Below are 57,671 nucleotides of genomic sequence, written 5' to 3'. Positions count from 1 at the left end.
CGGCGCATCCTGGTGGAGGAACCGCGGGTCTCGCCCGTGCCGAGGCCGCTGCGGGACGACGTGGCGGCGGCGCTGCGGCGTGACCCCGCCGAACGCCCGGACGCCGCCCGGCTGCTGGCCTCCCTGCTCGCGGCGGGCGGCGTCCACACGACCGCCGACCCGCGGCGGGCGGTCGCCGCGGTGCTGGAGGAGATCTGGCAGCCCGTGGCCTACCCGGCGGGCGCCCGCGGAACGGCCGCCGTAAACAGTCAGAACGACGGGCCGGATGGGCGCGGCGAACGACCGCCGCCCGGCAGGGCCGGGCGGCGGCGGGCGGCCCAATCGACGGCGCGGTCGACGGCGCGGTCGAGGGCACAGGCGGGGGCGCAGGCGTCCCACGCGGGGTTCGCGGCGCTCGCGACCGTCGCGATCGCCGCGGTGACGGTGGTGGCGGCGGGCACCGGCGCGGCCCGCATGGACCGCACGGCGGACCCGCCGCCCGCGCGGCCCGTGGTGATCCCCGAGGACGGCGCCACGCCGCCGCCGGACGTGCTCAGCACCTCCCGGCCGCCGGTGCTGCCCGTCAGCGCCCGCCGGCCGAGGGCGACGGTGACGGCGACGCGGACGATGCCGCCGTCCGCGCCGGCGACCCCGGACGAGCAACGGGCCACGGCCGTGCCCTCGCCGCCGTCGGACGGCGGGACGCTGCGTCCCCCGCCGGAGGGGCACTGCGCGCCCGGGCGGCACGGGGACTGCGGTCCCGGGCGGCCCTCCCCGCCGGAGCAGCCGAGTTCTCCGCCGCCGTCGCCGGGGATCACCACCGAGCCGCAGTGGGGGGACGGGGAGTCGCCCCAGCCGAGTCCGGGCCAGCCGACGGCGAGTCAGTCACCGGCCGGTCAGCCGCCGGGGGTCGTCGCCACCCCCGCGCCGTCTTGGCCCTGAGCCGTCCACTTCCTGGGACGGCGTCGTGAGCAGGCGCGTCCATGCCCCATGCTTTGGGGTCATGGACGCAGCTCTCGAACTCGACGACGTGACCGTTCGCGTGGTCGGCCGCACCCTCGTGGCCGCGGCCGACTGGCGGGTGGAGCACGGCCAGCACTGGGTGATCCTCGGGCCCAACGGCGCGGGGAAGACCACGATGCTCTCGGTCGCCGCGGCCGTACGGCACCCGTCCTCCGGGACCGCGACGGTGCTCGGGCGGCGGCTCGGCCGCACCGACCTGCGGGAGCTGCGGCGGAGCATCGGCCTGGTCGCCGCCAGCCAGCGGCTGGTGGACGAGACGCTGCTGGAGGAGGAGGGCGCGACGGCCCTCACCGTCGTCCTCACCGGGCACACGGGGACGAGCGCGCCGCTGTGGGACCGGTACGGCGACGAGGAGCGCGAGCGGGCCCACCGCCTGCTGGCCGACCTCGGCTGCAAGGACCTCGCCGACCGGAGGTTCCAGGTGTGCTCACAGGGGGAGCGGGGCCGGGTGCGCGTCGCCCGGGCGCTGATGGCCGACCCCGCGATCCTGCTGCTTGACGAGCCGTTCGCGGGCCTCGACCTGCCGGCCAGGGAGGACCTGATCGAGGCGCTGGAGGACCTGGCCCGGGCCCGGCAGGGCCTCACCACGGTGATGGTCACCCACCATCTGGAGGAGGTGCCCGCCACCACCACGCACGCGCTGCTGATGCGGGACGCCCGGATCCTGGCCGCCGGTCCGGTCGGGGAGGTGCTCACCGAGACGCACCTGTCGGACTGCTTCGGGCGGCGGCTGCGCATCGACTCCCTCGACGGCCGCTGGTACGCCCGCGCGCCGCGCTGAGCCGTGCCAGTCGAAGGCGTGCCAGTTCAAGGCGTGCCAGTTGAAGGCGTGCCGGTCGTGGGGGTGGGCCCGCCGCGGCTCCTGCTCCCCCTCGTACGGGTCCTCGTGAGGGCGCTCGTACGGAGGTGAGAGAGTCCACGGCGGGCCCCGGCTGCCGGCACGGTGCGGGCCCGGCGCGGGTACGGGTGCGGGCCCGGTGTGCGCCCGGCGCTCCCGCTTCCGTCAGCGGGTCGCGGCGAACTGCGCCTCCTCCGTGGAGCCCTTCAGGGCCGTCGTGGAGGAGTCCGGCGCGACGGCCGTGCTGACCAGGTCGAAGTATCCGGTGCCGACCTCCCGCTGGTGGCGCGTGGCGGTGTAGCCGCGGCGCTCGGCGGCGAACTCCGCCTCCTGCAGTCCCACGTACGCCGTCATGCCCTCGTCGGCGTAGCCGCGGGCGAGGTCGAACATCGAGTAGTTCAGCGAGTGGAAGCCCGCCAGGGTGATGAACTGGAACTTGTATCCCATGTGCCCCAGCTCGCGCTGGAACTTGGCGATCGTCGCGTCGTCCAGGTGCCCCCGCCAGTTGAACGACGGCGAGCAGTTGTAGGCCAGCATCTGGTCGGGGTACTCCCGCTTGATCGCCTCGGCGAACTCGCGCGCCACGTCGAGGTCCGGGGTGGAGGTCTCCATCCACAGCAGGTCGGCGTACGGCGCGTAGGCGAGGCCGCGGGCGACGCAGGCGCCGACCCCGTTGCGGACCCGGTAGTAGCCCTCGGCCGTGCGGTCCCCGGTGGTGAAGGCCTGGTCGCGGGGGTCCACGTCGCTGGTCAGGAGCGTCGCGGCCTGGGCGTCGGTCCGCGCGATGACCAGTGTGGGGACGCCCGCCACGTCGGCCGCCAGGCGGGCCGCGTTCAGGGTCTTGACGTGCTGGCCCGTCGGGATGAGCACCTTCCCGCCGAGGTGGCCGCACTTCTTCTCGGAGGCGAGCTGGTCCTCCCAGTGCACGCCCGCGGCGCCCGCCTCGATCATGGCCTTCATCAGCTCGAACGCGTTGAGGACGCCGCCGAACCCGGCCTCGGCGTCGGCCACGATGGGCGCGAGCCAGTGCGGCGCGTCCTCCTCGCCCTCGGCCCAGGAGATCTGGTCGGCCCGCAGCAGTGCATTGTTGATCCGGCGGACCACCGCGGGGACCGAGTTGGCCGGGTAGAGGCTCTGGTCGGGGTAGGTGTGACCGCTGAGGTTGGCGTCGGCCGCCACCTGCCAGCCCGACAGGTAGACGGCCTTGAGGCCCGCCTTCACCTGCTGCACCGCCTGGTTGCCGGTCAGCGCGCCGAGGGCGTGGACGTAGTCCTCGCTGTGGAGCAGGCTCCACAGGCGCTCCGCGCCGAGCCGGGCCAGCGTGTGCTCCTCCCGCACCGATCCGCGCAGGCGGACGACGTCCTCGGCGGAGTACGTCCGCCGGACGTCTCGCCATCGCGGGTCGGTGTCCCATTCGTGCTGCAGCCGCTCGGCGGCCGAGGTGAGCCGATCCGACATCCCGTTCACTCCCTTGTTGCGTGCTTCGTCGTCACCTGGGGCTTGCTTCCGAGTTTGTGTCGATATCAAGAGACCAGGCAAGACGGCTTGCGTGGAAAGAGTGAGAATTTTTCTCGTTACGATGAAACTGGCGAGTATTCCATTGCGAAGAAGTGTCAAGTTTTCCCTATGGACTAGACCAATCCGCGTATGGAAGATCACTTTGGCGTGGAAGAATCGCGGATTTTCCGCGTAGGATCGGGGCATGACCTCCGCGCTGGGCGAAGAACCGCTGTCTTTGACGCACGAGCTCGATCTGCTGGCCTTCGGCCAGCGGCTCAGGCACCTGCGCAAGCAGCGCGGCCTGACGCTCTCCGAGCTCGGTGACCGCGTCGGCCGCGCGCCCAGCCAGCTCTCCCTGCTGGAGAACGGCAGGCGCGAGCCGAAGCTGTCGCTGCTGAAGTCGCTCGCCGCCGCGCTCGGCGTGCCGGTGGAGGAACTGCTGCGCAGGCAGGCGCCGAACCGGCGGGCGCAGCTGGAGATCGCCCTGGAGGAGGCCCAGCGCGACCCGCTGTACGCGAGCCTCGGGCTGAGCCGGCTCAAGGTCTCCGCGCGGGTGCCCAACGACGTGCTGGAGCACATCCTCGGCCTGTACGAGGAGCTGCGGGCCAGGGAGGCCAAGGGCACGGCGACGCCGGAGGAGGCGCGGGCCGCCAACGCCGAGCTACGGCGGACGCAGCGGGAGCTGGGCAACTACTTCGAGGAGATCGAGAAGGCCGCCGCCGACGCGCTGACGGCGGTGGGCTACCGCACCGGCGCGTTGTCGGAGAGCACCGTCCAGGCGCTGGTGTCCCACTTCGGGTTCACCGTGCGGTCCGCGCCCGATCTCCCGAGGTCGGCCCGTTCGGTGACCGACCTGCGCAACCGCCGCATCTACGTCAAGCGCCAGCAGCTCGGCATGCACACGCCCCGGACCGTGCTGCTGCAGGCGCTCGGGCACATCGCGCTCCAGCACCACCGGCCGCGCGACTTCGCCGACTTCCTGCGCCAGCGGGTGGAGGCCAACTACTTCGCCGCCGCCGTCCTCGTCCCCGAGACCGCGGCCGTGCCGTACCTGCGCGAGGCGAGGCAGGACCGCGCCCTGTCGGTCGAGGACCTGCGCGACGTCTTCGCGGTGTCCTACGAGATGGCCGCCCACCGGTTCACCAACCTCGCCACCCGCCATCTCGACCTCGTCTGCCACTTCGTGCGCAACGACGCCGGAGGGATCATCTACAAGGCGTACGAGAACGACGGCATCGTCTTCCCCGCCGACGAGCAGGGGGCGATCGAGGGCCAGCGGCTGTGCCGGCAGTGGTCGGGCCGCCAGGTGTTCCACTCGCCCGACCGGTTCTCGCTGTACTACCAGTACTCCGACTCGCCCACCGGCACGTACTTCTGCGTCGCCCACGTGGACCCGTCGCAGGAGAAGGACTTCGCCATCACGCTCGGCGTGCCGTACCGGGAGTCGCGGTGGTTCCGCGGCCGGGAGACCACCCACCGCACCAGGTCGAACTGCCCGACCGGCGAGTGCTGCCGCCGCCCGCCCGCCGAGCTGTCGCAGCGCTGGGAGGGCTACGCCTGGCCCTCGGCCCGCGCCAACTCCCACGTGCTGGCCGCGCTGCCGCCGGGCTCGTTCCCCGGTGTCGACGAGGCCGACGTGTACGCCTTCCTCGAACGCCACGCCACCCAGGTCTGAGCCGTACGCTGCACGAGTGACCACGGACGGGGAACTGGCCCTCACGGCGGCGCAGGCGGGGGCGGCCGTCGTGCGCGCCATGTACGGGACGTCGCTGACGCGCTTCGACAAGGGCGGGGGTGACTTCGCGACGGCGGCGGACGTCGAAGCGGAGAAGGCGATCCTCGGAGTCCTGCGCGGCGCCCGGCCGTACGACGGCGTGATCGGCGAGGAGAGCGGACGCGCGGGCCCGCAGGGCGCGGAGCGCGTGTGGCTGGTCGATCCCCTGTGCGGCACGCTGAACTACGCCGCCCGGAGCATGCTGGTCGCGGTGAACGTCGCCCTGCGCGCGGGCTCCGGGGTGACGGCGGCGGCCTCTGCGGACCCGTTCGCCGGCGAGGTGTTCTGGACGGACGGCGTCGACGCCTACGCCCGCCGGGACGGCGTGGACCAGCGGCTGACGCCGTCGCCCGGCTCCCGGCTGGTGGACGTCAACCTCGATCCGCCGTTCCCGAACGCACCGGGCTTCCGGGCGGCCCTGCTGCTCGCCGACGCCGGTTTCGCCGAGCGTTTCCACCCGCGCGTCGTCTCCACCACCCTGGCGGTGGCGTGGGTCGCGGCCGGCCGGAGGGCCGCCTACGTCACCGACGGTCACCTGCGGGACAGCGTGCACTTCGCCGCGGGGATCGCGCTGTGCCGGGCCGCCGGGTGCGTGGTGACCGGGTTGCACGGTCAGCCACCGCATGCCGGGGCGGGGGGGCTCGTCGTGGCGGCCGACCGGGAGACGCACGAGTCGTTGCTGGAACTCGTCGGCAGGCAGGTCGCGCCGGAGCGGTAGCGGGATTCCCCTGGGTCGACTGCCGTCAGTCCCGGACGGCGGCCCGGACGAACGCCATGAGGTGCCCGCGCAGCGCCTCGCGGCCATCGGGGGTCGTCGCGTCCTCGCCGGCCGTGATCCTCGCGAGCTGCGGCATGGCGCTCGGCCACATGGCCATGCCGATGAGCGTGAACAGCGTGCGGGCCATCGCGGAGTCGGGCTCCCGGCCGAGACCCGCGGCCAGTGAGACGGTCTTCGACCGGCACTTGTCCACCCGGCGCTCCTGGCCCGGGAGCAGGGCGTCCTCGCTCCGGTAGTGCAGCGCCTCCCACATCATCAGCCGTACGACGTCGGGGTGGGCGGCGTAGTAGTCGAACAGCCTGCTCACGTAGTCGGCGGGGTCGTCGCCGGGCATCGCGACGGCCTCGGCCATCTCGTCCAGCGCCGCCGCGACGACGGTGTCGAACAGCTTCTCCTTGCTGCCGAAGTGACCGTAGATCCGCTCCTTGTTGACCCCCGCCCGGTCGGCGATGCGGTCCACCCGGGCGCCCGCCACGCCGTACGCCGCGAACTCCGCGCGCGCGGCCTCCAGCAGGGCGGCCTTGGTGGCGGCCGTGGGGTCCTTGACGTCTTTGCGGGGCGGCATGGGCCTTCCTCCGTGTTAACGAGCGGGATGGACGGGGCTCAGGGAGCGGGGGATTCGAGGGCTGACGCGCCCAGCATACCGAGTCAACTACCAACCAGTTGGTTGACATCCAACTGGTTGGTTGGCTACCGTCCCCGGCCATGAGCACATCGACGTCCGCCCTCCGCCCACCCGCTGCCGCCGCCGCGGCCTACGCGCCGCCGCGACGCACCGTGGCCGCGTTCGTGCCGGCCGGGCTCCTCGCCACCGGGCACCTCTACGTCGTGATCCCCCTGCTGGCCCGGATGTCGGCCGAGTGGGGTGCCCCCGCCGCCGTCCTGACCTGGCTCGTGAGCGCGTTCGGCCTCGGCTACGCGGGCGGGTTCCTGCTGTTCGGCCCGCTGTCCGACCTGTACGGCAGGCGCCGCGTGATGACCTGGGGCATGGCGGCCACGGCCGTGACCACCGCATCGGTCGCGCTGAGCCCCGGGCCCGGGGCGGCGCTCGCCCTGCGGGTGGCCGAGGGCGTCACCACCGCCGTCTTCGCCCCCACCGCGTTCGCGTACATCGCCGAGCGCGTCGAGCCCCGCCGCCGGGCCGTGACGATGACCTCCGTGGTCAGCGCGCTGTTCGCCTCGGCCGTGGTGGCCCAGCTCGCCGGCAAGGCTCTCGCCGACCTGCTCGGATGGCGGCCGGTGTTCCTGCTCGGCGGCGCCGCGTTCGCCGTCATGACCGTGGTGCTGCGGCGGGTGATGCTGCCCGACACCGCCCATGGAGCGGGAGGCAACCCCTACGCCGCCGTGCCGGTCCTGCTGCGCGACCCGCGCCTGGTGCTGATGTACGCCGCCACGCTGACGGTGCTCGGCGCGTTCGTCGCCCTCTACACCGCGCTGCAGCTGGAGGGCCCCGCGGGCATCGCCGGAGATCCCTCCGCGCTGCTGACGTTGCGGGCCACGGCGCTGCCGGCGATCGCCGCGATCCCGTTCGCGACGCCGTACCTCACGCGGTTCTCCCCGGCCCGCCGGGCGGCGGTGATGCTCGGCGCCGCCGCGGTGATCGCACTGGTGGTCGGTCTCACCGCCCCCGGCGTCGCGGCGCTGGCGGTGCTGCTGGCCGCCTTCGCCTTCGCGATCGGCGTCACCGCCCCCGCCGTCATCGAGACCGTGGGCCTGCTGGCCGGCCCCGCGCGGGCCACCGCCGTCTCCCTGTTCACGTTCTTCCTGTTCACCGGGGCGAGCCTCGGCCCGGTCGCCGCCTCGGCCGCCGCGCCGTACGGCTTCGCCGTCCTCATGTACGGCGTGGCGGGGGTGCTCGCGCTGGGAGGAGGACTCGTCCTGATCGCGTCGTCCGGCCGCCGCATAAGGTGAGCCTTGTCGGATGCGGCGGACGGGGGGAGAGCGCGTGCTGCCTGAGGTGGAGGCCTGGCTGGCCCGGCGTACCTCGTCGGCGGCGGACTGGCCGGTCCGCGCCCTGCTGTCCGCCAAGGGGGACAGCAGGATCTCGGTGGTGCTGCCCGCCAGGAACGAGGCGGAGACGGTCGGGGAGATCGTCGCCGCCGTCCGCCGCGAGCTGGTGGAGGCCGTCCCCCTGGTGGACGAGCTGGTCGTGATCGACTCCCGGTCGGCGGACGACACGGCGGTGCGGGCGTTACGCGCCGGCGCGAAGGTCTTCGCGCAGGACGAGATCCTTCCCGAGCTGCACGACCCGCGCTACGACGGCAAGGGCGAGGTGCTGTGGAAGTCCCTCGCCGTGACCACCGGTGACCTGGTGGTGTTCGTCGACGCGGACCTGCGCGAGTTCCGCACCTCGTTCGTGACCGGCCTGCTGGGGCCGCTGCTGGCCGACCCCTCGGTCGCGTACGTGAAGGCGTGCTACGACCGGCCGCTCCTCGGGGCGGCCGAGCCGAACGCGGGAGGCAGGGTCACCGAGCTGGTCGCCCGGCCGCTGCTCAACCTGCACTGGCCGCTGCTCGCGGGGTTCGTGCAGCCGCTCGCGGGCGAGTACGCCGGCCGCCGCGCGGTCCTGGAGCGGGTGCCGTTCGTCACCGGGTACGGCGTGGAACTGGGGCTCCTCATCGACCTGCTCGACCAGGTGGGGCTCGACGCCCTCGCCCAGGTCGACCTGGGCCGCCGGATCCACTCCCACCAGTCGACGGAGGCGCTCGGCCGGATGGCCGGGCAGATCATGCACACCGCCTGGGCCCGTCTGGAACGCCAGGACCGGATCATTCCGCTGCACGAGCCGTCGTCCCGGCTGGTGCAGTTCGAGCGCGGCCACGCCGGGCACCGCGCGGTCACGCGGGACGTCGCGGTGGCCGAGCGGCCGCCGATGGCGACGGTCCCGCAGTACGCGTCCCGCCTGCGCTGAGTGGTGCCCTTTGGAGTGTTACCGTTGGTAACACTGTGGAGAGGAGAGGCCCCCGATGACCTTCTGCCCCGAGTTGAGCGACGACGTCCGCGAGGTGCGCGACTGGGTCCACGAGTTCGCCCGGGACGTCATCCGGCCCGCCGGCGCGGAATGGGACGAGCGTGAGGAGACACCCTGGCCGGTGATCCAGGAGGCCGCCAAGATCGGGCTGTACTCGCTGGACTTCTTCGCCCAGCAGTGGTTCGAGGAGTCGGGGCTCGGCCTGCCGGTGGCGTTCGAGGAGCTGTTCTGGGGTGACGCCGGGATCGGCCTGTCCATCGTCGGCACCGGCCTGGCCGCCGCCGCCCTCGCCTCCAACGGGACGCCCGAGCAGATGGGGGAGTGGCTGCCCGAGATGTTCGGCACCCCCGACGACGTCAGGCTCGGCGCGTTCTGCTCCTCCGAGCCGGACGCGGGCAGCGACGTCGGCGCGATCAGGACGCGGGCCGTCTACGACGAGGCGACGGACGAGTGGGTCCTGAACGGCGTGAAGACCTGGGCGACCAACGGCGGCATCGCCTCCGTCCACGTCGTCGTGGCCTCGGTCGACCCGTCGCTGGGCACGCGGGGTCAGGCGTCCTTCGTGGTCCCGCCCGGCGCTCCGGGCCTGTCGCAGGGCCAGAAGTTCAGGAAGCACGGCATCCGCGCCTCGCACACGGCCGAGGTGATCCTGGACGACGTACGGGTGCCCGGCCGGTGCCTGCTCGGCGGCAAGGAGAAACTGAACGAGAGGCTGGCCCGGGTGCGCGCCGGCGCGCGGGCCGGCGGGCAGGCCGCGATGCGCACCTTCGAGACCACCCGCCCCACGGTCGCCGCGATGGCCGTCGGCATCGCTCGCGCCGCCTTCGAGTACGCCCGCGACTACGCGGGGGAGCGCGAGCAGTTCGGCCGCAAGATCGGCGAGAACCAGGCCGTCGCGTTCCTGCTCGCGGACATGGCCACCCGGGTGGACGTCGCCCGGCTGATGACCTGGCGGGCCGCCTGGATGGCCCGCCAGGGCCGGCCGTTCGAGCAGGCCGAAGGATCGATGAGCAAGCTGGTCGCGAGCGAGACCGCCGTCTGGGTGACCGAGCAGGCGATCCAGATCCTCGGCGGCGCCGGCTACACCCGCGAGCACCCGGTCGAGCGCTTCCACCGCGACGCCAAGATCTACACCATCTTCGAGGGCACCAGCGAGATCCAGCGCCTCATCATCGGCCGCGCCGTCACCGGCCTCCCCGTCCGGTAGCGCCGGACTGCCGCGGAGGGCCGGCATGACGACGCAGCCGTCCACGAGATGGCCGGGGCCGCCACCCAGCAGGAGGCGGCCGGGATCTCGTCCGTCACGGGGCGGGTTGGCCGTCGGGCGGGTGGTCGCGATTCTCACGGCGGGTGTCGCCGCGGTGACGATCAAGGGTCATCCATGCCTTGCCCTCCGCCGCGACCCCCTCGAGGACGTGCAGCGTGTGGCGCAGCCCCGCCGCGTCCAGCGTCACCTCGGAGACCGCTTCGGAGTCCTCGGACTGCTGAGGCTCCTCCATCTCGGGGCCGATCATCTGCGCGGTGATCTTCTGGCCGTCCATGAGGGAAAGCTCGAAAGTCCGCGCCTTGCTCTTCTCCTGCCGCACCCGGACGGTCGTGACCGCCTCATAGCGGTAGTTCAGGCGTTGCGGCTCGTCGAAGGTGCCCTCCGGGAAGTCGAGTACGGCGTTCCACTGCCGCACCCCGTCGGCGGTGAGCAGGAAGATCATGAGCTGGTATCTCCGGTAGCGCCAGGGCCCACCGGGCACCCGGGCCCGGGTCGCGGAACCGCTGCGCGCCTCGATGAACGCGTGCGCGACGACGTCGCTCATCTTGAGCTGGTAGTGCCTCAGCGCCTGCTCCAGCAGCACCTTGCGGTCACAGTCCAGCCAGACGGCCATCTCGCCGTCGTCGGGCTTGTCCTTCAACCGGTCCTTCCACTGCGCGTACGCTTCCTCGCTGTCCTTCTCCAGCTTCTCGGTCTCGGCCTGGTCCGCGGCATGGTGCCGGTGCGCGAGGGCGATCAGCATCCAGGAGCGTCCGGCGACCCAGCCCGCCACCACGACCAGGGCGATCGACCGGATCCCGACCAACCCGCCGGCCCGAACCGCCTCGCCGGCCACCCATGCCCCTCCGGCAGCGCAGGCCAGCGTCCCGAACACGGCCACCGCCATGATGCGTGGGGGCGTGGCCAGCTCCCGGCGGTAGTTCCACAGCGTGCCCCGCTCCCATTGGCACCTCAGCCGACCGGCACGGTGACGGATCAGCCAGTTGAACTCCTCGACCTTGTCGCCCGTGTCGCGATAGGCGTCCGCCACCTCGTCCCGCATGCGCCGCCGGATGCCGGCCGTCCAGGTCAGCCACGTCTCGCGGTCCATGCCGTACGGCACGTACTTGCCGAGGTAGTAGGTGAACCGACGGTCCACACTCTTGGCGAGGCGATCGGGAGGCAGGCTCGTCCTGCGGGGAGGACCCGGCGCGTACGCCTCGTCGATCGCCCGGCGTCGTCCGGAACGGAACCGCCACTCGAGCCCGGCGTGGCCTGCGACGCAGGCTCCGGCGACGCCCAGCACGCAGGCGAGCAGAGCGGGGACCTGACCGTTCTGCGCCAGCAGCAGGCCGACGTGCCCGGTCGCCGCGACCGACACGATCGTGCCCGCCACCGCCCGCACCCAGGTCGCGCCGGGAACCGCGACCGGCGCGGGCTGCCGCACCCGAGGAGCGGCGGGCTCCGGCTGGAAGAACTTCCAGACCCGGTCCCTCCGGCCGTCGGACAATTGGTCGTCGCAGGCGCGCTGGAGGACGAGGCGCCACATCTGGTCCTTCAGCGGCCCGTCGAGGAACACCTCCATATGACGCAGGATCATGCCGCGCTGCGTGGGGCGGAGCTCGTCGAGATCCTTCATCAGGACGTGGATGTCCGCGTCGGATTTCCCTGCGGCGTCCAGGAGCCGCCGGACGACCCGCACGCCGTCCGCCCAGGAGTCGTCACCGGCGATGGTGAGAGAGCGGTCCAGGTCGCGGAGGCGGGCCGCCTCACGGGCGGACAGCTCCTGCCGCGTCCTGCCGCTCACCAGGGCGAGCAACCAGTGGAACCACACCTTGTTCGTGACGTAGCCCAGAGCGCGTGCCTCGTCGATGAGCTCAAGGGCCCGCCCCGCCGCGCCGCCCTCGAGGAAACGCACCCCGATCTCGAACCTCTGCTCCGCCGGAGCGTCCGGCGTCACCGCGTAGTAGTGGACGTCGCCGTGCACGATCCCCTGCACGCCGACCTGTGACGAGTCGGCGGCGACGTTCGTCGCCGCGTCCCGCGGGGGCGTCACGACAGAGCCTGCGCCAGGGCGATGACGGCCGCAAGATCCGCCGCCAGATCGCCGAGGTCGCCGATCAGCCCGCGCAGCTTCTTCAGCGCCAGAGTCAGCTTGTTCCTACTTCGAGGCTTGTCCCGCAGGGCCTCGTCGGCGACGGTGAGCTCCGCCTCCGCCGCCGCGTAGGTGTCCTCGTCGAGGCGGCCGTCCGTACGGGCACGTTCCAGCCGGACGCGGAGGGCGGCCAGCGCCTGCTCCAGGTCGGCGGGCTCACCCGCGTCGGCGCCGATCCGGACGCCGCCGTGCACGACGCCCGCCTGAACGCCCACCCGCGCGTTGTCGCGTGCGATGTTGTACGTCGTTCCGGGCTCTGCCATCACGGATCCTCTCGCCGCCTTCGGCCAGCCGCCGTCCCGGTCCTCGGCGGCGATCTCTTCGGCCAGTGCCACCGCGAACGCGGCTGCGTTGGCCACGGCCCGCTGCTGCCACTGATCGCGATCGGTGATCTCCTTGGTCCCGTCGGCATAGTCACTGATGCCCCTGACGACGACCACGGGAAGGGCGCCGTTGAGATGCCCGGCCTGGGCGACTCCGGCAGCCTCCATCTCGACCGCGCAGGCGTCGTGGTAGTTCTGCCGGATCCACCGCGCGTGCCCCGACACTCTGGAGTTCAGGACCACCTCGCCGGCCGCGATCGGAGCGAAGTGCACGTGCGGGAGGCGGCCGTCGCCGGAGAACCCGTGCGCCCATGCGCCGGTTCTGTGGATGTGTCGCGCGACCTGGTCGGCCACGTGGGAGATCTCCCAGCTCCGGGGGCGGCTTCTGAGCCCGGCGTCCTCGCTGGTTCCGCCGTGGTAGGCGTAGACACGGGTGGCCACGACGACGTCTCCGAGGGCGATGTGGGAGTGCAGGGCACCCGCGACGCCCACGAAGAGAAGCGCGGACGGGCGGAACTCGTTGATGGCGCGTTCGGCCAGTACGGCCGCCGACTGGTTGCCGGTGCCCACGTGGGCCAGGGCCACCTGGCAGCGGCCGCCCGTGAGGTTTCCGATCTCGAAGCGGGTGCCGTGCTGGTGGCGGTGGGGTTCCGCGCCGGCCATGTGCGCGCGGATCGCCTGGTATTCCAGGTCGAGTGCGGTGAGGATGACGATCGGGCGGTTGCTCATTCTCCTCCTTCGATGCTCACCGGGGCCGGCCGGATCATCGGCGGATAGAGCACCGTACGCGGACCGGCCCGGTAGAGCCGGGCGGGCCGTCCGGTGACCGCCTTGCGAGCCGTCCCCGCTGGGACGATGAACCCCTCGGTCTTCTGAACCTTCCGGTAGAAGTTCCGGGGATCGAGCCGGATCCCCCAAACCGCCTCATAGACGTTCTGCAGCTCGGTGATGGTGAACGTCGGGCCGCAGAAGGCCGTCGCGAGTGCCGAGTGCTCCAGCTTGACCCGCGCGCGTTCCACACCGTCCGCGATGATGCGCCGGTGGTCGAAAGCGAGCTGGAGATCCCCCGACAGCACGTGATCGGTGGGCTGCCACCCGGCGTCGGCCGCGTCTGTTCCCGCGGTCGGTTCGGGCAGGCTGGGTGCGATCGCCAGGTACGCGACGGAGACCACCCGGCCCCGGGGGTCGCGGCCAGGGTCGCCGTACACGCCCAGCTGCTCAAGGCTGAGGGTCTCGACGTCGAGGTCGGTCTCCTCCGACAGCTCCCGGTGGGCGGCCGCGGTGATGTCCTCTCCGGCATGGTTCAGGAACCCGCCGGGCAGGGCGAAGGCGTCCTTGTACGGGTCGACGCCGCGCCGTACGAGTAGTACGTGCAGACGCGAGTCACGAAGGGTCAGAATCACCAGGTCAACGGCGAGCAGTACGACGGGCGGCACCCAGGGGTCGTCGGTCATGCGGCTGAGGCTACCTTCTTGTCACTCTGACAAAAATGCATCATCGGTGAGACACGCCTAACCTCTGTGGATCGCGTGGTCATGTTCGATCGCGACTGACATGGCCAGCCGAGTCAGCCCTCAGGGGTGTAGGCGCTTGCGGGGCCGGTTCTGCCAGCCGCACCGCCAGTTGGTCGAAGCCCGGACGGTCAGGACTGACGGAGTCAGTGTGCTGTGGTGGGGCGGCGCCATAGGGAGCCGGACCGGCGGCCGGGCAGTGCGACGGTCGCGATGTGCTCGAACCCGCACCGGGCGTAGTACGCCTGCAGCGGGGCCGCCTCGCGGGCGACGTTGAGCCACACCCACGGGAAGCCTTGGCGGCGGGCTTGGCGGACGGTCCACTCGATCAGCATCCGGCCCAGGGTGCCCGGCGGCGGCGTGGGGACGTCCCAGCCGGGCGGCTGGTGCGGGTGGGGGCGTACGACGGCGAGTTTGTGCAGGATCAGGGCCTTGTCCTCGACGGGGTCGAGGCCGGCCGCGCCGAACTCGGGGTCGGGGCACTGGTCGACGGCCAAGGTGGCCTGCGGCCAGCGGCCGGAGTGTTCGACCAGCCGGATCGCGCCACTGGTGATGCCGGGGGTGACGCGGTCCAGGCCGAACCCGGCCTTGGGCCAGCCGTCGCCCTGATCACGCTCGTGTATCCAGGCGGCGGAGGCGTTGATCAGGGCCAGGACGGTACCGGCGTCGTCAGGGACGGCCCGGCGCATGGTGTACGGCGGGGGCAGGGCGGGCACCGAGCCCTGATATCGCTGCAAGGCCGCTCCCGTGGTCATATCTGTGGCTGGGCGTGCGAGTAGCTTGCCATGTGGTGGCGAGAGCCGGGCTCGTGAGCCAGCGGCGTCAGAGGAGGATTCCGCCGGCCAGGAACTCGTTCAGGGCCGTGACGATGATCTCCCGGGCTTCCGGATGTGCGAGGGCGCTCGGCTGCAACGACGGGTACTTTCCGTAGTCGGCGGATTCGAGCTGGTCGCGGAGACGGGACGACCCCGGAAGGATGGCGAGCCTCTCGGCGAGTCGTGCCATGCGCTCCCGCGATGCGCCGTGATGGCGTACGGGGACCCGAAGTTGACGGCCAGGACGGACTTGGCCGGGCCGGTGTAGATGCTCCACACGGAGGCCTTGTCGGAGCCGAGATTGAACCAGGCGGTGACAGAGGGATACTCGCCTTCGCCGAAGTAGTACTCGTGGAAGGACGGGTGGCTCTCGGCGTGACGGTAGACGGCGAGCAGCGTGTCGCGTACGTCGGCAGGGCAGTACTGCTCGACGGCCTGGAGGAAGCTGGGCTCGTCCCAAGTGCGCTTTCCCCGAGAACGGCCGGTTGGTCCCGCCTCGGCGGCCGAGGATGTGGTCCGGATCGCATCGGAGCTCGCTTCGGGAAGAGAGTCGCCGAGGGCCAGCTGGATGGCGATGGCCATCGTTTCGAGCCATTCGATGGTCGCCTCGGCCTCGTCGGCGGTGATCGGGGTCTTCTGCCCGGGCCGGTCCGGATCGTGGTCGGCGGTGTGGGCGATGTTGTTCCGGCGCCAGGCGATCTCCCGCAACCTGGTACGGACGCCGTCCGCGGTGATCGGGTTCCTGGAGTCCTGGTCGGTCAGGACCTCGGCGACTCTGACCCAGAGGTTCACCGGGCTGACGTGCGCGAACCCTTCCTTGATCTTATCTGGGTTCTGGAAGGTCATGAAGGAGAAATGCCGCTCCAGGTGCGTACGGAACGTTTCGCCGAGAGGCTCGTCGTGATGGTGGACCTTCTCGAATAACTCGACGGGAATGCTCAGACTGTTGAACTTGGGAGGCCGGGGCACCCTTGGCGTCAGCGCGAGGGTCACCGCCCGGTCGACGATCTCGCGGGTGACCCAGTGGTCGAGGGCCGCCACGGCCTGGGACCAGGCGGCGCGGTAGAGGTCGGTGACGTCGAAGGATCCGACCGCGAGCCGCTCCAGGTTGCGGCCGCCGTCGACGAGTTGCCGGGCGTACTCGAGGTTCTGCTGGAACTGCTCGAACGCGCCCGGAGTCGGGTCGCGCGCAGGCACGGGCTCGGGTCCGTATGCGTTCTGTGGCGGCAGTCTTCTCGCCCGGTACTGGCGCGCCAGTTCGCGGTAGAACTCGGTGCCGGGAAAGTCCTGTAGCGCGCGGACACCGGCTTCCGTGATCGCCCAGCCGTTCCGTTTGGTCATCCAGCCGAGCGAGGCGGCCTCTCCCGTACGGAATCCCAGTTGCGCCCACCAGCGCGCCTGGCCGTGCGCGTTGGGAGCACGGAGTTCGGGGGCGATCGGCGCTCTCTCCTCTACTTCTTTGCGCACTTCTCCTGGCGGCAGAGGCCTTCCGGCCTCCCGCAGAAGTTCGAACGTCGCGCGGAGGATGGGAGAAATCTTATCGGCATAGGCCATGGGGAGTTTCCTGCCTTTCGACTGTCGCCTCCGGCAGGATAAACAAGATCCCAAGCGGAAATGCGCCGTCTCACTTCATCCTGTGAGGTTTCGGGAAAACACCTGGGTGCGGAGGGATTCGCGTAGCGCCAGGGGCTCTGTACGCGGCGGGTGAAATGGGGACGTACGGGTAGGAAGGGAGACCGGGCCGGGGGAGTGTGGGGAAGCGGCCGATGACGACGGCGTTCATCCTGTGGGGCGGCGGCAGCCTGGGGGCCGCGCAGGTCGGCATGCTCCGCGCGCTCACCGCTCACGGCATCCGTGCCGACATGGTGGTGGGCGCCTCGATCGGGGCGCTCAACGGCGCCCACTACGCCTCCCGCCCGGACACCGAGGGAGTGGAGGAGCTCGCCCGGCTGTGGCTGTCGGTGAGCGGCCATGACGTCTACCCGGTGAGCGGGCCCGACGTGCTCCGCACGCTGGCGGGCAACCTGCCCTTCCACCCCTTGCGGGGAGCTCTGCAGGCGCTGGGCGTGCTCAACTACACCTTCCCGCTCAATCCGGCCACGCTGGCCGCGGCCGTGCTGGGCCGTCGCAACTACCTGTTCGACAACTCCGCCCTGCGGCGGTTCCTCGAACGCATTCTGCCGATCCGCGCCCTGGAGGAGACGCGGACGCCGCTTTCGGTGCTCACCGCGGACGTCCGGACGGGGCGGCCGGTGGTGCTGTCGCGCGGGCCCGCGCTGCCGGCTCTGCTGGCCAGCACCGCGATCCCGGCCCTGTATCCCACCGTGACGATCGGCGATCGGATCCTCATGGACGGAGGCGTTGCGGACCTGACCACCCTCGACTACGCGGTGGACGCGGGCGCCGACGAGGCGTACCTGCTGGCGCCCGGATTCACCTGCCACCTGCCGGACGCGCCGTCGACGGCGATCGCCATGGCCCTGCACGGATACAACCTGCTCAGCGAGCAGCGCATCAGCGCCTCGATCAGGCAGAACAGGCGGCGGACCCGCCTCCACGTGCTGCCGCCGCTCTGCCCGGTCGAGGTGCTGCCCGTCGACTTCCGCGCCACGGCCGACATGATCGAACGTGCCACCCTGTCGGCCGCCCACTGGCTGGAGCGGCGTGAACCACACCCCTCTCTCGCCCGCCTGCTCGGTCCTCCGCACGAAGCGGATCACGGCCCGTACCGGCCCGGCTGAATCTACAAGGTAAAGGCGGGGACGTTGTCGCTACCCGAAAGCTGCCCGTGCAGCCGGCGCGCCTGACGGACCAGTTCGCTCACCCGGCGACGACCGGCCAGTTCGGCGACGACGGGGAGATCGCCCTGGGCGTCCGCCCACTCGGCCACGTCGGCGGCGAACCGCATCAGCCGGGTGTGCACGGGGGTGGCCCGCTCGCCGGGGCCCGGCAGGTAGCCGGGCAGCAGGCCCCGCATGATCTCCCACACCTCCCGGTGCGCCCCGCGCTCGGCCGCCGCCCGGAGCGCCTCCACGAGCCCGCTGAGACGGTCGGGCCCTCGATCCAGCAGGACGGCGAGTTGCCTGCCGAGTTCCTCGCCGGGTAGGCCGCCGGTGGCGGCCAGGCGCAGCAGCGGCCCTACGGCTCCGCCGACCGGGCCCGCGAGCAGGTAGTGCGCCATGATCAGCGCGACGCCCTGCCCGGCGGGACCGTCGGCCGTGACCAGCAGTTCGAGGTCGGCGAGCGTGGGCTTGTTCAGGGGCCAGGACGAGTGCAGTGTCCAGGCCGACCGGGCGGCGGCCAGTTCGCGGTGCCCGGCGAGCACCGCGAGCAGCCGTTCGCACGACTCGTCGTGGAACCGGGGCGTGAGCAGATCGCCCAGCACCCCCCCGTACTCCGGTCCGCACACGAACTCCGAGAAGACGCGGACATCACCCTGGTGGGTGCCCCAGCGCAGGATCACCTCCGGTTCGGCGGGCCGGTCGGTGAGCCACCGGGCGACCGTCCGCCCCGCCGGGCTCGTCAGGGCCGCGGCCCGCGCGGCGATCTCGCCGGAGACGGTACGGCCCACCCTGAGCAGGGCCTGCCGCAGGTCCAGCGGCAGCGCCTCCACGCCGTCGCGCTCGTAGCCCTCGATCCGCTCCACCAGCGCTTCCGGATCGAGGAGCCCGTTCGCGCGGGTGGGCGTGCCGAGCAGGTACGACGGCAGGCGGCCTTCGAGTTGGGCCTGGTAGACCTCGGCGTACCGCGTGAGCGTCCACACCCTCGCGCCCGTGCCGTGCTTCATGTCCGGGAGCCGCTCCGCGACGGTCTCCGTGCCCTGCGGGTGCGCCCGGCGCCACGCACCCGGTTCGGTCAGCTCCTTCGCCATCGCCGCGGCCCAGTCGGCGGTGTCCCACCAGGGTGTCCACGGGTGGCTGCGGCTCCAGTGACGGGCGAGCGGCGCCAGCGCGGCGAGCAGCCGGTCCCGCTCCGCGCCGGGCCGGTGCCGGGCCGCCAGCCGTACGAAGCCGTCCAGCCATCTCTCGTTGGCGAGCCAGTCGTACTCCGACAGCGTGATCCGGGCCAGTTCCTCCGGCGTCCCGGGGGAGGGCGGCATGCGCGCGGGTTCCCGGACCGAGGGGAGCGGAACGGGGACGAACCGAGCGGGCTCCGGCTCCGCCGCCACCTCGCCGCCGAAGACCGCCGCCAGCCGTGCTCCCTGGTGGGCGGGCAACGCCGCGACCGCGTCCCTGATCATCTCGGCGCCCACCGGGGCGAACCGCCCCGCGTGCTTGGTCGCCAGCTTCACGGCCCGCTCCCGGGCGTCGCCCGACGCGTTGCCCAGTGCGGCGGCCAGCGCCATGGCCAGCGCGGGCGCGTGAGCGTCGAGGTCTCCGGCGGGGTCCTTCAGCAACCGGTCGAGCCAGATCAGCCCGGCCCGCACCAGCCTGCCCTCGGCGCGGAACAGCAGCGCTTCGACGGCCTCACCCGCCTGCTCGGGCGGGATCGGCCCCAGGCGGCGGATCTGCCGGAGCGCGAGGTCGGCCACGTTGGCCGCGGCGGCCGGGAGCAACGCCAGATAGTCACGCGCGTACGGCGCGATCTCCTCGGGTGAGGGGTCGAGCCGGTCGTGCAGGAGGACGAAGAAGCGCTGGTCGGCGGCTTGCCCGCCGCGCAGGAACCGGCCGCGGCACCCGTCGAGCAGGGCCTCGCGCTTGATCCGGCCGTCGCGGGCCAGGGCGGCCAGCGCGGCGGGCCAGTTCCGGTGGGCACGGAGCAGCCTCCCCACGCCCTCGGCCTCGAACAGCCTCGGCAGCATCGCGTCCAGCAGCGGATCCGCCCGCAGATCGCCGGAGGGGGTCACCGCGACCCAGGCGAGGGTGAGGGGGTCGTGCTCGGGGGGCTCGGCTCCGCTCTCCCGCAGCAGCCGCAGGGCCAGCCGCACCCGCCGGTCGGGCCGCGGGCGGACGCCGCGCAACCGCCGCGCCAGCCGTACGGCGAGATCCCTGCGCCATTCCAGCGGCCTGGCCGCCACGACCGCGGCGATCAGCGGGATGTCGTCGGTGTCCGCGGGCTCCCAGCCGCGCTCGAAGTCGCGCCTGTTCAGCCAGGTGGCGACGGCCGCGGCGCCGGGGAGTACCGCGGCGCCGGCGACCCGCATGGGCTCGATCCAGCGGTTCCCCACCTGTCGTTCGTCCATGGCGTCGGCCTCGGCGAAGTCGTAGACCGATCGGCCCGTCCGCGCCGCCCGCTCGTACAGCTCCTCCCACAGAGCCTGACGCGCCTGCTCCCGTTTCCGCTCCTCGCGCACCCCGGCCTCGCGGGCGGCGGGAAGATGTCCGGGCAGTTCCCGCGCCACCTCGCGGCGCGCGTCGTCGTCGAGGTTCAGCACGGCGGCCGCGACGGCGGAGGCGTCGCCCGGCGGCTATTCCGGCACGGACCACGTCCCAGGGGTTCGTCATGATCGGCACCCTAGGAGCGGGCACCGACAAGATCGGCTCGCGTCGCGCGGCCACGAGGTCGCCGATGTGGGGAACCACCCCTCGCCTGGGCAAGTACGATCGTTCCGTGACCGAAATGACCGAAACGACGCCAGGCTGGCTCGCCCCCGAGGACATCGAGTCGGTGCGGGGCCGCATGCCGATCCTGTACGTGGACGCCGTGCCCGTGCGTGTGGACGACACGGGCACCGTGACCCGTGTCGGCCTGCTGCTGCGGATCGGCCCCGACGGAACCGTGAGCCGGGCGCTGGTTACCGGCCGGGTGTACTACCACGAGCGCATCCGCGACGCGCTCCTGCGTCACCTGGAGAAGGACCTCGGGCCGGTGGCGCTGCCGAGCGTGCCGGTCTCCCCGGCGCCGTTCACGGTGGCCGAGTACTTCCCCACGCCCGGGGTCACGCCGTTCCACGACCCGCGCCAGCACGCGGTCTCGCTGGCGTACATCGTCCCGGTGCGCGGCGACTGCCGGCCCCGGCAGGACGCGCTCGACCTGGAGTGGTTCACGCCCGAGGAGGCGGCCTCGCCGATCGTGCAGCAGGAGATGACCGGCGGCCAGGGCGTGCTGCTCAAGCAGGCCCTCGCCCACGTCGGCCGGCTGACCTGACGCGGAAGCCGCCGGGCCGGCCGCCCGTACGAGTGATCAGCGACGGCCGGCTCTGTCGTCGGCGTCCGGCGAGGCGCCGATGACGCCGGCGAGCCCGGACGGCAGCGGGTAGGGCCGCTCGGCGGGCGGCGCGGCCGCACCGGCGCGGATCGCACCGACGGCGGCGGTGATGTCGGCGATGGAGACGATCCACTCGTCGACGTAGCGGTCCACGGCCTCCCCGGACAGGCCGATCTGGATCGACCGGTACGGCAGCGGGTGCAGTCGCGCGTCGCGCTCGGGATCCCATTGGATCCGGACGGGACTCTCGCGAAGGCGGGTGGCCCACGTCCGCTGGTCCTCGCCTGGACCGGGATGGCTGGGACAGGAATGGGCGAGAGCCCACTCGAAGCCGTCCCGGCTGACCTGTACGGCGAGCACCCGGGTCTGACCCGGTTTCGCCGCCCAGCCGCTGCGATACATCATCCAGTGGAACGATGGTTTGACCCAGGTCATCCGCTCGCGCTTGAACGGCGGCACGAACCGCTGCGCGGCGACCGCCCGGTCGGCGACGGCGGGGTCGTACGCCTGGTAGACGGTGACGGCCTCCTCGGTGTAGGCGGCCCGAATCTGCCGGTAGGGAACTTCCATTCCGCCGAGTCTCGTCAGTACCGGCCGAGGTGGGCAACCGGTTATCGCCGATGGGCGAGGGCCAGGAGATGGCGGGCCAGGGCGAGCGCGCCGAGCAGCGCGGCGAGCGCGCAGACGCCTGGCCAGCCGGCCGCGCCCCAGACGCGCACGCCGAGCCAGGAGCCCGCGCTGCCGCCGAGATAGGCGCAGGTCATGTAGGCGGTGTTGAGCCTGCCGCGGGCGTCGGGACGCAGGGCGTAGACCCGGGCCTGGTTGGCGACCATGCCGCACTGCATGGCGACGTCGAGCAGCAGCGTGCCGAAAGTCACCGCGGCCAGGCCGGGCACGCCGCCGAGCGACCCGGCGGCGAGGACCACGGCCGAGATGAGCACCCCGAGCATGCAGACGAGATTCACCGGGTCCGGTCCCACGCGGTCCACCAGGCGGCCGGCGACGGGAGTGCACAGCATGGTCGCCGCGCCGACCAGGGCGAGCATCCCGACGGCCCGGGCGTCCAGGCCGTACGCCGGGCCGGTGAGCAGGAGCGCCAGGCAGGTCCAGACGGCCGAGAAGCCCGCGAAGACGGCCGCCTGGTAGACGCAGGAGCGGCGCAGCTCCGGTTCGGTGAGGAGCAGGCGCAGCGGTTCGGCCAGGAGCGCGGGGTACGGCTGGCGGGAGGACGCGGCCGTGACGGGCACCGTGACGGCCAGCGCCGCCGCGAGGAACAGCGCAAGGGCCGCGGCGACCAGGTACGGCGCCCGCCAGCCCAGCCATTCGCCGAGGCCCCCGCTGAAGGTGCGGGCCAGCAGCATGCCGCCGGTCGAGCCGCTCAGCAGGGTGCCGATCACCGCTCCCCGGCGGCCGGCGGCAGCCAGACCGGCCGCCAGCGGGGCGACGACCGGCGCGGCCACGGTGGTGAGGCCGACCAGAGCGCTCGCGGCGACAAGGAGCGGCAGGGCCGGCGCGCAGCCCGCGGCGAGCAGGCCGAGGCCGGTGAGCGCGAGCAGGGAGACGAGGAAGGGGCGGTGCGGCACACGGTCGCCGAGCGGCACGAGCAGGACGATCCCGGCCGTGTAGCCGGTCTGGGTGGCGGTCACCACCAGGGCGCCCGCGTCGGGGGGCAGGTGCAGCCCGGCGGCGACCAGCGGCCCGATCGCCTGGGGGAAGTAGACGTTGCCCACGGCCACCGCGCAGGTCACGGTAAGGACGACGAGGATCCGGCGGCTCATGCCCCGGCCACCGGCCTGCCCCGCCGTCGCCCGGTCGCGTCGCTCACGGCGACGGCCGCAGGTGGTTCAGAGGGTGTGGAGGTCATGGACCGAAGTCCACGCCGAGGGTCTTCCCCCGCCAATCGATGTAGCGTATGGCTTAATGATCAGTTTCGTGCTCGGCGTGGAGGACCTCGCGGACACCAGGTTCGCCCTCTCGCCTCTCACCGAGACGGTGCTCAGCCTGCGGGTGCTGCGCGATCCGGGCCTGTCTCCGATGCATCTCCCGTGGCGCGGGTCGGTTCTCGGCAGGATCGGCGGGCTCGACACGGGCCTGCTGATGTCGCTGGTGGCGAAGAGGCACACCCTTCCCGGCTTCCTGACGCCGAGGCCCGCGACCTTCGCCCCGGACTTCGAGGAGGAACTGGCGGTAGTCGGCCGGACCTCTCCCGATCTGGTCCGCCGTGACCTGCTCGCCGCGCACGCGCCGGATCCGCTGCCCGGGCCGCTGCGCGACGCCGCCGCCGGCGACGACGCGCCGGTCGTCCGTCTCAGGGACGCCGTCTGTGAAGCCCTGCGCCGATACTGGGAGATCGCGGTGAAGCCGCTGTGGCCGCGGGCGCGGCTGGTGCTGGAGGCCGACATGACCTACCGGGCGCGGCAGCTGGCCGTGGGCGGCGCCCGCCTGCTGTTCGCGGGCATGCACCCCAACCTGCGATGGGAGGATGGGGTGCTGCACATCGACAGGGTGATCGGTAGCTTCCGCGTCGCCGCGGCCGGCCGTGGGCTGCTGCTCGTCCCCTCCGTGTTCGCGCACAAGCCCGCGCCCCCGGTCATCCCGGAGGAGCCTCCCTCGCTGGTCTATCCCAGCCGTGGCCTCGCGACGCTCTGGGCGCCGGAGCCCGTCCCCGCCGGCGCGGCTCTCGTGTCGCTCCTCGGCGCGCCCAGGGCGCGGCTGCTCGGCCTCCTCGGCGAGCCGCTGCCCACCGTCGAGATCGCCCGCCGCCTCGGGGTCACGCCGAGCGCCGTGTCCCAGCACCTGCGTGTGCTGTACGCCACGGGCCTGGTCACCCGGGCCCGCGACGGGCGGAAGGTCCTGTACCGGCGCAGCTCCCTGGGAGACCGGCTGACCGGCGCCGTCCGTCCGTGAGCCGGGTCATCGCTGCGCGTGCGCGTCGCTGCCCGTCCTGGTGTGGAGGAGTTCGGTGAACAGGTCGTCCCACAGCGGCATGACGTTCTCCGGGGCGTACTCCCGGGCGGTGGCCGCGGCGGCGGAGCCCATGCGCAGGCGCAGGTCGCGGTCGGCGATCAGCCGGTTGAGCGCCGCGGCGAGGGCGTCCACGTCCGCGGCCGGCACGAGGAGGCCGTTTTCGCCGTCGGTCAGCACGTCGCGGGGGCCCGTCGGGCAGTCGAAGGCCACGATCGGCAGGGCGTGGGTCATCGCCTCGATCATGACCATCGGCAGTCCCTCGAAACGGCTGCTCAGCACGTAGACGGAGGACCTGGCGAGCTCGTCGTCGAGGCGGTTGGTCCGGCCCATCAACGTCACGTGGGCGGAGAGGCCGTGCTCGCCGATCAGCGCGCGGAGCGCCGCCTTCTTCGGGCCGGTGCCGAAGATCCGCAGCCGCCACTCCGGATGCTCCCTGGCCACCTGGGCGAACGCCGGGAGCAGCAGGTCGAAGCCCTTCTGCTTGACGAGGCGGCCGGCGGCGACGATCACCGGGTGGTCCTGCCGGGACGGCGTCTGGCTCACCGAGTGGACCGCGTTGGGGATCCGTACGATCCTCGTGCCGGGCAGCATCGCCTCGTAGTCGCGCCGGTCGCTGTCCGTCAGCACCGCGATCGCGTCGAACGCGCCGTAGTATCGCGCGATCTCCGCGCGCAGCGTCTCGGGATAGCTGCCGATGTTCATGTGCTCCTGCGCCACCCGTACGACGTGCGGGCCGGCGCGGCGCGCGGAGATGAGGTTCAGCGCCGGGCGGGTGGTGACGAGGACACCGTCCTCGACCGACGCGACGTAGTCGATGGCGGCCTTCTCCACGCGCTCGGTGAAGTAGGCGGCGGCGTACTCGCCGAACGGCACGATCTTGCCGCGCAGCCGCCGCCAGACGCGCCGGCCGAGGGAGTCGGTCCGCACGCCCGCCCGCTGGTCCACCAGCGTGCGGAGGGTGACGGCCGGGTCCAGCCGGAACTGCGGCTCGTCCCGGCGCCGCACCACGCTCACGATCTCCACCTCGTGGCCGAGCGCGGCCATCGCGTTCGCCTGGTTGACCACGGTGCGGATCGTGCCGCCCATGCCGTAGGCGTGCAGCAGCATGTAGCGGATCTTCACCGCTCGTTCTCCTTCGGCAGGTAGCCCCAGCTCCGGCAGATGGGTTTCAGCAGGTCGGGTATCTCGTCCGGGCCCGGCAGGTCGCGTCCCGGCTGGACCCGGCCGGACCGGATCTTGTCGCTCCAGTCGCCGAGGCCCTTCTGCACGACCTTCTGCTCGCCGTACGCGAGCATGCCGGGCTCCCAGGGGATGCCGAGGAAGTCGCAGATCGCGCGGGTCGTCTTCTCCGGTTCGGCGGTGAGGTCCTCGTACCGCACGGTCAGGCCGGTGAGCGCCTTCCTGGCCCGCTGCACCGCCTTCATGTAGCGCAGCGCGTCGGACGCGGCCTCCTCACGGGTGCGCTTGACCGGGTCGGCCTCGTACCAGGAGGCCGCGATGGACGCGGGGTGACGCAGCAGGAAGATGTACCGGGCGTCGGGCCAGCAGGCGGCGATCCGGGCGTGGGCGAAGGCGTTGGCGGGGGTCTTGTCCACGATCGTCCGCTTGCCGCTGCGTACCAGTTCCCGGTGGAGCACCCGGTCCCACAACATGTGCTCCAGGTCGGCCTGGTTGTGGCCGAGGGCCTCCATGGCCTTGCGGGAGAGCGCCGTGCCGAACCCCACCGTCAGCCTTCTGACGTGCAGCTCGTGCGGGGCGTGCAGCTCGGGGTGGGCGTTCAGCATCGACCGCAGCAGCGTGGAGCCCGACCGTACGGGCGACATGACGAACACCGGCGCCACCAGCAGCCGATCCGCCCCCGGGTCGGCAGGCGGGCGCACCAGTTCCTCCGGCGCGGGGGACGGGGCCTGCTCCTCAGGGGACGACGTCGCGGCGGGCCGGGCACGGGTGAGCTGGACTCCGGTGAACTTGACGAGTGCGCCGTTGATCCTCCGCTGCCATGTCATGGCCCGCGACGTTACCGAGGCTTCCGGGGAATTCCCTGAGAATCCACCCCCTGGTCACCCGGCACCCCCCCCGTACGTCACCGGGCATGTGTGGCCCCCAGGGTACGGCTACCTCTCCCGCACGAGGGTCCCGTCGCCATGGAGTCGGCGTCGCCGGGGTTCAGGAAGATCTGGACGTGCGGCTTCCCGTCGGGTCAGGTGGCCGCCCGGCGCGGGCGTCCCCTCCAGCGGGCGGCCCGCCGCGCGGACCTCCGCCACCCGCAGGCACGCGCTGTACGGCCAGGGCGGCGGGTCGCTCAGCAGGACGAACTCCAGGTCGCCGGACGGGGGCTCCGCGCAGCGCACGAGAAACCGGTCCCTCTCACCAGGACAGGTCTCAAGGGTGAAGTCCGGCAGCGGCTCAGGCCTGGCCACCGGGGTCACGGTGCGCCGGAGGCCCGGTGTCGTCACCTCGCCGCCGTCCCCGCGGTAGACGGCCCGCACCACTCGTGGGCGCGCCCGTTGCGCACCCCGCGGTTGCGGAAACCGGAGCCGGACGTCGCCACGGGGACGCCGTCGCGGGTGACCACCACGCGAACCGCGACTCCGAGCGGGCGCGGCGGGCGATCGAGTTGCCGGAGGAACCGGCCGGCCTCCTGCTCTGACCGCCGGTCCGCAGGGTGTGAGGAACGCACCTTTAAACCAGGATCTAATTCATCACCGGCGGTGAGGGATATCACTACTTGGGCTTTGGTCCCCCTGCGAGTCTTTTAAGGGTCGGCGCGGCTTACGGCATGATTAATCCCGGCTTTCCAGGCTGGTAGTCGGGTTTCCGCCTGTCCCGCTCGCCCGGCGCCTCCCCTGTCGTCCCCGGCGGAAGGGGAGCGGACTCAGCAGCACGCCATGGAGGGTTCTTATGATCGGGGTCCTTGCCCGGCCGCACATCCTGACGTTCCTGGAGACCCGGCTCCGTGAGCTGGTCCGGGCACACGGCGTGTGCGGCGCGCAGCTCGCCGTCCACCAAGACGGCGAGACCGTCGCGATCGAGGTGGGCGAGCTCGAACACGGCGGCGGGACGCCCGTCACCCGCGACGCCGCCTTCCCGATCGGGTCGGTGACCAAGCCGTTCACCGCCACCCTGGCGATGACGCTGGTCGCGGACGGCGACCTCGACCTCGACGAGCCGCTGGGCCGTCACCTGCCCGAACTCGACGAGCTCGGCGACCGGCTGACCCTCCGCCACCTGCTCAGCCACACGGCCGGGTTCGCCTGCGGTCCGGACTCCACCGAGGTCTCCACCGCGTCGCCGCGCCGTTATGTCGCCGACCACTGCCAGCCTCACAACCTCGTCCAGCCGCCCGGTGCCGGCTTCTCCTACTCCAACATGGGGTACGTCGCCGTGGGCCGCTTGGTCGAGGTGATCACCGGTATGAGCTGGGCAGAGGCGCTGGAGGCGTTCGTGCTGCGGCCGCTCGGCATCAGGCCCGCGTTCATCTGCCGCACCGAAGTGCCGCCGTCCGGGCGGCCGGTGGCCACCGGCCATTCGGTCAACCCCGCCCTCCGGCGCACCCAGCCGGTGCGGCAGTCGATCGCGCCGCCGGAGGCCCCGGCCGGGGCGCTGGCCGCCAGCGCCGCCGACCTCGTGGCCCTCGGCCGCCTGCACGTGGGAGCGGGGATTCCCGGGCTGCTCCCCGGGTCGTACGCGGAGCGGATGCGGCAGCCGGTGCTCTGCGCCGACCCCTACGGCCTGGCCGACGGCTGGGGCCTGGGGCTCGCGGTGTACGGCGGCGAGACCGGCGACTGGGTGGGCCACGACGGCAACGCCGACGGCACCTCCTGCTACCTGCGGATCGACCCCGTGGACGGCTGGATCGTCGCCCTCACCACGAACACCGGGACCGGCATCGGCCTGTGGAAGGACCTCGGCCGCCACCTGGCCGAAGCCGGCGTCCCGATGCCCACCGGAGAGTCGCCCGCCGGATCCCGGCCCGGCGCGCCGCCCCGGGACTGCGCCGGCGCCTACCGCAACGGCGACGCCGAATACCTGGTGACCCGCTCGGGCGGCGGTCTGACGCTCACCGTGGACGGGTCCGGCTTCGCGGTGCTGACCGGCGCCGACGGCCTGACCTTCGAGCTGCTCGACCACTCCTCGGGCCAGCGGCTGCCCGGCGGCCGTTTCCAGCGTGACCCGCGCACCGGCGAGATCAACGGGATCCTGGTCAACGGCCGTCTGGCCGGCCGGTGCCACGCCGCCGTCATGGCCCGGTAACCCGTACGGCCGTGCCGGTCGGCCCGGCCACGCCGGTCGGTCTGGTCGGCCCGGCCGGTCTGGTCTGGTCGGCCGGGTCCGGCAGGGGCGCCGGCCGCTCTCCTGACGCGCACCTGCCGGCGCTTCCTCGGCTCCGCGCCACCTCGGCCACCGCTCACGCTCGGGCCGCCGGGGAGCGTGGACGGTGGCCGAGCCATGCCCGCCTGCCCCGTGCCCGCCTGCCCCGTGCCCGCATGTCCCTGCGTTCGCCGGCGCCTTCCTCCGTACCACCACACACCATACGACCGCCCCACCGCGCGACCACCCTCCGCACGACCACACCGGAAAGGTGTCCATGCTGATGCCGACCAAGATTGCCGGAACCCTTCCGGCGCCCGAGTGGAACGACACGGACCACGACGTCCCGCCCGTCACGTTGCCGCGGTTGTTCGAGCGGCAGGCGGCCCGGACGCCGGACCTTCCGGCGGTGCTGTTCGAGGGCGGCTCGCTGACCTTCGCCGAGCTGGAGATCCGGGCGAACCGGCTGGCGCACCTGCTGGTCGACCGCGGGGTGGGGCCGGAGGAGATCGTGGCTCTCGCGCTGCCGCGGTCGGTGGAGATCGTGGTGGCGCAGCTCGCGGTGGTGAAGGCCGGTGCCGCGTTCCTGCCGGTGGACCCCGCCTACCCGGCCGAGCGGATCGCCTTCATGCTGGCCGATGCCGCGCCGGTCCAGGTGGTGACCTCGGCGGAGACGGCCCGCGAGCTCCCCCTCGACGAGGCCACCGGGGTCGTGGCACTCGACGATCCGGAGACCGCGGACCGGCTGGCGGCCATGCCGGACCACGCGCCGGCCGACGCCGACCGCCGGAGCCCGCTGCTGCCCGGCCACCCCGCGTACGTGATCTACACCTCGGGCTCGACGGGCAGGCCGAAGGGCGTGGTGGTCTCCCATCGGGGACTTGCCGGTTTCTCCGCGGCCGAGGTGGACCACTACGAGGTGCGGCAGGGGGACCGGGTCCTGCAGTTCTCCTCGCCGAGCTTCGACGCCTCCGTGCTGGAGCTGTGCATGTCCCTGCCCGCGGGAGCGGCGCTGGTGGTGCCGCCCCCCGGGCCCCTACTGGGCGAGCAGCTCGCCGAGGTGCTCCGCGAGCGGCGGGTGACGCACGCGCTGATCCCCCCGGCGGCGCTGGCCACCGTGCCCCGGGAGGCGGCGCGCGAGCTGCCCGAGTTCCGGATGCTGACCGTGGGCGGCGACGCCTGCGCGTCCGACCTGGTCGAGCTCTGGGCGCCCGGCCGCCTGATGATCAACTCGTACGGGCCCACCGAGTCCACGGTGGTGTCGACGTGGAGCGGGCCGCTGGTGCCCGGCCGTACCCCCCCGATCGGACGGCCGATCTGGAACACCCGGGTCCACGTGCTGGACGAGGAGCTGCGCCCGGTCCCCGTCGGCGTCGCCGGTGAGCTGTACGTCGCCGGACTCGGGCTGGCCCGGGGATATCTGCGCAGGCCCGGGCTGACGGCCCAGCGGTTCGTGGCGAACCCGTACGGTGCGCCCGGGGAGCGGATGTACCGCACCGGGGACCTGGTGCGGTGGACCGCCGACGGCGAGCTGGAGTTCGTGGGCCGTGCCGACGACCAGGTGAAGATTCGCGGTTTCCGGATCGAGCTCGGCGAGATCGAGACCGCGCTCGCCCGGCACCCGGACCTGGCCGCGGCCGTGGTCACCGCCCGGGAGGACCGGCCCGGCGACAAGCGGCTGGTGGCGTACGTGGTGCCGGTCGCCGGGCGGCCGGTCGTGCCCGGGGACCTGCGCGCGTTCCTGGCCCGGACCCTGCCCGTCTTCATGCTGCCCGCGGCGTTCGTGACACTGGAGGAGCTGCCGCTCAGCCCGAACGGCAAGCTGGACCGCCGGGCCCTGCCCGCGCCGCCCGCCCGGAGCGAGGCCGCCGGCGGCGACCACGTCGCCCCGCGCACCGGGACCGAGCGGACGCTGGCCGGGATCTGGGCCGAGGCGCTGGGCGTGCCGGGCGTGGGCGCGTACGACGACTTCTTCGGTCTGGGCGGCGACTCGATCCTCGCGGTGCGGGTCCTGTCCCGGGTGAGGGAGGTGTTCGGGGTCACGCTGCCGGCCCGGGCGGCCTTCGACGCGCCCACGGTGGCACGGCTCGCCGAGCTGGTGGACGCCGCCGCCCCCGCGGACCCGGACGACGCCATCCGTCCGGCCGCCCACGGGCCGGTGCTGCCGCTGTCGGCGGCCCAGCGGCGGCTGTGGTTCCTGGACGATCTGAGCTCCGGCGGGGCCGAGTACAACACCGGGGTCGCGCTGCGGCTGTCCGGCCCCCTCGACCCGGACGCGCTGCGCGCCGCCCTGGCGGCGCTGGCCGAGCGGCACGAGTCGCTGCGGACCACCTTCGGCATCGTGGACGGCCACGGCGTGCAGATCGTCGCGCCCCACGGCACGCTGCCCCTGCGCGAGGCGGACCTGCCGGCGCTGGAGCCGGGCGAGCGGGCCGCCGCGCTGGACCGGGTCCTGCTGGAGGAGCTGCGCACGCCCTTCGACCTGCGAACCGGGCCGCTGAGCAGGGCGCTGCTGGTACGCCTCGCCGAGGAGGACCACGTGCTGCTGCTCGCGCAGCATCACATCGTCACCGACGGGTGGTCGGTCGCCATCCTGGTCGACGAACTGGCCCGGCTGTACGGCGCCGAGTGTGGGGGCGGGCCGGCGGCGCTGCCGCGCCTCCCGATCCGGTACGCCGACTACACCCTCTGGCAGCGCGATCGGCGGACCGGTAAGGCCATCGAGGAACACCTGGCCTACTGGCGGGAGACGCTGGCGGACGTCCCCGTGCTCGACCTGCCGGCCGACCGGCCGCGGCCCGCGGTGCTCGGCACCGCAGGCGCGGTGCACCGGCGCGAACTGCCGGCCGACCTGGTACGCGGGCTCGCCCTGGTGGGGCAGGCGCGCGGGGCCACCCTCTTCATGACGCTGGCGGCGGCGGTGCAGGTCCTGCTGTCCCGCTACAGCGGCCAGGACGACATCGCGGTGGGCACGGTCACCTCCGGACGCGACCGGGAGGAGCTGGACGATCTCGTCGGCTTCTTCGTCAACACCGTCGTGCTGCGCTCGCGGGTGGACGAGGCGGGGACGTTCGCCGAGTTCCTGTCCGGCGTCCGGGAGACGGTGCTGGAGGCGTTCGCCCACGACGTGGTGCCGTTCGACCGGCTGGTGGAGGAGCTCGCACCCGACCGGGACCCGAGCAGGACCCCGCTCGCTCAGGCCATGGTCGTGCTGCAGAACGCGACCGTACGGCCCCGCGAGATGGGCGGGCTGCGGGTCGCCGAGCACGACCTGCCCCGGCCGTTCGCCCGGTTCGAGCTGGTCGTCGAGTTCGTGCCCAGGGACGACGCGATGACGATGGTGCTGGAGTACAACACCGATCTGTTCGAGGCCGGCACGGTCGAACGGATGGCCCGGGAACTGGAGACGCTGCTGGCGGGCATCGCCGCGGCGCCGGAGGCCATGATGTCCGACCTTCCCGGCGGGCCGGCCGAGCCCTGGGCGCCGCGCGCGCCGCGGGTGCGGCCGGTCGCGGCGGCCACCGGACGCCCCGGCTACGTCGCCCCCCGGACCCCGGCCGAGCGTGCGCTGGCGGAGATCTGGGCCGACCTCCTGGGCCTGGACCGGGTCGGCGCGGCCGACAACTTCTTCGAACTCGGCGGCGACTCCATCCTCGGTATCCAGGTGGTCTCACGGGCCCGGCGGGAGGGACTGGAGCTGTCGTCCAGGGACCTGTTCGCGCACCAGACCGTGGCGGCGCTGGCCGCCTGCGCGCGCCGGCTCGCGCCGGAACGGCCGGACCCCCGGGGCCCGGTGAGCGGGCCGGTGCCGCTGACGCCGATCCAGCGCTGGTTCTTCGAGACCCACACGGGACGGCCCGGGCACTTCGGCCAGTCCGTCCTCGTCGAGCTGGCCGCGCCGCCGGACGAGGCGGCGCTGCGGCGGGCGCTGGAGGCGGTGGCGGTCCACCACGACGCGCTGCGGATGCGCTTCTCCCGGGAGAACGGCGAGTGGTGCCAGCACAACGCCCCGCCCGGGGACGGGCCCGGCTTCCCCTTGGAGCTGCGCGACCTGGTGGAAACCGAGCTGCGCGACCTGGATGGCACCGAGCTGCGCGACCTGGTGGGAACCGAGCGCGACCTGCCGGGGGCGGACGCCGCCGGGCGGGCCGAGGCCATGCGCGCCCAGGCCATGCGCGCCGCCGCCGCGGAGGCGCACGCCGGCATGGACCTGGCGGCCGGACCCATGGCCAGGGCGATCCTGTTCGGCCACGCCCCCGGCCATGCCACCGGCCGTGCTCCCGATCAGGGCGCCGAGCGGCCGGTCCTGCTCCTCGCCGTGCACCACCTGGTGGTCGACGGGGTGTCGTGGCGCATCCTGCTGGAGGACCTCGGCCGCGCGTACGCCCAGGCCGTACGGGGTGAGCCGGTCGATCTCGGGGACAGGACGACCTCGTTCCAGGAGTGGTCCCGGCGGCTGGCCGCCCACGTCACCGGCGGCGGGCTGGACGACGAGCGCAACCACTGGGCCGGCGTGACCGCCGGGGACGAGGCGGACGACGCCCTGCCGGTGGACATGCCCGGCGCCGGCGCGGGCACCGCCGGCACGACGCGCACGGTCACCGCCCGGCTCACCGAGGAGGAGACCACGGCGCTGCTGCACGAGGTGCCCGGCGCGTACCGGACGCAGATGAACGACGTGCTGCTGGCCGCGCTGGGCCGGGTGCTGAGCCGGTGGACCGGCCGGGAGCGGGTGCTGCTCGATCTGGAGGGCCACGGTCGTGAGGACCTGCTGGACGGCGTGGACCTGACCCGCACGGTCGGCTGGTTCACCACGGTCTTCCCGGTCGCCCTCGACATCCCCTCTTCCTCCGACTGGGGCGCCACGCTGAAGTCGGTCAAGGAACGGCTGCGTGCCGTGCCCCGCCGCGGCATCGGCTTCGGCGCCCTGAGTCACCTCGGGGGAGGCCTGCCCGGGGGCCGGCGGCCGCGCGTGCGGTTCAACTACCTCGGGCAGTTCGACTGGCCGGTCGGCGGCGAGGGCCCGTTCCACGCGGTGCCGGGCGGCCTGAGCGCGGACGGCGACCCGGAGGCGGAGCGCAGCCACCTGCTCGACGTCGTGGCCGTGATCGAGGGCGGGCGGCTGGAGTTCACCTGGTCCTACTCCCCGCAGGCGCACCACGAGGAGACGGTGCGGCGGCTGGCCGGCCAGACCGTCGCCGCCCTCCGGGAGATCGCCGAGCACTGCTCGCGCGCGGGGGGCCGTACGCCGTCGGACTTCCCGCTGGCCGAGCTCGACCAGGCGGCGGTGGACCGGATCGCGGGCGACGGACGCGGAGTCGAGGACGTCTACCCGCTCACCCCGATGCAGGCCGGGATGCTCTACCACGGGCTGTCCCACGGCGGCCGGGGCGTGTACCTCCAGCAGCTCACGTTCGTCCTCGACGGCGTGCCCGACACGCGGCTGCTGGAGGCCGCCTGGCAGCACGTGGTGGACGGCACGCCGGTGCTGCGGTCCCGGCTGGTCTGGGCGGGGATGCCCACGCCCCTCCAGGTGGTGGAGCGCCGGGTCGCCGTCCCGTTCACCGCCCTGGACTGGACGGGGGTGAGCGAGGCCGAGCGCGGTGAGCGCCTGCGCGGGCTGCTGGAGCGCGACCGGGACGAGAGCATGGACCTGGCCGGCGCGCCGCTGATGCGGCTCGCGGCGGCCCGGCTGCCGGACGGCGAAGTGCAGGTGGTGTGGACCTTCCACCACGTGCTGCTCGACGGGTGGAGCGTCTTCCAGGTCCTGTCCGACGTGTTCGCCGCCCACGCGGCGCTCGTCGCCGGGCGCGCCCCCCGGCCGGTGGCCCGGCCGCCGTTCTCCGGTTACCTCCGGTGGCTCGCCGGGCGCGACCGGCGGGAGGCGGAGCACTACTGGCGGGGCGTCCTGGCGGGCTTCGCCGCGCCCACCCCACTGGGCGCCGACCGGCCGGGGGATCCGGCGCACGCGAGCGTCTCCTCCGCCCGGCTGTCCCTGCGTCTCGACGAGGAGGAGACCAGCGCCCTCCGCCGGTTCGCCAGGCGTCACCGGCTCACGGTCAACACGGTCGTGCAGGGAGCCTGGGCGGTCGTGCTGTCCCGGATCAGCGGGCGCAGGGACGTCTGCTTCGGCGCCACCGTCTCGGGCCGGCCCGCCGATCTCCCCGGCGCCGACGAGATGACCGGCATCCTGATCAACACCGTGCCCGTACGGGTGGACGTCGCCGGGACGGCCCGCGTGGCCGAATGGCTGCGGGCGCTCCAGGCGACCCAGGCGCACTCGCGCAGGTTCGACCACGTCCCGCTCTCGCAGGTCCAGGCCTGGAGCGGCCTGCCCGGCGGGACGGACCTGTTCGGCAGCATCCTGGTCTTCGAGAACTACCCGGTCGACGACACGCTCGCGGCCGGGCACGGCCTGCGGCTGCGCGACCTGACCGCCGTCGAGACGACGAACTACCCGCTGAGCCTCGCGGTCGTCCCCGGCGAACGGCTGTCGATCGACGTCGGGTACGACCCCGCCCTGTTCGACGCGGCCACGATCGAGCGTACGGCCGGCCGCCTGCGCCGGGTGCTGCGGTGCTTCGTGGAGGACCCGGACACCGAGCTCGGCCTGATCGACGTCCTCGCCGGAGACGCGCGGGCCGCGACCCCCGCCCCGCCGCCGGCCCCCGCTCCCACGCAGGCTCCGGCGCCGGCCTCCGCTCCGGTCGCCGCGCACGTCGCCCCCCGTACGGAGACCGAACGCGTGGTGGCGGAGATCTGGGCCGAGGAACTGGGACTCGACACGATCGGCGTCGAGGACGACTTCTTCCACCTGGGCGGGGACTCCCTGCGGGGCCTGGCGATCGCGGCCAGGGTCAAGAGCCTGTTCGACGTCGCGCTGACCCCCCGCGACGTCCTGACCAGCCGTACCGTCTCCGCGCTCGCCGCGCTGGTCGAGGAGAGCATCCTTCGCGAGCTGGAGCACGTCGCCGCCGGCGGCACCGAGCGCTGATTCACGAGGAGAACGACCATGGCGTCAACGCACGAGAGCCGGATCGCGGCCCTGCCCGCCGAGCTCCAGGAGGTGCTGCGCCGGCGGCTGGCCGGGCAGGCCGCCCCCGCCGATGTGATCCGGCCCGCCGAGCGCGGCGGCCCGCTGCCGCTGTCGTCCGCCCAGCGGCGGCTGTGGTTCCTCGAACAGCTGCGGCCCGGCACCGAGGAGTACCACAGCGCGCTGGCTCTGCGGCTCCTCGGCCCGCTGGACGCCGGCGCGCTGGCCGGTGCGGTCCGCGGGATCGTCGCCCGGCACCAGTCGCTGCGCACGGTGTTCGACGAGGTCGACGGCGAGCCGGTGCAGATCGTGCGGGAGGCGCCGGACGGGCCGGTGCTGCGGACGGTGGCGGCGGCCGCTCCGGAGGAGCTGGACCGGGCGCTGGCCGAGGAGTACGCCCGTCCCTTCGACCTGCGCCGCGGGCCGCTGTTCCGGGCGCTGCTGGTGCGGGCGGGCGAGCACGAGCACGTGCTGCTGCTCACCGCCCACCACATCGTCACCGACGGCTGGTCCATGGGCGTCGTCGCGGAGGAGCTCGCCGCCCTCTACACGGCCGCCGTGACCGGCGCGGACGCCGAGCTGCCGCCGCCGCCCCTGCAGTACGGCGACTACGCCGTGTGGCAGCGGGAGCGGCGGGCGAACCTCGACGCGCAGCTGGAGTACTGGACGCGGCGGCTCGCCGGCGTGCCCCCGCTGGACCTGCCGGCCGACCGGCCGCGGCCCGCCGTCCGCACCTCCGCCGGGGCCGTGCACCGCTTCACCGTGCCCGCCGGCGTCACCGCCCGGCTGGCCGGCCTGGCCCGGGAGGGCGGCACCACGCTCTTCACCGTGCTGCTGGCCGCCTGCCAGCTCTGGTGTGCCCGGTACGCCCGCCAGGACGACGTGGCCGTAGGCACCGCGGTGTCCGGGCGGCAGCGGCCCGAGCTGCACCGCACGGTGGGGTTCTTCGCCAACACCGTGGTGCTGCGCTCGTACGTGGACCTCTCGGCGCGCTTCACCGACTTCCTCGCCGCCGTCGGCGGCGCCGCCCTCGACGCCTTCGCCAACGACGAGGTGCCGTTCGAGCGGCTCGTGGACGCCCTGCACGCCACGCGTGACCCCAGCCGCAACCCGCTCTTCGACGTCATGGTGCTGTGGCAGGACTCGGCGCGCGGCGCTCCGGCGTTCGCCGGGCTGCGGGCCGAGGACGTCGTCGTGGAGCGCCGCGCCTCGACCTTCGACCTCACCGTGGAGTTCCACGAGCGCGGCGGCGAACTCGCCGTGTCCGTGGAGTACAGCACCGAGCTGTTCGACGCCGGGACCGTCGAGCGGATGGCGGAGCACCTGGGAGTGCTTCTGGCGGCCGTGGCCGCCGACCCCGCCCGGCCGCTGGCCGAGCTGCCCCTGGCAGGCGAGGCCGAGCAGGCGCTGGTGGCCTCGTGGAACGCCACCGGCGCACCCGTGCCGGAGGCGGTGCTGCCGGCGTTGTTCGAGGCGCAGGTGGCGCGGACGCCGGATGCGGTGGCGGTGTCGTGCGGGGGTGAGGAGCTGTCGTATCGGGAGCTGGACGCGCGGGCCGATCGGCTGGCGCGTCGGCTGGCCGGGCTGGGGGTGGGTCCGGAGCGGCTGGTGGCGCTGGCGCCGCCGCGGTCGGTGGAGTTGCTGGTGGCGGTGCTGGCGGTGTTGAAGGCCGGGGGCGGGTATCTGCCGCTGGATCCGGCGCATCCGGCCGAGCGGCTTTCGATGATGGTCGCCGACGCCCGCCCGGTGGTGCTGGTCACCACCTCGCAGGTGGCCGGTCGGCTGCCGGAGCTGGCGGGGCTGCCCCGCCTGCTGATGGACTCCGAAACCGCCGAGGGCCGGGACGACGGCGACCTGACAGCTCTGCGGGCGGGGCTGACCCCCGCTCATCCGGCGTATGTGATCTATACCTCGGGGTCGACGGGGCGGCCGAAGGGGGTGGTGGTCACCCATGCCAGCGTGGTGAACCTGGCCGCGTGGGCGGCGTCGGATCTGGGGGCGGGGCGGTTGGCGCATGTGGTGGCCTCGACCTCGCTGAACTTCGATGTGTCGGTGTTCGAGTTGTTGTGCCCGCTGATGGTGGGCGGCCGGGTGGAGATCGTCGCTGATGTGCTGGCGCTGGCCGATCGCCCGGCGGGGGCGGTGAGCCTGGTCAGTGCGGTGCCGTCGGCGTTGGGTCAGGTGCTGGCCCAGTCGCCGGTCCAGACGGTGCCGGGCATGGTGGTGGTGGCGGGGGAGGCGTTGTCGCCGCAGGTGGCCGGGCAGATCCGCACCGCCTGGCCGGGGGTGGAGATCGCCAATATCTACGGTCCGACCGAGACGACGGTGTATGCCACCGCCGGGTACTCCTACCCGGGGGAGGGCGGGGTGCCGCCGATCGGGGCGCCGATCGCCAACACCCGGGCGTATGTGCTGGACGAGCGGCTGCGGCCGGTGCCGGTCGGGGTGCCGGGGGAGTTGTATCTGGGCGGGGCCGGACTCGCCCGGGGCTATTTGAACCGGCCGGGGCTGACCGCCGAGCGGTTCGTGGCCGACCCGTTCGGAGACCCTGGGGCGCGGATGTATCGCACCGGGGACGTGGTCCGGTGGAGCGGTGATGGGCGGCTGGTGTATCTGGGGCGGGCCGATCACCAGGTGAAGATCCGGGGGTTCCGGATCGAGCTGGGTGAGGTCGAGGCGGCCCTGGCGCGCCACGGAAGCGTCGCTGATGCGGTGGTGGTGGTGCGCGAAGACGGGGGGCATCGCCGGCTGGTGGCCTACCTGGTGCCCGCCCCCGGCGCAGAGGTTCCCGCCTCGCCGGTGCTGCGGGAGTTCCTGCGGGGGATTCTGCCGGATTACATGGTGCCCGCGGCGTTCGTCGCCCTTGATGGTCTGCCGTTGAATGTCAACGGCAAGCTGGACCGGGCCGCGTTGCCGGCGCCGGACTTCGGTGGTGACCGGTCGGCCCGGCGGGTCGCGCCGCGCACGCCGGTGGAGGAGTCGCTCGCGCGGATCTGGAGCGACGTGCTCGGCATCGACGATATCGGGGTCGAGGACAACTTCTTCGAACTCGGCGGCGATTCGATCCTCAGCCTCCAGGTCGTCTCCCGCGCCCGCCAGGCCGGCCTCCACCTGGCCGCCGGTGACATCTTCCGGCACCAGACCGTCGCGGAGCTCGCCTCGGCCGTACGGGCCCCCGCGTCCGCCCCGGCGGCTCCCGCCGGGCCGGCCATCACCGGGCCCGCCCCGCTGGGCCCGATCCAGCACTGGTTCTTCGCCACCCACGGGCCGCTCCGCCACTTCACCATGTCGATGCTGTTCGAGCTGGCCGAGCACGTCGAGGAGCAGGCGCTGCGGGCCGCCCTGTCGGCCGTCCTGGAGCACCACGAGGCGCTGCGGACCCGGTTCGCGCCGGTCGGCGGCGAATGGCGGCAGGAGACCGGCCCCGCCCCGGCCGCTCCGCTGGAGCGGCACGACCTGTCCGGGCTGGACGACGACCGGGTCGCGGCGGCGGTCGAGGAGGCCGCGACCGCGGCCCGCGCCACGCTCGACCCGGCGCACGGCCCGCTGGTCCGGGCCCTGCTGTTCGACCTCGGCCCCGGCCGCCCGCCGCGCCTGTTCGTCACCGCGCACCACCTCGCCGTCGACGGCGTCTCCTGGCGGATCCTGCTCGCCGACCTGGAGACCGCCTACCGGCAGGCGGCCGAGGGCCGGCCGGTGACGCTCGAACCGGTCGGCACCTCATTCGCCCGGTGGGCGCACGACCTGACCGCACTGGTCCGCTCCGGAGGCCTCGACGGCGACCTCGCGCACTGGACCGAGGCGTCCCGCGGCACCGCCGCGGACCTGCCGGTGGACCGTCCGGGCACCGCCACCATGGGCTCCGTCCGCACCGTCACCGTACGGCTCGACGGGGACGACACCGACGGGCTGCTGCACCGGGTGCCCGGGGCGTACCGCACCCGGATCGACGACGTCCTGCTGGCCGCGCTCGGCCGGGCGCTGTCGGAGTGGACGGGTCGCGACCGGGTCCTCGTGGCCATGGAGGGACACGGCCGCCAGGACATCCTCGACGGCGCGGACCTGACCCGCACGGTCGGCTGGTTCACCGCCCAGTACCCGGTCGCCCTGGAGGTGCCCGCGGGAGACCACGCCGCGGACTGCGCTGTCGACTGGGGCGCCGCGCTGAAGTCCGTCAAGGAGCGCCTGCGGGCGGTGCCGCGCGGCGGCGTGAGCTACGACGCGCTGCGCTACCTCGCCGCGCCCGGAACCCCGGCCGTCGCCCTGCGCGACGACCCCCGGCCGGGGATCCGGTTCAACTACCACGGCCAGTGGGACGTCCGGCCGGACGGCCTGTACCGGGCCAGGCTGGACGGCGCGGGTCCCGACCTCGACCCGGCCGAGCCCGCGGCCTATCTCCTGGACGTCGTCGGGCTGGTCGAGGGCGGACGGCTGGAGCTGACCTGGCACTACTCACCCGAGGTGCACGACGAGGCCACCGTACGGCGGGTGGCCGGCCGGATGCTGGAGGCGCTGCGCGAGATCGTCGAGCACTGCGACCGGCCGGACGCGGGTGGCCGCACCCCGTCGGACTTCCCGCTGGCCCGCCTGGACCAGGCGGCGGTGGACCGGATCGCCGGAGACGGCCGGGACGTCGAGGACGTCTACCCGTTGACGCCGCTGCAGGCCGGCATGCTCTTCCACAGCCTGGTCGACGCCGGGGCCGACGTGTACGTCGACCAGGCGAGACTGACCCTCGACGGCGTGTCCGACCCGCACGCCCTGGCCGAGGCCTGGCAGCGGGTCGTGGACCGCACGCCGGCCCTGCGCACCTGCGTCGTCTGGGAAGGGGTGGACGAGCCGGTCCAGGTCGTACGGCGCCGGGCCACCGTGCCGGTCACCCAGCACGACTGGCGCGATCTCCCTGAGAGCGAGCGGGAGCGGGAGCTCGACCGGGTGCTCGCGGCGGACCGGGCGGCGATGGGCGACCTCGGTGCGGCGCCGCTGATGCGCCTGGCCGTCGCCCGCCTCACCGGCGACCGGGTGCTGCTCGGGTGGACCACGCACCACCTCATCCTGGACGGCTGGAGCCTCGGGCAGGTGTTCGCCGAGGTGTGCGAGCAGTACACCGCGATCGTGGCCGGCCGCACCCCGGCGCTCCCGTCCCGCCGTCCGTTCCGCGACTACCTGCGCTGGCTGGGCGACCAGGACACTCGCGAGGCGGAGGAGCACTGGCGGCGGGTGCTGGCCGGGGTCGCCGCGCCGACCCCCCTGCCGTACGACCGGCGGCCGGAGCAGGCGCACCGCGCGGAGTCGGGCGCGTCGGCCGGTTTCGCGCTGACGGCGGAGGAGTCCGCGCGGCTGCGCGCGGCGGTCCAGGGCAACGGGCTCACCGTCAACACCGTCCTGCAGGGCGCCTGGGCCCTGCTGCTCGCCCACTACGGCGGCGAGCCGGAGGTGGTCTTCGGCACCACGGTCTCGGGCCGCCCGGCGGAGCTGCCCGGCGTGGAGTCGATGGTCGGCATGTTCATCAACACGCTGCCGACGCGGGTGCGCGTGGAGGCGGGGGAGGACCTCCTGCCGTGGCTGCGCCGTCTGCAGGAGGCGCAGAGCGAGTCGCGGCGGTTCGACTTCGTCTCCCTGGCCCAGCTCCAGTCGTGGAGCGACCTGCCCGGGGGGACGAACCTGTTCGACAGCATGGTCGTCTTCGAGAACTACCCGTACTCGGCCGGTGAGGACGGCCCGCGGGTGACCGAGGTCCGGGCCCGGGACGTCACCAACTTCCCCCTCAGCCTGCGCGCCTACCTCACCGACCGGCTCGACGTCGACCTCGCCTACGACCCGCGGCTGTTCGACTCCGCCACGGCGCGGCGCATGGCCGGCCATCTGCGCCTGCTGGTGACCGCGATCGCCGACGACCCGCACCGTACGGCGGGCGAGCTGCCGCTGCTCACCTCCGCCGAGCGGGAACAGGTGCTCGCACGCGGGACCGGAAACGCCTTGGACGTGCCGGACGCCACGGTGGCCGAGGTGTTCGAGGACCAGGCGCGGCGGACCCCGGACGCCACGGCGCTCGTCTGCGGTGCGGACGCCGTGACCTACGCCGAGCTCAACGGGCGGGCCAACCGGCTCGCCCGCCACCTGGTCGGCCAGGGCGCGGGCCCCGGGCAGGTGGTGGCGCTGGCCCTGCCCCGATCGGCCGGGATGGTGGCCGCGATCCTCGCGGTGCTCAAGGCCGGCGCCGTCTACCTGCCGATCGACCCCGGGCTGCCGGCCGACCGCGTGGCTCTGATGCTCCGGGACGCCGATCCCGTGCTGGTGCTGGACGCGCCCGTGAACGAGGCCGTCCTCGCCGGGCACGCGGACACGGACCTCACCGACGCCGACCGCCTCGGCCCGGTACGCGGGTACACGGCCGCATACATGATCTACACGTCGGGGTCGACGGGGACGCCGAAGGGCGTGGTGGTCGAGCACCGGGGGCTGGCCAACCTGCTGGCGAGCCACCGGGCGGGCTTCCTCGCCGAGGCGGGTGACCGGCGGCTGCGGGCCGCCCTCACCGCGTCGTTCTCCTTCGACACCTCCTGGGAGGGGCCGCTGCTGATGGCGGCCGGCCACGAGCTGCACCTGATCGACGACGCCGTGCGGCTGGACCCGGAGGCGCTGGTCGCCTACGTCGGCGCCCATCGCGTCGACTTCATGGACCTCACGCCCACCTACGCCCGGCAGCTGCTCGCGGCCGGGCTGCTGGAGGAGGGGCGGCACCGCCCGGCGGTGCTCATGCTCGGCGGCGAGGCGCTGGACGAGGACCTCTGGCGGCGGCTGTCGGAGGTGCCCGGCACGGCGGCCTACAACTTCTACGGGCCGACCGAGTGCACCGTGGACGCGCTGTGGTGCCGGGTGGGGGACGCCGGCCGGCCGCACGTCGGCCGCCCGCTGCACAACCTCCGGGCGTACGTGCTGGACGACCGGATGCGGCCGGTGGGTGTGGGCATGCCCGGCGAGCTGTACCTGGCGGGGCCGCAGGTGGCGCGGGGCTACCTGAACCGGCCGGGGCTGACCGCCGAGCGGTTCATGGCCGACCCGTTCGGGGCGCCGGGCACGCGCATGTACAAGACGGGCGACCTCGTGCGGTGGACCGATCGGGGCGTGCTGGAGTTCCTCGGCCGGGCCGACGACCAGGTCAAGATCAGGGGATTCCGCATCGAGCCCGGCGAGGTCCGGGCGGCGCTGCTCGCCTGCCCCGGCGTGGCCGAGGCCGCCGTCGTGGCCCGCGAGGACGAGCCCGGCCTCCCGCGCCTGGTGGCGTACGTGGTCCCGGCGCCGCAGGGGCCCGGAGAACCACAGCGGAACGGACCGGCCGCGGTGCCGGTGCGGCCCACGCCGGACGTCTCCGAGCTGCGGGAACGGCTGTCCGCGACGCTGCCGGACCACATGATCCCCGCGGCGTTCGTCACGCTGGAGGCGCTGCCGCGCACCGTCAGCGGCAAGCTGGACCAGCGGGCGCTGCCCGCCCCCGAGTGGGGCGCGTCCGGCCGTCCCCACGTAGAGCCTCGTACGGACGCCGAGCGCGCGGTGGCCCGCATCTGGTCGGAGGTGCTCGGAGTCGAGCGGGTCGGGGCCGAGGACAACTTCTTCGAGCTGGGCGGTGACTCCATCGTCAGCATCAGGGTGACGGCCCGGCTGCGGGCGGCCTTCGGCGTGGACGTCTCGCCGCGTGCCGTGTTCACCCACCCCACCGTGGCGCGGCTCGCCGCGGTCCTGGCCCCCGCCGAGGCAGCCGCCGGGGACGACTCGGCGGGGAACGCCGGCGTCATCCGTCCCGTCCCCCGCGAGGGGACGCTGCCGCTGTCGTTCGCGCAGCAGCGGCTGTGGTTCCTGCACGAGTTCGAGCCGGACAGCACGGAGTACGTCACCTTCGCCGGCTTCCGGCTCGACGGCGAGCTGGACCGGGAGGCGCTGCGGGCCGCCCTGGGCGTGCTGGTGGCCCGGCACGAGTCGCTGCGGACGACGTTCGGTCAGGAGGACGGCCACGGCGTGCAGACCGTGCACCCGCCGTACGAGGTCGAGACGCCCGTTCACGACCTGAGTGGCCTGCCGGGGCCCGAGCGCGACGCGGAGTCGGAGCGCCTGCTGGCCGCCGAGCGGGCCCGCCCGTTCGACCTGCGGCACGGCCCGCTGATGCGGGCGACGCTGATCCGGCTCGCGCCCACCCGGCACGTGCTGGCCCTCGCGCTGCACCACATCGTGACCGACGGCTGGTCGATGGGGGTGCTGGCGGAGGAGCTGGGGGTGGCGTACGCGGCGCTGGCCGCGGGGCGGGAGCCGGAGCTGGCGGAGTTGCCGGTGCAGTACGGCGACTTCGCGGTGTGGCAGCGGGAGCGGATGTCGGGGGAGGTGTTGTCGGGGCAGCTGGGGTACTGGCGGGAGCGGCTGGCGGGGCTGGAGCCGCTGGAGTTGCCGGCGGATCGGCCGCGGCCGGCGGTGCGGTCGGGGCGGGGTGCGGTGGTGGAGTTCACCGTGCCGGCGTCGGTGGTGGCCGGGATCAAGGCGGTGGGGCGGTCGAGGGACGCGACGATGTTCGTGCCGTTGGTGGCGGCCTGCGCGGTGGTGCTGGGCCGGTGGTCGGGCCAGGGCGATGTGGCGCTGGGGACGGTCACCTCTGGGCGGGAGCGGGCGGAGCTGGAGCGTCTGGTCGGGTTCTTCGTCAACACGGTGGTGCTGCGGACCCGGGTGGATCCGGCGCAGACGGTGGAGGAGCTGCTGGGTGGGGTGCGGGACACGGTGCTGGAGGCTTTCGCCCACCAGGACGTGCCGTTCGAGCGGGTGGTGGAGGAGCTGGCACCGGCCCGCGACACCAGCCGCACCCCCCTCTTCCAGGCCATGATCGTCCTGCAGAACACCGACGACGGGCCACCGCGTCTGCCCGGGCTCGTGGTCGAGGAGATCGCGCCCGCCACGGCCGTCGCGAGCACCGACGTCCTGGTGGAGTTCCAGGAGTTCGAGGGCGGTATGCGGGCCGCCGTCAACTACAGCACCGATCTGTTCGACGCCGGGACCATCGAGCGGATGGCGGGTCATCTGGTGCGGGCGCTGGAGCAGATCGCGGCCGGCCCCGCCCGGCGGGTGGGAGACCTCGACCTGCTGACCGACGCCGAGCACGCGACGCTGGCCTCGTGGAACGCCACCGGCCGGAAGGTTCCCGAGGGGTCGGTGCCGGCGCTGTTCGCCGAACGGGTGCGGCGCGACCCCACCGCGGTCGCGGTGGTCTGCGGGCCTGACCACCTGACCTACCGGGAGCTGGACGAGCGTTCGGCCCGGCTGGCGCGTCACCTCGCCGCGTCCGGGGTGGGACCGGAGGACCGGGTCGGCGTGCTGATGGACCGCTCGGCCGACATGGTCGTGGCGGTGCTGGCCGTGCTGAAGGCGGGCGGGGCGTACCTGCCGCTGGACGTGCGGGCGCCGGCCCCGCGGCTGGCGCAGGTGCTGGCCGAGGCCGGCGCCCCGGTCGTCGTCACCGACCACGCCTGGCGGGACACCGCCCGCCGGATCCACGCCGGGCCGGTCGTCGTGGCGGGAGAGCCGCTGCGCGACCCCTCGCCGGAACCGCCGCGCGGCGAGGAGCACCCGCACGGCCTCCCGTGGCAGGAGAGCGTGATCGACCCCGACCGCCTCGCGTACGTGATGTACACCTCCGGGTCCACCGGGGTGCCCAAGGGCGTCGCGGTGCGGCACCGGGACGTGGCGGCGCTCGCCTTCGACCACCGGTTCGACGGGCCGGCGCACGCGCGGGTGCTGGCGCACTCGCCCCAGGCGTTCGACGCCTCGACATACGAGATGTGGGTGCCGCTGCTGCGCGGCGGCACGGTGCTGGTCGCACCGCCGGGCGAGCTGGACCCGGCCGCCCTGCGGGAGCTGGTCACCATGCACCGGGTGGGCGCGGTGTGGCTCACCGCCGGACTGTTCCGCCTGGTCGCGGCCGAGGACCCGGCCTGCCTGGCCGGGGTGCGGGAGGTGTGGACCGGCGGGGACGTCGTCCCGGCCGACGCGGTGCGCCGGGTCATGGACGCCTGCCCCGGCGTCGTCGTGGTCGACGGCTACGGCCCGACGGAGACCACCACCTTCGCCGCCGCGCACCCGATGGCCCTGCCACGGCAGGTGCCGGACGCGGTTCCGATCGGGTCCCCGCTGGACAACATGCGCCTCCACGTGCTGGACGGGCGGCTGCGCCCGGTGCCGGTCGGGGTGGCCGGTGAGCTGTACATCGCCGGGGCCGGCCTGGCCCGCGGCTACCTGGACCGGCCCGGCCTGACCGCAGAGCGCTTCGTCGCCGACCCCTACGGCGGCCCGGGGGAGCGGATGTACCGCACCGGGGACGTGGTCCGCTGGACCCCCGGCGGCGTGCTGGAGTTCCTCGGCCGGGGCGACGACCAGGTCAAGCTGCGCGGGTTCCGGATCGAGCTCGGGGAGATCGAGGCGGCCCTCCAGGCCCACCCCGCGATCGGGCAGAGCGTGGTGGCCGCGCACCAGGACCCGGCCGGCCGCAAACACCTCGTCGCCTACGTCGTCCCCGCCGCGGACGAACGGCCGGCGCCGGGCGAACTGCGGGACTGGCTGGCCCGTTCGCTGCCGGACTACATGGTCCCGTCGGTGTTCGTGACGCTGGAGGCGTTGCCGCTGTCGGCCAACGGCAAGGTCGACCGGCGCGCCCTGCCCGCTCCCGAGGCCGCCCTCACCTCGGACCGCGGGTACGTGGAGCCGGCCGGGCCGGTCCAGCGGGAGCTGGCCCGCATCTGGGCGGAGGTCCTGGGCGTGGACCGGGTCGGGGCCGAGGACAACTTCTTCGAGCTGGGCGGTGACTCCATTCTGAGCATCCAGGTCGTCTCCCGGGCCCGGCGGGCCGGGCTGCGCCTGGCCACCAAGGACCTGTTCGTCCACCAGACCATCACCGCGCTCGCCCCTGCCGTCACCACCGCGGACGAGCCCGGCCCCGACGCCGCCGTCACCGGGCCGGTGCCGCTCACCCCCATCCAGCGGTGGCTCTTCGAGAGCGAGGGAGACAGCCCGGACCACTTCAACCAGTCGGTCCTGGTCGAGCTCGCCGCCGACCTCGACGAGCACGCGCTGCGGCGGGCGCTCGACGCCGTGGTGGCGCGCCACGACGCCCTGCGGATGCGCTTCCTGCGGGAGGACGGCGAGTGGCGGCAGCACGTCGCCCCGGCCGAGACGGCCGAGATCTTCCGGCGCTGCGACCTCGGCGGACTGGACGAGCAGGCGCGGCGGGCCGAGCTGGAACGGACGGCGCTGGCCGCCCAGACCAGCCTGGACGTCGTGGCCGGGCCGCTGCTGCGGGCGGTGCTGTTCACCGACGGGCCCGGGCGGCCGCCCCTGCTGTTCCTGACCGTCCACCACCTCGTCGTCGACGGCGTGTCGTGGCGGATCCTGCTCGGCGACCTGGAGACCGCCTACGAGCAGGCGGCCGGGAGCCGCGCGATCGAGCTGGAACCGGCCGGCACGTCCTTCACGGCGTGGGCGAGCCGGCTCGCCGGGCACGTCCGCTCCGGCGGGCTCGACGACGACCTGCCGTACTGGACGTCCGTGCCGGCCGCCGCGCCGGCGGACATCCCCGTCGACCACCCCGGGGCGGCGCCCTCGGGTCACCCCCGGACGGTCTCGGCGGCTCTGGACAGGGAGACCACCGACCGGCTGCTGCACGAGGTGCCCGGGGCGTACCGCACGCAGATCAACGACGTGCTGCTGGCCGCGCTCGGCCGGGTCCTGTGCCGGTGGACCGGCCGGGACGCCGTGCTGGTCGCGCTGGAAGGCCACGGCCGGGAGGAGATCCTCGACGGCGCCGACCTGTCCCGCACGGTCGGGTGGTTCACCTCCCGCTTCCCGGTGGCGCTCGGCACCCGCCCCGGCTGGGCCGAGACGATCAAAACGGTCAAGGAGGGGCTCCGCGAGATCCCCCGGCGCGGGCTCAGCTATGAGGCCCTGCGCTACCTCAGCGCGCCCCGTTCGCCCGCGGCCGCTCTGCGGGACGACCCCTCGCCGCGGATCTGCGTCAACTACCTCGGGCAGTGGGGCGGCACCCCCGGCGGCACTTCCGGCGGCGCGGAGGGCCTCTACCGGCGCTGGCACGACGGCATCGGCTCCGACAGCGCGCCCGGCACCCGCCCGGCCCACCTCCTCGATGTCACGGGCCTGGTCGCCGACGGCGTGCTGCGGCTCGACTGGAGCTACTACGACCAGGTGCACGAGGAGACGACCGTACGGCTCCTGGCCGAGGAGACCGTCACCGCGCTGCGGGAGATCGTCGAGCACTGCGTCAGCCCGGAGGCCGGCGGCTGCACCCCGTCGGACTTCCCGCTGGCCCGGCTGGACCAGGCGGCGGTGGACCGGATCGCGGGCGACGGCCGCGAGGTCGAGGACGTCTACCCGCTGACGCCGCTGCAGGCCGGCATGCTCTTCCACAGTCTGGTCGACTCCGCGTCCGGCGCCTACCTCGACCAGTTCCGGCTGCGGCTGTCGGGCGTGCGCGACCCGCGGGCCCTGGCCGAGGCCTGGCAGCGGGTCGTGGACCGCACGCCGATCCTGCGCACCTGCCTGGCGTGGGACGGCGTGGACGAGCCGCTCCAGGTCGTACGCCGCCGGGTCGCCGTGCCCGTCGCCCACCACGACTGGCGGCACCTGCCGGAGGAGGAACGGGACCGGGAGATCCGGCGCGTGCTCACGGAGGACCTCGCCACCGGCGTGGACCTGTCGGCGGCCCCACTGATGCGGCTGGTCATCGGGCGGGTCACCGACGACGAGGTGCTGCTCGTCTGGACCTCCCACCACGTGCTGCTCGACGGCTGGAGCGCGGCGGCCGTCTTCGCCGAGGTCTGCGAGCAGTACGCGGGCATCACCGCCGGGCGGCGGACCGAGCCCGCGGCCCGCCGGCCCTTCCGCGACTACCTGCGCTGGCTGGGCGAGCAGGACGTCCGGCGGGCGGAGGAACACTGGCGGCAGGCGCTGTCCGGCTTCGACGCGCCCACCCCGCTGCCGTACGACCGGCCGCCGGTCGAGGCGCACCAGGCCGAGTCGAGCGCGTCGGCCCGGGTGGACCTCGCCGCGGACACCTCCGCCCGGCTGCGCGCACTGGCCCGGCGGGGCGGGCTGACGATGAACACCGTCGTGCAGGGCGCCTGGGCGCTGCTGCTGTCCCGGTACGGCGGCGAGCGCGACGTGGTGTTCGGCACCACGGTGTCGGGCCGTCCCGCGGAGCTGCCCGGCGTGGAGTCGATGATCGGCATGTTCATCAACACCGTGCCGACCCGGGTCGCCGTGGACGACCGGCGGGACGTCGTGTCCTGGCTGCGCGAGCTCCAGCTCGCGCAGAGCGAGTCGCGGCGCTTCGACCACGTCTCGCTCTCCCAGATCCAGGGGTGGACCGACGTGCCCGCCGGGACCGCGCTGTTCGACAGCGTCGTGGTGTTCGAGAACTATCCCATCGGCGGCGACGACGTCCCGGGCAGCCCGCGGGTGACGGAGGCGGACGGCGTGGACACGACGAGCTTCCCGCTGGCCCTGACCGCCTACGTCGAGGATGAGCTCCGGCTCCTGCTCGACTACGACCCCCGGCTGTTCGACGCTGTCACGATCGAGCGCATGGCGGGACACCTGTCGGCTGCGCTGGCGGAGCTGGCCGCCGACCCCGGCCGTACCCCGGCCGAGATCCCGCTGCTGGACGCCCACGAGCGGCGGCTGCTCGCCGAATGGAGCGGCGCCGGCGACGGGGCGCCGGACGGCCCGGTGGACGGCACGGCGGACGGCAGCGTGGTGGACGGCACCGTGGTGGAGCTGTTCGAGGCCCAGGCCTCGGCGACGCCCGGCGCGACGGCGCTGGTGTTCGGGGACACCACGCTGACCTACGCCGAGCTCGACGACCGGGCGTCCCGGCTGGCCCGGCTGCTGGCCGCCCGCGGCGCGGGGCCCGGGTGCGTGGTGGCCCTGGTCCTGCCGCGTACGGCCGACGTGGTGGTGGCGATCCTCGCCGTGCTCAAGGCCGGCGCGGCCTACCTGCCGGTCGACCCCGGCCTGCCCGCCGACCGGGTGCGGTTCCTGCTGGCGGACTCCGGGGCGGCGCTGGCGCTGACCACCTCCGGGACGGCGGAGGCCGTCGGCGCGGCGGTGCCCGTCGTGGCGCTGGACGCGCCGCAGACCCGCGCGGACCTGGCCGCGGACGCCGCACCCGCGCTCGGCCGCGGCCCTCGGCCCGGCGACGCGGCCTACGTCATCTACACGTCGGGGTCGACGGGGACGCCGAAGGGCGTCGTGGTGGAGCACCGCGGCCTGGCGAACCTGCTGGCGAGCCACCGGGCAGGGTTCCTCACGGACGTTCACCTCGGGGACGCCGGGCGCGGGCGGCTGCGTGCCGCGCTGACCGCCGTGTTCTCCTTCGACACCTCCCTGGAGGGCCTGCTGCTGATGGTGGCGGGTCATGAGCTGCATCTGATCGACGACGCGGTGCGGCTGGATCCGCAGGCGCTGGTGGCATACGTGGACAGCCGCCGGATCGACTTCATGGATCTGACGCCGACATATGCGCGGCAGTTGCTGGCGGCGGGTCTGCTGGAGGAGGGGCGGCATCGCCCGGCGGTGCTGATGCTGGGCGGGGAGGCGCTGGAGGAGGACCTGTGGCGGCGGCTGGCCGAGGTGCCGGGCACCGCGGCCTACAACTTCTACGGGCCGACCGAGTGCACGGTGGACGCGCTGTGGTGCCGGGTCGGGGACGCTCCCGGGCCCGTCGTGGGCCGTCCGCTGCACAACCTGCGGGCGTACGTGCTGGACGACCGGCTCCGGATGGCGCCCGTGGGGGTTCGCGGGGAGCTCTATCTGGCCGGGCCGCAGCTGGCGCGGGGCTACCTGAACCGGCCGGGGCTGACCGCCGAGCGGTTCATAGCCGACCCGTTCGGGGAGCCGGGCACGCGCATGTACAAGACGGGCGACCTGGCCCGATGGACCTCCGAGGGAGTGCTGGAGTTCCTCGGCCGGGCCGACGACCAGGTCAAGATCCGCGGCCTGCGCATCGAGCCCGGCGAGATCGAGGCGGCCCTGGTGCGGCTGCCGGAGGTGGCCGAAGCGGCCGTGCTGGCCCGCCCGGACGGCAACGGGCACCTCAGGCTGGTGGCCTACCTGGTCCCGTCCTGCCCGGGGACGCCGGAGCCCGCCGCGTTGCGCGAGGCGCTCGGACGGAGCCTGCCGGACTACCTCGTGCCGTCCGCGTTCGTCGTGCTGGACCGGCTGCCCACGACCTCCAGCGGAAAGCTGAACCGCAGAGCGCTTCCCGCGCCCGACTTCGCCGCCGGGGCCAGGTCGGCGTACACGGCTCCGCGGACCGACGCCGAGCGCGTCCTCGCCGGCATCTGGTCGGAGGTGCTGGGGGTGGACCGCGTCGGCGTCGAGGACAACTTCTTCGAGCTGGGCGGCGACTCGATCCTCAGCATCCAGGTGGTGTCGCGGGTGCGCGCGGCGCTCGGGGTCCAGCTGTCCCCGCGCGTGCTGTTCACCACGCCCACCGTGGCCGGGCTGGCCCGGGAGATCGGCGGGGAGGTGCGGCTGAGCACCGCCGGGGAGGCCATCCCGGCGGTTCCGCGCGGCCGGCCGCTGCCGCTGTCGTTCGCGCAGCAGCGGCTGTGGTTCCTGCACGAGTTCGAGCCGGACAGCACCGAGTACGTCACGCCGACGGCCCTGCGCCTGCGCGGTGAGCTGGACCGGGAGGCGCTGCGGTCCGCCCTGGACGTGCTGGTCGCCAGGCACGAGTCACTGCGGACGACGTTCGGTCAGGAGGACGGCCACGGCGTGCAAACCGTGCACCCGCCGTACGAGGTGCCGCTGCCCCTGCTCGACCTGTCCGGACGGCCCGCCGGCGACCGGGAGGCCGCCCTCGTCGAGGCTCTCGACGCCGAGGCCCGGCGGACGTTCGACCTGCGGCACGGCCCGCTGATGCGGGCGCTGCTCCTGCGGCTGGCCGGCGACGACCACGTCCTCATGCTGACCCTGCACCACATCGTGACCGACGGCTGGTCGACGGGAGTGCTGGCCGGGGAGCTGGGCGTGGCCTACGGGGCGCTGGCCGAGGGGCGGGAGCCGGAGCTTTCGGCGTTGCCGGTGCAGTACGCCGATTTCGCGGTGTGGCAGCGGGAGCGGATGTCGGGGGAGGTGTTGTCGGGGCAGCTCGGCTACTGGCGGGAGCGGCTGGCCGGGATCGAGCCGCTGGAGCTGCCGGTCGATCGGCCGCGGCCGGCGGTGCGGTCGGGCCGGGGTGCGGTGGTGGAGTTCACGGTGCCGGGGCCGGTGGTGGCCGGGATCAAGGCCGCGGGGCGGTCGCGGGACGCGACGATGTTCGTGCCGCTGGTGGCGGCCTGTGCGGTGGTGCTGGGCCGGTGGTCGGGCCGGGACGATGTGGCGCTGGGGACGGTGAGCTCGGGCCGGGAGCGGGCGGAGCTGGAGCGTCTGGTCGGGTTCTTCGTCAACACGGTGGTGCTGCGCACCCGGCTGGATCCGGGGTGGACGGTCGGTGAGCTGCTGGGGTCGGTGAAGGACACGGTGCTGGGGGCCTTCGCCCACCAGGACGTGCCGTTCGAGCGGGTGGTGGAGGAGCTGGCCCCGGTCCGCGACACCAGCCGCACCCCCCTCTTCCAGGCCATGGTCGTCCTCCAGAACACCCCGGGCGGACTGCCCGACATGCCCGGCCTCACGGTCTCGGGCGTGGCACCGTCGTTCACCGCCGCAGGATGCGACGTCACCATCGAGTTCCAGGAGGCGGACGGCGAACTGCGCGGGGCCCTGACCTACAGCACGGACCTGTTCGACGCCGGGACGATCGAGCGGATGGCGGAGCACCTGGGCCGGGTGCTGGAGCAGATCGCCGCCGACACCGCCCGCCGGGTGGGCGACCTGGACCTGCAGACCGAGGCCGAGCGGCACCGCGTTCTGGAGGAGTGGAACGCGACCGGCCTCCCTGTCCCGGATGCGGTGGTGCCGGTGTTGTTCGAGGCGCAGGTGGCGCGGTCGCCGGAGGCGGTGGCGGTGTCGTGTGGCGGGGTGGAGGTGTCGTATCGGGAGTTGAACGCGCGGGCCGATCGGCTGGCGCGGCGGCTGGTCGGGGCGGGGGTGGGGCCGGAGCGGCTGGTGGCGCTGGCGCCGCCGCGGTCGGTGGAGTTGCTGGTGGCGGTGCTGGCGGTGTTGAAGGCCGGTGGGGCGTATCTGCCGCTGGATCCGGCGCATCCGGCCGAGCGGCTTTCGATGATGGTCGCCGACGCGTGTCCGGTGGTGCTGGTGACCACCGCGGAGGTGGCCGGGCGGCTGCCGGATCTGCCGGGGGTGCCGCGCCTGCTCATCGACGAGCACGACACCGGGCAGGACCCGGCGGAGGGGGACGGCGATCTGGGGGATGGGGATCGGCTGGGGGCGTTGGTGGCGGCGCATCCGGCGTATGTGATCTATACCTCGGGGTCGACGGGCCGGCCGAAGGGTGTGGTGGTGACGCATTCGAGTGTGGTGAATCTGGCCGCGTGGGCGGCGACCGAGGTCGGGGCGGAGCGGTTGGCGCATGTGGTGGCCTCGACGTCGCTGAACTTCGATGTGTCGGTGTTCGAGTTGCTGTGCCCGTTGCTGGCCGGTGGGCGGGTGGAGATCGTGGCGGATGTGCTGGCGCTGGCCGATCGGGCGGCCGGGCCGGTGAGTCTGGTCAGCGCGGTGCCGTCGGCGTTGTCGCAGGTGCTGTCCCAGTCACCCGCGGAAATGGCGGCGGGGATGGTGCCGGGGACGGTGGTGGTGGCCGGGGAGGCGTTGTCGCCGCGGGTGGCGGGGCAGATCCGGGCGGCGTGGCCGGGGGTGGAGCTGGCCAACATCTACGGGCCGACGGAGACGACGGTGTATGCCACCGCGTGGTTCTCCCCCCAGGACGCGCAGGAGGAGATCGCGGGGGTGCCGCCGATCGGGGCGCCGATCGCGAACACGCGGGCGTATGTGCTGGATGAGGGGTTGCGTCCGGTGCCGGTGGGGGTGCCGGGGGAGTTGTATCTGGGCGGGGCCGGGCTGGCGCGCGGCTACCTGAACCGGCCGGGGCTGACCGCGGAGCGGTTCGTGGCCGATCCGTTCGGCGGCCCGGGGGCGCGGATGTATCGCACCGGGGACATTGTGCGCTGGTCGGGGGATGGGCAGTTGGTCTATCTGGGGCGGGCCGATCATCAGGTGAAGATCCGGGGGTTCCGGATCGAGCTGGGTGAGGTCGAGTCGGCGTTGCTGCGTCACGACGGTGTGGGTGAGGCCGTGGTGACGGTGCGCGAAGACGGGGGGCATCGCCGGCTGGTGGCCTACGTGGTGCCCGCCCCCGGCGCAGAGGTTCCCGCCTCGCCGGTGCTGCGGGAGTTCCTGCGAGGGATTCTGCCGGATTACATGGTTCCGGCGGCGTTCGTTCCGCTGGAGGCGTTGCCGTTGAACGTCAACGGCAAGCTGGACCGGGCGGCGTTGCCTGCTCCGGACTGGGGTGGAGACCGCCCGGCGGGGCGGACGGCTCCGCGTACCGAGGCCGAGGAGTTGCTGGCGCGGATCTGGAGTGATGTGCTCGGGATCGGCGACATCGGGGTCGAGGACAACTTCTTCGAGCTGGGCGGCGACTCCATTCTCAGCCTCCAGGTCGTCTCCCGCGCCCGCCAGGCCGGGCTCCGGCTCGCCGCCAAGGACCTGTTCGTCCACCAGACCATCGCCGCCCTCGCCGCCGTCGTCACCACTGTGGACGAGGGCGACCTGGACACCCCGGTCACCGGCCCGGTGCCGCTCACGCCCATCCAGCACTGGTTCTTCGACACCCATGTGGTCAACCCGCACCACTTCAACCAGTCCGTCTTCGTCGAGCTCACCGCCGATCTCGACGAGCAGGCGCTCTGGCAGGCCGTCGAGGCGCTGGTGAGCCACCACGACGCGCTGCGGATGCGGTTCTTCCAGGAGGACGGCGAGTGGCGGCAGGACAACCCGCCCGCCATGGCGGTGACGGTGCTGCGCGGGCACGACCTGTCCGGCGTGGCCGAGGAGGAGCAGCCCGAGGCCATGGAGAAGATCGCCGACCAGGTCCACGCGGGCTTCGACCTCGCCCAGGGGTCGCTCCTGCGCGCGGTCCTGTTCACCCGCGGCCCCGGACGGGCTCCGTACCTGCTCCTGGTGGCCCACCACCTGGTGATCGACGGCGTCTCCTGGCGGATCCTGCTGGACGACCTCGAGACGGCCTACCACCAGGCGTCGCTCGGCGAGAAGGTCAGGCTCGGCCCCAAGACCACGTCGTACCGGGACTGGTCGCTGCGCCTGCGGGAGCACGTGGCCGCCGGCGGCCTCGACCACGAGCTTGACCACTGGGCCGCGGCGCTCGGCGGAGGGACCCTGCCGGCGAGGCGTACGCCGTCCGCCGTGGAGCCCGGCCCGGCCCGCACGGTCTCGGTGAGCCTGACGCCGGAGGACACCGAGACGCTGCTCCGCTCGGCCCCGGCCGTCTACCGCACCCGGATCAACGACGTCCTGCTGACGGCGCTCGGCTGGGCGCTGGCCCGCTGGACAGGGGACGACAGGGTGCGCGTGGACCTGGAGGGCCACGGCCGCGAGGAGATCCTCGACGGGATCGACCTGTCCCGCACGGTCGGCTGGTTCACGACCATCTTCCCGGTCGCCCTGGACGTCACCGGCGACGCCGACCCCGACTGGCGGGCCCTGGTGAAGTCGGTACGGCGGCAACTGCGGACGGTGCCGGGCAACGGCCTCGGCTTCGGGGCGCTGCGTCACCTCGGCGCTCCGGCCATACGGGACCGGTTGTCGGCGGCCGGGCCGCAGGTGGTGTTCAACTACCTGGGCCAGTGGGACGCGCGCGCGGCGGAGCCGGGCGCCGGTCTCTACCGGGGCGCGCACACGGCACTGGGCCGGGAGCAGGATCCGGCGGAACCCGGCACCCATCCCCTGGAGGTCGTGGGGGCGGTGCAGGAGGGCCGGCTGGAGGCCGTCTGGTACTACCGGCCCGACCTGCTCGAGGAGTCGACCGTGGAGGCCGTCGCCCGCGACTTCGCCGAGGCGCTGCGGCGGATCGCGCGCGACTGCCGGGAGGCCGCGTCGTGACCGCGGAGGTGGCGGCTCCGCTCACGGCCAACCGCGACTACCGCCTGCTCTGGGGCGGCCGGATGGTCTCGGAGCTCGGCGTCAGCGCGGCGACGATCGCCTTCCCCCTGCTGGCGCTCGCGGTGACCGGCTCGGCGGCCGCGTCGGGGCTGGTGGTGGGCACAGTGGCGGTGGCGCAGCTGTTCGCCGGCCTGCCCGCCGGGGCCCTGGCCGACCGGTGGAACCGGAAGAAGGTCATGCTGGGGTGCGAGGCGGTGCAGGCGATCGCCGCCGCCAGCCTCGTCGCCGCCGTCTACTGGGACGTCGTCAGCCTCGCGCACCTGATGGGCGTCGCGGCCGTGATGGGGGTGTGCGCCGCCCTCTTCGAGCCCGCGGAGGACGCGTCCCTGCCCGCCATCGTGCCGGACGACCAGCTACCGGCCGCGGTGGCCATGAACGGCGCCCGCGCCAACCTGGGACACCTGGCCGGCACGGCGGCGGGGGGCTTCCTGTTCGCGGTCGGCAGGTTCGTGCCGTTCGCCGTCGACGCGCTGACCCACGTCGCGGCGCTGGCCGCCCTCACCCGGGTCCGCCTGCCCGCGCGGCGGGTGGTCCCGGCGGAGAGGACCCACCTCGGCCGGGAGATCGTCTCCGGCCTGCGGTGGGTGTGGGACCACCCCCACGTACGGGTGACGGCCGTCTGCGCGACCGTGCTCAACCTCTTCTTCAGCGCGTTCTACCTCGTGGTGATCGTGCTGGCCAAGGCCAGGGGCGTGCCGCCGGGGGAGATCGGCGTCATGGCGGCGATGCTCGGCGTCGGCGGGATCGCCGGCGCGCTGGCGGCGCCCTACCTGCGGCGCAGGCTCACGCCGTACGCCTCCATCGCGGGGGTCTTCTGGGCGCTCACCGCGCTCACCCCGCTCGCGGTCTTCGCGGGGAACGGCTACGTGATGGGGGCGCTCTTCCTCGCCATGGCGCTGCTGCCCCCGGCGGCCAACACCACGATCATCACCGAGCAGCTGCTGCTGACCCCGGACGAGCTGCGCGGCCGGCTGAGCGGCGTCCTCGGCCTGCTCACGGGCGTCGCCGGCGCCGCCGGGCCGGTGCTCGGCGGCGTCCTCACAGAGGCGGTGCCGGGCACCGCCGCGGTCCTGGCCTGCGCCGCCGGGATCGCGGCCGTGACGGTGCTGGTCACCGTCAATCCCACGCTCCGCCGGTTCCCCCGGCGGTCCCCGACAGATACGTCCACCCCCCTCATGGAAGGAACGTGACGATGAACGACGACGCCAGGTACGAGGTGCTCCGCAACGACGAGGACCAGTACTCGCTGTGGCCCGCCGGGCAGGAGGTCCCGGCCGGCTGGCATCAGGTCGGCAAGAAGGGCACCAAGGACGAGTGCTCCGCCTACGTCGACGAGGTCTGGACCGACATGCGGCCGCGCAGCCTGCGCGAGCGGATGGAGCAGACGGCCCGTTGACGCGCTGACCCGCGGGCCTCTCCCGGGCGCCGTCCCGGGAGAGCCCCGCCTACGGCCCGCCACCCACCCCAATTCACCGGCCGCGGTTTTCTCGGCAAGGTCGAGAACGAATCCACCGGCCCGGACTGTCCGGCCGCCCGCTACTACGACCCCTCAATCGCGGAATAGTCTCACCCGATGTCCGGGTCGACGCTGTTCTCCTCATATTTCATGAGTCCTGGCCCGCCAGGATTTCGTGTGGAGCGATCTTCCTATTACTGAGGTTGAACTCGTGATGTCGCCGGGTGGCTCAGGTGGGTCTGGTTGTCGGGCCGGTCTCGGCGAGGCGGCCGTCTATGACCAGACCGCTGGCCGCCGCTGATTACCTGGTGCGCTCGGTGCGGTCGTCGTACTCTTCGCGGGCGGTGATGACTTCTTCGATGTGCAGCACGGACCACTCCGTGAGCGCCTTCAGCGGTTCCCGTAGCGTCTGGCCGAGCGCGGTCAGCTCATACTCCACGTGCGGCGGCACCTCTGGGTAGACGGTCCGGCTGACCAGCCCGTCGCGTTCGAGGGTGCGCAGCGTCTGGGTGAGCATCTTCTCGCTCACGCCCGCCAGCGCCTGCCGGAGATGACCGAACCGGGAGGTCCCGTTCCGGCCGAGTTCGCCCAGCACGAGGACCGCCCACTTGCTGCCGATCTGGTCGAGCAGGTCCCGCGACGGGCAGCCGCGCTCGTACG

General features: G+C 73.6%; 29 protein-coding genes (2 of these 29 cut by a window edge). 15 read left to right on the top strand and 14 right to left on the bottom strand.

All coding sequences use genetic code 11. The annotated features are described in order from the left end of the window. Nucleotides 1–921, top strand: the 3' portion of a protein-coding gene (locus HHX37_RS25270; protein WP_182887006.1) for a serine/threonine-protein kinase. 666 nt of this gene lie to the left of the window's left edge; 921 of the gene's 1,587 nt are visible here — the last part of the coding sequence; the start codon falls outside the window, past its left edge; the stop codon is at nucleotides 919–921. Between the two features lie 61 nt (nucleotides 922–982). Next, nucleotides 983–1,783: an ABC transporter ATP-binding protein gene (locus HHX37_RS25265; protein ID WP_182875173.1), complete on the top strand. Its 801-nt coding sequence runs from the start codon at nucleotides 983–985 to the stop codon at nucleotides 1,781–1,783. Nucleotides 1,784–2,005: 222 nt separating this feature from the next. Here HHX37_RS25265 and aceA read toward each other — a convergent pair whose 3' ends face one another. Continuing rightward, the gene (gene aceA, locus HHX37_RS25260; protein ID WP_182880448.1) at nucleotides 2,006–3,298 is read right to left on the bottom strand and encodes an isocitrate lyase; all 1,293 of its coding nucleotides are present in this window, start codon (nucleotides 3,296–3,298) and stop codon (nucleotides 2,006–2,008) included. Nucleotides 3,299–3,542: 244 nt separating this feature from the next. Between aceA and HHX37_RS25255 the strand changes: the two genes are divergently transcribed. After that, complete coding sequence (locus HHX37_RS25255; protein ID WP_259403476.1) at nucleotides 3,543–5,015, top strand: helix-turn-helix domain-containing protein; 1,473 nt, start codon at nucleotides 3,543–3,545, stop codon at nucleotides 5,013–5,015. 16 nt (nucleotides 5,016–5,031) lie between these two features. Then, entirely contained in the window at nucleotides 5,032–5,832 is an 801-nt protein-coding gene (locus tag HHX37_RS25250) for an inositol monophosphatase family protein (RefSeq protein WP_182887005.1), read from the top strand. A gap of 25 nt (nucleotides 5,833–5,857) precedes the next feature. Here HHX37_RS25250 and HHX37_RS25245 read toward each other — a convergent pair whose 3' ends face one another. Beyond that, entirely contained in the window at nucleotides 5,858–6,457 is a 600-nt protein-coding gene (locus tag HHX37_RS25245; protein WP_182887004.1) for a TetR/AcrR family transcriptional regulator, read from the bottom strand. Between the two features lie 140 nt (nucleotides 6,458–6,597). Between HHX37_RS25245 and HHX37_RS25240 the strand changes: the two genes are divergently transcribed. From HHX37_RS25240 to HHX37_RS25230, 3 genes are read left to right on the top strand one after another with little or no spacing between them, the layout of a single operon-like run. Then, the gene (locus HHX37_RS25240) at nucleotides 6,598–7,803 is read left to right on the top strand and encodes an MFS transporter (RefSeq protein WP_182887003.1); all 1,206 of its coding nucleotides are present in this window, start codon (nucleotides 6,598–6,600) and stop codon (nucleotides 7,801–7,803) included. Nucleotides 7,804–7,837: 34 nt separating this feature from the next. After that, complete coding sequence (locus HHX37_RS25235; protein ID WP_310740517.1) at nucleotides 7,838–8,803, top strand: glucosyl-3-phosphoglycerate synthase; 966 nt, start codon at nucleotides 7,838–7,840, stop codon at nucleotides 8,801–8,803. 55 nt (nucleotides 8,804–8,858) lie between these two features. Beyond that, nucleotides 8,859–10,070: an acyl-CoA dehydrogenase family protein gene (locus HHX37_RS25230; RefSeq protein WP_182887001.1), complete on the top strand. Its 1,212-nt coding sequence runs from the start codon at nucleotides 8,859–8,861 to the stop codon at nucleotides 10,068–10,070. Between the two features lie 94 nt (nucleotides 10,071–10,164). Here HHX37_RS25230 and HHX37_RS25225 read toward each other — a convergent pair whose 3' ends face one another. The 5 genes from HHX37_RS25225 to HHX37_RS25205 all read right to left on the bottom strand — a co-directional run bounded on the left by HHX37_RS25225 (nucleotide 10,165) and on the right by HHX37_RS25205 (nucleotide 16,380). After that, nucleotides 10,165–12,165 (bottom strand): hypothetical protein, encoded by a 2,001-nt coding sequence (locus tag HHX37_RS25225; RefSeq protein WP_182887000.1) that lies wholly within the window; start codon nucleotides 12,163–12,165, stop codon nucleotides 10,165–10,167. Beyond that, the gene (locus HHX37_RS25220; protein WP_182886999.1) at nucleotides 12,162–13,316 is read right to left on the bottom strand and encodes a 5'-methylthioadenosine/S-adenosylhomocysteine nucleosidase; all 1,155 of its coding nucleotides are present in this window, start codon (nucleotides 13,314–13,316) and stop codon (nucleotides 12,162–12,164) included. The genes HHX37_RS25225 and HHX37_RS25220 overlap by 4 nt, the downstream gene beginning before the upstream one ends. Then, complete coding sequence (locus tag HHX37_RS25215) at nucleotides 13,313–14,041, bottom strand: NUDIX hydrolase (protein WP_182886998.1); 729 nt, start codon at nucleotides 14,039–14,041, stop codon at nucleotides 13,313–13,315. Before HHX37_RS25215 ends, HHX37_RS25220 begins: the two co-directional genes overlap by 4 nt. Before the next feature lie 203 nt (nucleotides 14,042–14,244). Beyond that, a complete protein-coding gene (locus HHX37_RS25210) occupies nucleotides 14,245–14,835 on the bottom strand; it encodes a GNAT family N-acetyltransferase (RefSeq protein WP_182886997.1) in 591 nt (196 codons plus the stop codon). Nucleotides 14,836–14,952: 117 nt separating this feature from the next. Continuing rightward, nucleotides 14,953–16,380 (bottom strand): hypothetical protein, encoded by a 1,428-nt coding sequence (locus HHX37_RS25205; protein ID WP_182886996.1) that lies wholly within the window; start codon nucleotides 16,378–16,380, stop codon nucleotides 14,953–14,955. A 299-nt stretch (nucleotides 16,381–16,679) separates the two neighbouring features. On the opposite strand from HHX37_RS25205, the gene HHX37_RS25200 reads away from it, so the two are divergent. Continuing rightward, complete coding sequence (locus tag HHX37_RS25200) at nucleotides 16,680–17,654, top strand: patatin-like phospholipase family protein (protein WP_182886995.1); 975 nt, start codon at nucleotides 16,680–16,682, stop codon at nucleotides 17,652–17,654. Nucleotides 17,655–17,656: 2 nt separating this feature from the next. Here HHX37_RS25200 and HHX37_RS25195 read toward each other — a convergent pair whose 3' ends face one another. Further along, nucleotides 17,657–20,287 (bottom strand): DUF6493 family protein, encoded by a 2,631-nt coding sequence (locus HHX37_RS25195; RefSeq protein WP_182886994.1) that lies wholly within the window; start codon nucleotides 20,285–20,287, stop codon nucleotides 17,657–17,659. 185 nt (nucleotides 20,288–20,472) lie between these two features. Between HHX37_RS25195 and HHX37_RS25190 the strand changes: the two genes are divergently transcribed. After that, nucleotides 20,473–21,000 (top strand): NUDIX hydrolase family protein, encoded by a 528-nt coding sequence (locus HHX37_RS25190; protein WP_111699495.1) that lies wholly within the window; start codon nucleotides 20,473–20,475, stop codon nucleotides 20,998–21,000. Nucleotides 21,001–21,036: 36 nt separating this feature from the next. Here HHX37_RS25190 and HHX37_RS25185 read toward each other — a convergent pair whose 3' ends face one another. Both HHX37_RS25185 and HHX37_RS25180 read right to left on the bottom strand, forming a co-directional pair. Next, complete coding sequence (locus HHX37_RS25185; RefSeq protein ID WP_182886993.1) at nucleotides 21,037–21,630, bottom strand: DUF4291 domain-containing protein; 594 nt, start codon at nucleotides 21,628–21,630, stop codon at nucleotides 21,037–21,039. Between the two features lie 41 nt (nucleotides 21,631–21,671). Further along, nucleotides 21,672–22,838, bottom strand: a complete 1,167-nt coding sequence (locus HHX37_RS25180; protein ID WP_182886992.1) for an MFS transporter — start codon at nucleotides 22,836–22,838, stop codon at nucleotides 21,672–21,674. Nucleotides 22,839–22,980: 142 nt separating this feature from the next. Here HHX37_RS25180 and HHX37_RS25175 point away from each other — a divergent pair, with 142 nt between their 5' ends. Continuing rightward, complete coding sequence (locus HHX37_RS25175; RefSeq protein ID WP_182886991.1) at nucleotides 22,981–23,967, top strand: ArsR/SmtB family transcription factor; 987 nt, start codon at nucleotides 22,981–22,983, stop codon at nucleotides 23,965–23,967. Nucleotides 23,968–23,973: 6 nt separating this feature from the next. Here HHX37_RS25175 and HHX37_RS25170 read toward each other — a convergent pair whose 3' ends face one another. The 3 genes from HHX37_RS25170 to HHX37_RS25160 form a co-directional block, all read right to left on the bottom strand. Next, a complete protein-coding gene (locus HHX37_RS25170; RefSeq protein WP_182886990.1) occupies nucleotides 23,974–25,149 on the bottom strand; it encodes a glycosyltransferase family 4 protein in 1,176 nt (391 codons plus the stop codon). After that, the gene (locus HHX37_RS25165) at nucleotides 25,146–26,033 is read right to left on the bottom strand and encodes a sulfotransferase family protein (RefSeq protein WP_182886989.1); all 888 of its coding nucleotides are present in this window, start codon (nucleotides 26,031–26,033) and stop codon (nucleotides 25,146–25,148) included. Before HHX37_RS25165 ends, HHX37_RS25170 begins: the two co-directional genes overlap by 4 nt. 108 nt (nucleotides 26,034–26,141) lie before the next feature. After that, entirely contained in the window at nucleotides 26,142–26,447 is a 306-nt protein-coding gene (locus HHX37_RS25160; protein WP_182886988.1) for a hypothetical protein, read from the bottom strand. A 481-nt stretch (nucleotides 26,448–26,928) separates the two neighbouring features. On the opposite strand from HHX37_RS25160, the gene HHX37_RS25155 reads away from it, so the two are divergent. The 5 genes from HHX37_RS25155 to HHX37_RS25135 all read left to right on the top strand — a co-directional run bounded on the left by HHX37_RS25155 (nucleotide 26,929) and on the right by HHX37_RS25135 (nucleotide 56,951). Continuing rightward, entirely contained in the window at nucleotides 26,929–28,281 is a 1,353-nt protein-coding gene (locus HHX37_RS25155; RefSeq protein WP_182886987.1) for a serine hydrolase domain-containing protein, read from the top strand. A 340-nt stretch (nucleotides 28,282–28,621) separates the two neighbouring features. Continuing rightward, entirely contained in the window at nucleotides 28,622–35,332 is a 6,711-nt protein-coding gene (locus HHX37_RS25150) for a non-ribosomal peptide synthetase (RefSeq protein ID WP_182886986.1), read from the top strand. A gap of 18 nt (nucleotides 35,333–35,350) precedes the next feature. After that, complete coding sequence (locus HHX37_RS25145; RefSeq protein ID WP_182886985.1) at nucleotides 35,351–55,495, top strand: non-ribosomal peptide synthase/polyketide synthase; 20,145 nt, start codon at nucleotides 35,351–35,353, stop codon at nucleotides 55,493–55,495. Continuing rightward, nucleotides 55,492–56,745, top strand: coding sequence for an MFS transporter (locus HHX37_RS25140; protein WP_220503113.1), 1,254 nt, complete (start codon nucleotides 55,492–55,494; stop codon nucleotides 56,743–56,745). Before HHX37_RS25145 ends, HHX37_RS25140 begins: the two co-directional genes overlap by 4 nt. Before the next feature lie 2 nt (nucleotides 56,746–56,747). Then, a complete protein-coding gene (locus HHX37_RS25135; RefSeq protein WP_182886984.1) occupies nucleotides 56,748–56,951 on the top strand; it encodes an MbtH family protein in 204 nt (67 codons plus the stop codon). Nucleotides 56,952–57,312: 361 nt separating this feature from the next. Here HHX37_RS25135 and HHX37_RS25130 read toward each other — a convergent pair whose 3' ends face one another. Continuing rightward, on the bottom strand, nucleotides 57,313–57,671 hold the 3' portion of the coding sequence (locus tag HHX37_RS25130) for a winged helix-turn-helix transcriptional regulator (protein ID WP_067253666.1). Its footprint extends 46 nt past the window's final position; 359 of the gene's 405 nt are visible here — the last part of the coding sequence; its start codon lies beyond the right edge, outside the window; it ends in the stop codon at nucleotides 57,313–57,315.

Origin of the sequence: Microbispora sp. H10885, assembly GCF_014161415.1 — a bacterium.
Taxonomy (GTDB): Bacteria; Actinomycetota; Actinomycetes; order Streptosporangiales; family Streptosporangiaceae; genus Microbispora; species Microbispora triticiradicis.
The sequence above is the reverse complement of the archived record's forward strand: the minus strand, read 5'-3'. Positions and strand labels throughout refer to the sequence as shown.

What these genes read in the sequence shown, in the direction of transcription:
- aceA (WP_182880448.1), bottom strand. Translation starts at nt 3,298, where the DNA reads ATGTCGGATCGGCTCACCTCGGCCGCCGAGCGGCTGCAGCACGAATGG.
- HHX37_RS25215 (WP_182886998.1), bottom strand. Translation starts at nt 14,041, where the DNA reads ATGACCGACGACCCCTGGGTGCCGCCCGTCGTACTGCTCGCCGTTGAC.
- HHX37_RS25150 (WP_182886986.1), top strand. Translation starts at nt 28,622, where the DNA reads ATGCCGACCAAGATTGCCGGAACCCTTCCGGCGCCCGAGTGGAACGAC.
- HHX37_RS25190 (WP_111699495.1), top strand. Translation starts at nt 20,473, where the DNA reads ATGACCGAAACGACGCCAGGCTGGCTCGCCCCCGAGGACATCGAGTCG.
- HHX37_RS25200 (WP_182886995.1), top strand. Translation starts at nt 16,680, where the DNA reads ATGACGACGGCGTTCATCCTGTGGGGCGGCGGCAGCCTGGGGGCCGCG.
- HHX37_RS25265 (WP_182875173.1), top strand. Translation starts at nt 983, where the DNA reads ATGGACGCAGCTCTCGAACTCGACGACGTGACCGTTCGCGTGGTCGGC.
- HHX37_RS25240 (WP_182887003.1), top strand. Translation starts at nt 6,598, where the DNA reads ATGAGCACATCGACGTCCGCCCTCCGCCCACCCGCTGCCGCCGCCGCG.
- HHX37_RS25185 (WP_182886993.1), bottom strand. Translation starts at nt 21,630, where the DNA reads ATGGAAGTTCCCTACCGGCAGATTCGGGCCGCCTACACCGAGGAGGCC.
- HHX37_RS25175 (WP_182886991.1), top strand. Translation starts at nt 22,981, where the DNA reads ATGATCAGTTTCGTGCTCGGCGTGGAGGACCTCGCGGACACCAGGTTC.
- HHX37_RS25155 (WP_182886987.1), top strand. Translation starts at nt 26,929, where the DNA reads ATGATCGGGGTCCTTGCCCGGCCGCACATCCTGACGTTCCTGGAGACC.
- HHX37_RS25180 (WP_182886992.1), bottom strand. Translation starts at nt 22,838, where the DNA reads ATGAGCCGCCGGATCCTCGTCGTCCTTACCGTGACCTGCGCGGTGGCC.
- HHX37_RS25135 (WP_182886984.1), top strand. Translation starts at nt 56,748, where the DNA reads ATGAACGACGACGCCAGGTACGAGGTGCTCCGCAACGACGAGGACCAG.
- HHX37_RS25255 (WP_259403476.1), top strand. Translation starts at nt 3,543, where the DNA reads ATGACCTCCGCGCTGGGCGAAGAACCGCTGTCTTTGACGCACGAGCTC.
- HHX37_RS25245 (WP_182887004.1), bottom strand. Translation starts at nt 6,457, where the DNA reads ATGCCGCCCCGCAAAGACGTCAAGGACCCCACGGCCGCCACCAAGGCC.
- HHX37_RS25165 (WP_182886989.1), bottom strand. Translation starts at nt 26,033, where the DNA reads ATGACATGGCAGCGGAGGATCAACGGCGCACTCGTCAAGTTCACCGGA.
- HHX37_RS25230 (WP_182887001.1), top strand. Translation starts at nt 8,859, where the DNA reads ATGACCTTCTGCCCCGAGTTGAGCGACGACGTCCGCGAGGTGCGCGAC.
- HHX37_RS25220 (WP_182886999.1), bottom strand. Translation starts at nt 13,316, where the DNA reads ATGAGCAACCGCCCGATCGTCATCCTCACCGCACTCGACCTGGAATAC.
- HHX37_RS25145 (WP_182886985.1), top strand. Translation starts at nt 35,351, where the DNA reads ATGGCGTCAACGCACGAGAGCCGGATCGCGGCCCTGCCCGCCGAGCTC.